This is a genomic window from Streptomyces sp. NPDC056835 (assembly GCF_042789485.1).
GTDB lineage: Bacteria > Actinomycetota > Actinomycetes > Streptomycetales > Streptomycetaceae > Streptomyces.
Genome location: NZ_JBHUBB010000048.1, coordinates 1 through 48222, shown reverse-complemented (window position 1 = coordinate 48222; position 48222 = coordinate 1). Strand labels below are relative to the sequence as shown.

The following is a 48222-nucleotide window of genomic DNA, read 5'->3' as shown; positions in this document are numbered from 1 at the left end:
ACACATGGAATGTGACGCGGCCCGCGGCTTTGGTGCTGTTCGCTTGTCGTGTGCGGTGGTTACGCGGTCAGGCGGACTTCCGGCTGTCCCGCGGATGCACGGCGATGTTCATGGCGCCGGAGCGCAGGACAGCCAGCCTCTCGGCCAGCACCTCCTCCAGCTCCTCGCGGGTGCGCCGCTCCATGAGCATGTCCCAGTGCGTGCGCGCAGGCTTGCCCTTCTTCTCTTCGGGGCCATCCCCGTCCACCAGGAGTGCCTGGGCGCCACACGCCTTGCACTCCCACTCCGGCGGAATTTCCGCCTCTACCGAGAACGGCATCTCAAATCGATGGCCGTTCTGGCATGCGTACTCCACCGCCTGGCGCGGGGCCAGATCGATGCCGCGGTCCGTCTCGTAGCTGGTAACCACGAGTCGCGTGCCGCGGAGAGCTCGCTCACTCATGAATCGTGCCTCCCGGGCTTGTCGCCCACAGGACAGGTGTCGCTGTCGTCGTCATCCGGTCAACGCCCGGTCGGCGGTAAAGATTCCCGTTCCGGGTCATGCGTCGCCCGTCTGTGCCGCTGGTCATTCCAGGATTGCGTACCCGCCGGCGCCCGGTTTGTCACATCTAACGGGAGATGTCACCCAGCGTTTTCATTTCTCGACTACGCAGTAACGGTCCGCCTGGCAGGCCAAACGCGTACACTACCGCCCTTTGACTTCAACGTCTAAATCCGTTCCGGTACGGGGTTGCCCGCGGCGGCGATCGCCCGCCGTACGGGCACCCTCGCCAGCAGGACGAACCCGAGCGCGAAGAAGATCACCAGCGAGATGATCGCGTCCCGGTAGCTGCCGGTGAGCTGGAAGGCGAGCCCGAACACCAGCGGGCCCAGCCAGCTCAGACCTCGGTCGCTCATCTCGTACGCGGAGAAGTACTCGGCCTCCTTGCCGCTCGGCACCAGATGCGAGAAGAGCGAACGGGACAGCGCCTGACTGCCGCCCAGGACCAGCCCGATCGCCGCGGCCAGCGCGTAGAACGCGACCGGCGCCCCGGACGGCAGGAAGTACCCCGCTCCGAGGATGAGCGTCCAGACGGCCAGTGAGCCGAGAATCGTCCGCTTGGCCCCGTAGGACCTGGCCATTCGGCCCATGCCCAGTGCGCCTGCCACCGCGAGTATCTGCACCAGCAGCACGGCGGTGATCAGGGTCGTCTGGTCCAGGCCCAGCTCCTCGGAGCCATAGACCGAGGCCTGCGAGATCACCGTCTGGATGCCGTCGTTGTAGAGGAGATAGGCGAGCAGGAAGGACAGCGTCAGCGGATGGCGGCGCATGTCCCGCAGCGTCGCGATCAGCTGCCGCCAGCCGGAGCCGACCGCGCCCGCGCCGTCCCGCACCACCCGCCGGTCGCGCAGCCGGCGCAGCGGGACGAGCGTGAAGGCGCCCCACCAGACACCGGCCGAGGCCAGACAGATCCGTACGGCCGTCGACTCCGAGACACCGAACGAGTCATGGCCGGTGTAGAGCACGAGATTGAGGACGAGGACCAGCGCGCCCGAGGTGTAGCCGAACGCCCAGCCGCGCGAGGAGACGGCGTCGCGCTCCTCGGGGCCGGCGATCTGCGGCAGATAAGCGTTGTAGAGCACCATCGAGACCGCCAGTGAGGCGTTCGCCACGATCAGCAGCAGCGCGCCCAGCAGATAGCGGTCACCGTCCAGGAAGAACATGCCCGCCGTGGCGCCGGCCCCGAGATACGCGGCGAGCGCGAGGAGCGGCTTCTTGCGTCCCGAACGGTCGGCGGCGGCGCCGACCAGCGGCATCACCACCACCGCCACCACGATGGAGAGGGAGACCGTGTACGCGAACACCGAGCCCGCGCGGATGGGTATGCCCAGCGGACGGACAAAGCCGTCCGCGTCGGCCGCCGCCTTCGCCACCGATGTCAGATAGGGGCCGAGGAAGACAGTGAGCACGCTCGTCGAGTAGACGGAGCACGCGAAGTCGTAGAAGTACCAGCCGCGCTGCTCGCGTCTGCGCTCCGACGCTCCGTCGGCCGCCCCGTCGGCACGGTCCACGGTGTCAGCGGTCACCGGCGCTTCCTCGCTCTCCCCGTAGCCTTCCCGGCTTTGCCGGACTTTCCTGGTGGACGCCGCCCCGCCCGGTCAATGCCAGGCTCCCCGCGCGGTCAACACCGTGCGCAGCGTCTCCAGTTGATCAGTCATGATGCCATCCACACCGAGATCGAGGAGCGCCTCCATCCGATCCGGATCGTTGACCGTCCAGACATGCACCTGGAGGCCGCGCGCGTGCGCGGTCCGTACGAAGCGCTCGTCGACCACCCGGACGCCGTTCTGGGACTCGGGGACCTGGGCGCAGACGGCGCCCGGCCGGACGGGGGCCGGGATGCCGTACGAGCGCAGCCGCAGGCCCAGCACGCCCCGTACCCCGTACGAGGTGGCGAGCCTGGGGCCCGCGAGACGGGCCGCGCCGGCCACCCTGGCCTCGGAGAAGGAGCCCACGCACACCCGGTCCCAGCTGTCCGTCCCGCGGATCAGCTCGACCAGCGGGAGCTGGGCGGGGGCGGCCTTGATATCCACGTTCCAGCGCGCGTCGGGGAACTCCTCCAGCAGCTCCTCGAAGAGCGGCAGCGGCTCCGTCCCCGCCACTCTCGCCCGGCTCACGTCCTTCCAGGACAGATCGGCGATCCGGCCGCGGGCGTCGGTCACCCGGTCCAGGGTCGAGTCGTGGAAGGCGACGAGCCGGCCGTCCGCCGTGGCGTGCACATCGGTCTCGAAGTAGCGGTATCCGAGTCCGGCGGCGCGGCGGAACGCGGCGGCGGTGTTCTCCAGGCCGTCCGCCGCGCCGCCGCGATGGGCGAACGGGATCGGGGCCGGCCGGTCGAGATAGGGGTGGGGTACGCGAGTCACCGCCGCAGTATGGCCTGTTCCGGTGACCCGGTGGCGACCACTGTGCTGCCGTTGTCCGCCGCCGGGATGGCGAAGACACGCAGGAACAGCTGGGCGAGCGGTCCGATGGCCAGGGCGTAGGCGACCGTCCCGATCCCTACCGACCCGCCGAGGACGAACCCGGTGGCGACGACCGCCACCTCGATTCCCGTACGGACGAGCCGGACCGAGCGGCCGGTCAGCCGGTGCAGCCCGGTCATCAGGCCGTCCCGCGGCCCCGGGCCGAACCGGGCCGCGATATAGAGACCGGTGGCCACGCCGTTGAGCACGATGCCCGCGATCAGCAGCGGGATACGGACGGCCGGACCGTGGCCTTCGGGAACGAGGGCGAGCGCGGCGTCCATGGCGATGCCGACGACGAAGACATTGGAGACCGTGCCCAGCCCGGGGCGCTGTCTGATCGGTATCCAGAGCAGCAGCACCACAGCGCCGACGATGATCGAGACGACCCCCATCGTCAGCCCGGTCAGCTCCGCGAGACCCTGATGCAGCACACCCCATGGCTCCAGGCCGAGGCCGGCGCGTACCAGCAGCGCCGCGCTGGCTCCGTACAGCGCGAGTCCCACGTACAGCTGGAGCAGCCGCCGCGTGAGATGTGGACCTCGGAGGCGGGAGGTGATGGACATGGTGCGGCCCCCTGATGCGATGGTGGACTGATACATGTCACTCTGTGGCGGGGTGGCAGATGCCAACCATGGCCAATTCGGGGAAGGTGGACTGATTTCCATGGTGCAGTGGACTTCCGCCGTCGGCGCGGCTCAGCTCGCCCGGCAGCTCAAGACCCAGCAGCGCGGGCCCGCCGGCCCCGGCACCCGCAGACCGCCCGCCTACCGGGCCCTCGCCGACGGTATCCGGCTGCTCGTGCTCGAAGGCCGCGTCCCTGTCGCGGCCCGGCTCCCCGCCGAGCGTGAGCTGGCGCTCGCCCTGACCGTGAGCCGTACGACGGTGGCCGCCGCGTACGAGGCGCTGCGCGCGGAAGGGTTCCTGGAGTCACGCAGGGGCGCGGGCAGCTGGACGGCCGTACCGGCGGGCAATCCGCTGCCCGCGCGCGGCCTGGAACCGCTGCCGCCCGAGTCGCTGGGCTCGATGATCGACCTCGGCACCGCCGCGCTGCCGGCCCCCGAACCGTGGCTCACCCGGGGTGTCCAGGGCGCGCTGGAGGAGCTGGCGCCGTACGCGCACACCCATGGCGACTATCCGGCGGGGCTGCCCGCGCTGCGGCGGATGCTCGCCGACCGCTACACCGAGCGCGGCATCCCGACGATGCCGGAGCAGATCATGGTCACCAGCGGCGCGATGGGGGCGATCGACGCGATCTGCCATCTCTTCGCGGGCCGCGGTGAGCGGATCGCGGTGGAGTCGCCCTCGTACGCCAATATCCTCCAGCTGATGCGGGAGGCGGGCACGCGGCTGGTGCCGGTCGCCATGGCGGAGGGGCTGACCGGCTGGGATCTGGGGCGCTGGCGCCAGGTGCTCAGGGAGGCGGCCCCCCGGCTCGCCTATGTCGTCGCCGACTTCCACAATCCGACGGGCGCGCTGGCCGACGAGGACCAGCGGCGGCAACTGGTCGACGCCGCGCGGTCGGCGGGCACGGTCCTGGTCGTCGACGAGACCATGTCCGAACTGCGGCTGGACGCGGATCTCCCCATGCCGAGGCGGGTCTGCGCGTTCGACCCGGCGGGCAGCACGGTCATCACGGTCGGTTCGGCCAGCAAGGCGTTCTGGGCGGGGATGCGGATCGGCTGGGTTCGTGCCGCGCCGGATGTGATCCGGTCGCTGGTCTCCGCGCGCGCGTACGCCGACATGGGCACCCCGGTGCTGGAACAGCTCGCCGTCAACTGGCTGATGCGGACCGGCGGCTGGGAGGAGGCCATCGCCCTGCGCAGGGTCCAGGCGCGGGAGAACCGTGACGCGCTGGTGGCGGCGGTACGTGAACAGCTGCCCGGCTGGGAGTTCGAGGTACCGGGTGGCGGGCTCACCCTGTGGGTGCGTACCGGTGGACTGTCCGGATCACGCCTGGCCGAGGTGGGCGAACGGGTCGGCGTACGGGTGCCCTCGGGCCCCCGCTTCGGGGTCGACGGGGCGTTCGAGGGGTACGTACGGCTGCCGTTCACCGTGGGCGGCCCGGTCGCCGTCGAGGCGGCGGCCCGCTTGGTGGCGGCGGTGCGGCTGGTGGAGACCGGAGCGAGCACCGGCGCGGACGCACCGCGCACCTTCGTCGCCTGACGGGACTGCGGACTTGGAGGCGCGGCCCCTTACTGGTCCAGGGCCGCGGGTCAGCCCTCGGCGGGTACGGCGGCGCCGACCGGCCCCGGAGCGGGGGCCCGCGCGCGTCCGTGGCCCGGCTCGCGCTCCTGGTCGGGGACCGACCGCGCGGCGGAGCGTTCCATGGCGGTCCGGTCCTCCACGGCCTGTTCCTCGACGGTAGGGGCCTCGGCGGTAGGGCCCTCGGCGGTCCTGTCCTCGGCGGGCGCCGCGACCGCGGGGTGCCGCTCCGGAAGAAGGCTGAGGACGGCACGGCGATGCGCTTCGCTCGTCCCGTCGTCGTAGGGGTCGGGTGTCGCCGGGACCTGGAGCCTGAGCACCGGTCCGGTGCCGAGCCGCGCGTACCCCCTGCCGGGCGGGACGTCCGCCGGGGGTGTGGTGCGCGGCGGCGCGCCGAGCACCGCTTCCACCCGCGCGGGCGCGGCGGCCCCGAGGATCACCCGCGCGCGGGTGTAGGTCAGTACGGCCTCGCTGAGCGTGTCCAGACTGTCGAGCTGGTCCGCCACGACCACCGTCACATGGGCGGATCTGCCGTGCCGCAGCGGCACTTGAAGCAGCTCCTGCGGATCGGGCCGTCCCTCGGCGGCGGCCAGATGACCGAAGACGCTCGGCCGGTCCACCAGGATCCACAGCGGGCGCTTGGTGTCCTCGGGCGCGGGACGGCCCGACTGCCCGGCCCGGTTGGCGGCGATCAGCCGGCGCTCCGTCTCGCTGGCGGCCCACTCCAGCCCGGCCAGCGCCCCGGCCAGTCCGCACTCCACGGCCAGTACGCCCGTACGCCCGGCCAGACAGCCGAATTCGCCGGTCCCGCCGCCCTCCACGATCAGGACCTCACCGTGCCGGGAGGCCTGGAGCGCGAGGGAGCGCAGCAGGCTGGTGGCGCCGCTGCCCGGCAGCCCCATGACCAGCAGATGCGGCTCGGTGGAGCGCGGCCCCGTCCGCCAGAGCACCGGCGGCTCGTCCCGGCTCTCGCCGTCCGCCACGACCGGGACGGTGCGCCGTACCGCGCCGTCGTCCGTGAAGCCGAGCACGGTCTCACCGGGGGCGGTGACGAAGGGCTGGGCCGCGATGGCGGTGGACAGCGCGGGAAGCACGGTGACCGTGAGCTCGTTGGCCTCCTCCTCCCACTCGAAAAGGTACTCGCGCCCGCGCCCGCACTTGGCCTGGAGCAGCTGCTCGATCCGGGCGCGCACGTCGGGCTCGCTGTCGGGGAAGTACGGGGGATACCTCAGCTGGAGCCGGGTGAGCCGTCCGCCGGTGTCGAAGGCGTGGTCGTCGAACGCCGCACCCCACGCGCCGCCGTGGGCGTAGAGCGGATTGAGGTCTTCCGGTACGGCGAAGTACGGCACCAGCGCCTCGTAGAGGGACTGGAGCCGCTTCACCTGCGAGTCGTCGGGTCCGGTCGGTACGGGAGCGGTGTCGCGCCCCTTCCAGCCGGCCACGCCCATCAGCGCGATCAGGCCGAGCAGCGGCCCGTACGGGATGAGCGCGACGACCAGAACGCAGGCCGCCACCAGGAACAGCGCGGGACCGCGCCGGTCCTTCGGGGTGCCGGCCCACTTCTGGCGTGCCGCGGCGGCCAGCATCCGCAGACCGCGGGAGACCGTGATCAGTGGATGGAGGACATCGGTGGCGCTGTCGGCGGCCGTGCGGGCCAGCTCGCGACTGCGGGCGATCTGGGCGCTGCCGCTGGTCAGAATGCGGGGGAGTGGTCGCCGGGCCACGTCTGTCTCCTGATGGTGCGGAAGGGGGCGGGCGGGCGTCAGAACTTGATCCCGCCGATGAGCCCGGCGAGGCTCGCGCCGCCGGCCGTGATGCTCGGCGCGATGGCCGTGCCCGCGAGATAGAAACCGAAGAGGGCGCAGACCATGGCGTGCGAAGCCTTGAGTCCGTCCTTGCGGAAGAAGAGGAAGACGATGATTCCGAGCAGCACCACGCCTGACATGGACAGAATCATGAGAATTCTCCTGGTTTGAGGGGACAGTCACCATGAGTTCTTCCAGGATCACCGAAAGTATCTATGCGATAAAAGGTGCAAATGAGTGAAATGCCAGGTATTTCACTGTGCTGGCCCAGGGAGCGCGGTGGCGCCCGGGCGGGGCGCGGTCCGCAGTACCCTTTCGGTTTACTCGTACGGCGCCAAGGCCGTACGGACCAGGTCAACGGCGTGTGAGCCGGCGTGCGAGCCGGTCTGAAAGGCGGTCCACCGATGAGTGAGACACCGGATCCCGAAGTGGTCGAGCTGGCCACGAAGGTCTTCGATCTGGCCCGGCGTGGTGAGACCGAGGCGCTCGCGGCCTATGTCGACGCCGGTGTGCCCGCGAATCTCACCAATGACCGGGGCGACTCCCTCCTCATGCTCGCCGCCTACCACGGCCACGCGGAGGCGGTGGAGGCGCTGATCGCGCGCGGCGCCGACGCCGGACGGGTCAACGACCGCGGCCAGACCCCACTCGCCGGGGCTGTCTTCAAGGGCGAGGACGCCGTGATCCGAGCGCTGCTGGCCGGTGGCGCGGATCCATCCGGAGGAAATCCCTCCGCCGTGGATACCGCGCGGATGTTTGGGAAGACGGACCTTCTGGAGTTGTTCGGCGCCCAGTGATGCCCCGGGTGAGAGACGTCGTAAATGTGGTCGCGGTGGCGAAATGGCTGGGTCATCATGACGTCGGGCCCGCAACAACGGGTCATCAACGAGAGGCAGGGAAGATGGTCTGCATTAAGCGGAAGACGACGGTCGGCCGATCATGTTGCCGCGCGGTCTAGGGCCAGAAGGGTGCCACGTCCCCCGGTCGCACCCCCGGTTGCGTCGACAGCTTGATGTGAGGCTTTCCCCATGTTCGATCCAGTCATAGCGCCGAGCGGCACTCTGCTCGGGCTGTTGCAGAGAGGCCGCGGCGACGGCACGCTGCACGCGCTCGCGGCACCCCGCGCCGAGGCGCTCGCCGCCCTCAACCACTGCGTACTGAACGACCCCCGCCACGACTGGCAGGTCGAGAACCGTTCGCTCTATTACGCACGCCTGTATCTGGATCTCCACGGTGGTCTCGACGCCATCGACCACCATCTCTTCCGGGCCGAGGACCACTTCGACACCGAGGAGTCCAGGACCGGGCTCTCCCTCGCCGTACTCGGCCATCTCGCCGCGTACGGCAGGCACGACGCCCTCGATCTGCTCAGGCGGTACGCGGCGACCGGCGCCAACTGGGCCTGGGCCCTGGACGAGCTGGCGCTGCGTGACGACGACACGGGGCTGCGCTCCCTGGCCCTGCCGATCCTCGCCAGATTCCCGGCGGGACCCGAGGGTGACGCCGAGCTGGCGTCGGTCGTACGGGACGCCTTCGAGCCCCGGCCCTGGCGGCTCTGGGCCGACGATCCCCGGCCCTCGGTCGGCGCGCGGATCAGGGCCGCCGGTGAACAGGGCTCGTTCGACCGCTGGCAACGGCAGCTGCGGCCGAGCGGTCCGCGCCCCGGCTGGAGCGTGCGGGCCGTCTTCGACTGGGCACAGCAGGCCCTGGAGCGCGGCACGGAGATGCACGGGCCCGCGGCCCGCTGCCTCACCGCCGTCGCCGGACCCGACGACCGCCCGCTGATCGTCGAGGCCGCGCGCAACGGCCCCGACGGCGCCCGCTGCGCGGCCCTGCACTATCTCGCCGAGGTCCGTGACCCCGTCGTCCTCGATCTGATCGAAGCGGCGGCCGGCGGCCCGGACCGTATCGTCGCCGACGCCGCCGTCGCCGCCTTCGAGCGGATGTGCGGCGACGAGGCGGTCGACCGGGCCCGCGGCTGGGTGCACAGGCCCGACGCGCTCGGCGCGTCCGCCGCGGGCGTGCTCGCCTGCCGCGGCGGTACGAAGGACACCGCGCTGGTCCTCGGCGCGCTGCGGGAGGCCGTACGGGCCGAGGGCCCCGATGCCCAGCGGCTGTGGACCCTGGTCGACGGCGCGGGACGCCTCGGCATCGTCTGTGCCGCACCCGTGCTGCGCCATGTCTACCGCGAGACCGCCTCCTCGCATCTGCGCGGCCGGGCGGCGCGGGCGCTCGCCGCCACCGATCCCTCCTACCCCACCGGCTTCGCCGTCGAATGCCTGTGGGACTGCGAGGAGACCACCCGGGAGGTCGCCGCGCTGCACGCGGAGACCGTTGACGCCCGCGTGGCGGAAAGGCTACGGCGGCTGGCCGCCGATCCGGCCGAGGAGGCCGAGGTGCAGACCGCCGTACGCAGCAGGATGGGCCCGGACGCCGCCGCGCGGTGAGACCGGCGGCCACCGCCGCCCGCCGTCGCGTACGGCCGGAAACCTTCGCTCCGTAAGCCGGTCCGTACCGTCTGTGCGTCTTCGTCGTGTCCGGGGAACGTCCCGCGTCCAATGCTCACGGGACGTTCCCCACGCGGAAAGATCCACGTTGGCAGGGACACGCTCGGTGGGACGACAACACGGATATGCGCGTCGTCATTGTCACCGAATCCTTCCCGCCCGATGTCAACGGGGTGGCCCACTGCGCCCTCCAGACCGCCCGGCATCTCGCCGCCCGCGGTCATGATCCGCTCGTCATCGCCCCGGCGGTCGCCGGTGATGCCGAGATCGACGCACCGTGCCCCGTGGTACGCGTGCCCTCACTCCCGCTGCCCGGCTATCCGCAGGTGCGGGTGGCCCTCCCCAGCCGGCGCATCGCCGCGGCCATCACCGCGCACCGCGCCGAACTCGTCCATCTGGCCGGGCCCTTCGTGCTCGGCGTACGCGGCATGACGGCCGCCGCCCGGCTCGGCGTCCCCGCCGTCGCCGTCTACCAGACCGACCTCGCGGGCTATGCCCGTACCTATGTGGGCGCGGGCGAGGCCGCGGCGTGGCGGCGGATCCGCGCCGTGCACTCCGCCGCCGACCTCACCCTCGCCCCGTCCAGCGCCGCCGCGAACGATCTCGCCGAGCACGGCATCCCCCGGGTACGGCTGTGGCCGCGGGGCGTCGACACCGTACGGTTCCGGCCCGAACTGCGCGACGAGGAGCTGCGCCGGCGGCTCGCGCCCAACGGTGAGCTGATCGTCGGCTATGTCGGCCGGCTGGCCCCCGAGAAGCATGTGGAACTCCTCGCCGGGGTCTGCCGGCTGCCCGGCGTCCGTGTCGTGATCGTCGGGGACGGCCCCAGCGAGACTTCGCTGCGCGGGGCGCTGCCCGGCGCGGTCTTCCTGGGCCGGTCGACCGGCGACGACCTGGCGCGGACCTTCGCCTCGTTCGACGTGTTCGCGCACACCGGCCCCTACGAGACCTTCTGCCAGACCGTGCAGGAGGCCATGGCCAGCGGGGTACCGGTGATCGCGCCCGCCGCCGGCGGACCACTCGACCTCGTCGACCACGGACGCACCGGACTGCTGGTCGCCCCGCACGACACCGACGCCGTCACCGCGGCCGTGGAGGAACTAGCCTTCGCCCCCGCGCTCCGTGCGGCCTACGGCCGGGCGGGACGCACCACCGTCGAGGGCAGGACCTGGGCCGTCGTCGGGGACCAACTGCTCGGCCACTACACCGAGGTGCTCGGCGCCCGTACGGCGGTGGTCGCGTGAGCGGGCTGAAGATCGTACGGCTGGCCAACTTCGTCACGCCCGCCTCGGGCGGACTGCGCACCGCGCTCCAGGAACTGGGCAGCGGCTATCTCGCGGCCGGACACGAACCGATCCTGATCGTGCCCGGGGAGCGGGAGTCCCACGAGGACACCTCCCAGGGCCGGGTGATCACCCTGCCGGGCCCCGAACTGCCGGGCACCGGCGGATACCGGGTGCTGAGCGCCCGGCGGCGGCTGCGGGAGGTGCTTGAGCGGATCGGGCCCGACCGGCTCGAAGTCTCCGACCGCACCACCCTGCGCTGGACGGGGGAGTGGGCACGCCGCCACCGCATCCCGTCCGTGATGGTCTCCCATGAGACGGCGGACGGGGTACTGCGCACCTGGGGCGTGCCCGGGGTCGCCGCGGGCCGGGCCGCCGACCGGCTCAATCTGCGTACCGCCTGGGCGTATTCGCGGATCGTCTGCACCACCGAGTGGGCCGAGCGGGAGTTCCTGCGGATCGGGGCCCGCAATGTGGTGCGCGCACCGCTCGGGGTCGATCTGCTCCGGTGCACGCCGGGGCGGCACAACGCCGAGCTGCGCTCCCGGTACGCGCGTACGGGTGAAGTGCTGCTCGTACTCGGCTCCCGGCTGTCGGTGGAGAAGCGGCCGGGTGCCGCGCTCGACGCGCTCGCCGAGCTGCGGTCGCGGGGCGTACCGGCGGTGCTGGTCGTCGCCGGCGACGGTCCGCTGCGGGCCGGGCTGGTCCGCCGGGCCCGCGCCGAGCGGCTGCCCGCACTCTTCCTCGGCCATGTCGGGGACCGCGCGGCGATGGCCGATCTCCAGGCCACCGCGGACGTCTGTCTGGCACCCGGACCGGCCGAGACCTTCGGGCTGTCGGCGCTGGAAGCGCTGGCCTGCGGCACACCGGTCGTCGCCAGCGCGTCGTCGGCGCTGCCCGAGGTGATCGGAGACGCGGGCCTCGCGGCCCGGGACAACGCCGCGGCCTTCGCCGACGCGATCCAGGAGCTCGTGGCCCGCCCCGAGGAGGCGCGCCGGGCCGCGGCCCGCGCCCGCGCGGAGCTCTTCAGCTGGGAGAACGCGGTCGCCGCTTTCCTGGCGGCCCATGATGCCCCGCTCGACGCACCGATGCTGAACAAGGTCCCGTCGCAGGCCCAGCAGGTTCACCACCCGGAGGGAGAGGCGAGATGACGACGGAGGCGGACAGAGGCGCGCTGCCCGCGGACGCGGCCCAGGACCAGGAGCGGGACCAGGCCCTGGAGCGGGACCAGGGGCGGGACCAGGCCCTGGAACGGGACCAGGGGCGGGACCGGGCTCCGGATGCCGCCGCGCCGCCGCGCGCGCTGCGGTACGCCGCGCTCGGGGACTCGCTCACCGCCGGGATCGGCGACCCCGTCGACGGCGGATGGCGCGGCTGGGCCGCGCTGCTCGGCGCCGGCGTGGCCGACCCCGGAACGGGCGTACGGTTCCACAACTTCGCCGTCAGCGGCGCGCTCACCCGCGATGTCGAGGAGAAGCAGACCCCCGCCGCCCTCGCCTTCGCCCCCGACATCGCCTCCGTCGTCGTCGGCGTCAACGACACCCTGCGCCGCGCCTTCGACATACAGGACCTCGCCCTGCGCCTCGACCGCGTCTGCGGCGCCCTCGCGGCGCGCGGCACCGTCCTGCTGACCACCTGTCTGCCCGACCCCGGCAGCATGCTCGGGCTGCCCGCGCCGCTCGCCATGCCTCTCGCCCGGCGGCAGCGCACCGTCAACGCCGTCGTCCACGCCCTGGCGGCGCGCTACGACACCGTCCATCTGCACATGGCGGAGGCGTCCTGGGTCGACGACCGGTCCCTGTGGAGCGCCGACCGGCTGCACCCCGCCGAGCGCGGGCACCGGATGATCGCCGCGCGCTTCCACGCACTGCTCGCCGAACGGGGACTGGCCCTCGGCACCGAGCCCTCCCTGGTGGCCGACCAGATCCCGCCCAGCCGCGCGGCCACGCTGCTCTGGCTCGCCACCTCGGGCACCGGATGGGTGGCGCGCCGCTGCCGGGACCTCCTGCCCGAACTGCTGCGGCTGGCGGCCGACGAGGTCACGCACTGGGCCCGCGGCACCGGCGCCCGGCTCGATCTGCACGCCGAACTCGCCCTCTCCCGAGCGCTCGCCACGCTGTCGCCGGGCGCTCCCCTTGCCAGAATGGGGGAATGACCGGGCGCTGGGAATTCTGGATCGACCGGGGCGGCACCTTCACCGATGTGGTGGGCAGGCGCCCCGACGGAGAGCTCGTCACACGCAAACTGCTCTCGCACCATCCCGAGCGGTACCAGGACGCGGCGGTGGCCGGCATCCGGCTGCTGCTCGGCCTCGGTCCCGATGATCCGGTGCCCGCCGACCGGATCGATGTCGTCAAGATGGGGACGACCGTCGCCACCAACGCGCTCCTGGAGCGGCGCGGCGAGGCGACCGTCCTCCTCATCACCGAAGGCTTCCGGGACGCCCTGCGCATCGCGTACCAGAACCGGCCCCGGCTGTTCGACCGCCATATCGTGCTGCCCGAGGCGGTCTACGAACGCGTCATCGAGGTCCCGGAACGTATCGACGCGCACGGCGTCACCGTACGGCCGCTCGACACGGACGCCGTCGCCGCCGCCCTCCGCACCGCCTACGAGGACGGCTTCCGCAGCGCCGCCGTCGTCCTGATGCACGGCTACCGCCACCCCGCGCACGAGAGCGCCGTCGCCGACGCCGCACGCGCGGCGGGCTTCACGCAGGTCAGCTGCTCCCACGAGGTCAGTCCGCTGATCAAGCTCGTACCGCGCGGCGACACCACCGTCGTCGACGCCTATCTCTCCCCGATCCTGCGCCGCTACGTCGACGAGATCGCCCGTGAACTCAGGGGCATCCGGCTGATGTTCATGCAGTCCAACGGCGGCCTGCGGGAGGCCGCCCACTTCCGCGGCAAGGACGCCGTGCTGTCGGGACCGGCCGGCGGGGTCGTCGGGATGGTCCGTACGTCGGGACAGGCGGGCTTCCGCAGGGTCATCGGCTTCGACATGGGCGGCACCTCCACCGATGTCTCGCACTACGCGGGCGAGTTCGAGCGCGAACTCGGCACCCAGGTCGCCGGGGTGCGGATGCGCGCCCCCATGATGAACATCCACACCGTCGCGGCCGGCGGCGGGTCCGTGCTGCACTTCGACGGGCAGCGCTACCGCGTCGGCCCCGACTCGGCGGGCGCCGTACCGGGCCCCGCCTGCTACCGGCGCGGCGGCCCGCTGACCGTCACCGACGCGCAGGTGATGCTGGGCCGTGTCCAGCCGGCCCACTTCCCCGCCGTGTTCGGCCCCCACGGCGACCAGCCGCTGGACGTGGAGGTCGTACGGGAGCGCTTCGCGCGACGGGCCGAGGAGGTACGGAAGGCTACCGGCGTCAGCCGCACCCCGGAGGAGGTCGCGGCCGGCTATCTGGAGATCGCCGTCCTGAACATGGCCAACGCCGTCAAGAAGATCTCCGTGCAGCGCGGCCACGACATCACCCGCTACGCCCTCACCAGCTTCGGCGGCGCCGGCGGCCAGCACGCCTGCGCGGTCGCCGACGCGCTGGGCGTCGACACCGTGATCGTCCCGCCGCTCGCGGGCGTGCTCTCCGCGTACGGCATCGGGCTCGCCGACGCCACCGCCATGCGTGAGCAGTCCGTCGAGGCCGAGCTGACCGAACCGGCCCTGCGCCGGGTGCGCGAGCTGTGCGACTCGCTCGCCGGGCGCACCCGCGCCGAGCTGCGCGCCGACTCCGTCCCGGACGAGGCGATCACCACGCGCGCGCGTGTGCTGCTGCGGTACGCCGGAACGGACGCGAGCCTGCCCGTACCCCTGGCCGGAGTCGCGGCCATGACCTCGGACTTCGTGGCCGAACACCTCGCGCGCTACGCCTTCACCATGGACAAACCGCTGGTGGTGGAGGCGGTATCGGTCGAGGCCGTCGGCGCGTCGGGTCCGCACGTCCCGTACGCGCCCACGCCGTCCACCACGGCCGGTGGGGGCGAGCCGTACGCGACCGTCGGGATGTTCACCGGCGGCCGGGTCCAGGACACCCCGCTGTACCGCCGCGAGGATCTGCGCACGGGCGACACCGTGACCGGGCCCGCCGTGATCGCGGAGGCCGACGCCACGACCGTCGTAGAACCGGGCTGGCAGGCGGCTCCGGGGGAGCGGGGACATCTGCTGCTCACGCGCGTACGGCCACGCCCCACGCGGGTCGCGGTCGGCACGGACGTCGACCCCGTCCTGCTGGAGGTCTTCAACAACCTCTTCATGGCGATCGCCGAACAGATGGGCGTGCGCCTGGAGAACACCGCCCACTCCGTCAACATCAAGGAGCGGCTTGACTTCTCCTGCGCGCTCTTCGACTCCGACGGCAATCTGATCGCCAACGCGCCCCATATCCCCGTCCATCTGGGCTCGATGGGCGAGTCCATCAAGGAAGTGCTCCGGCGCGACGAGGGCGCGCTGCGGCCCGGCGATGTGTACGCCATCAACGACCCGTACCACGGCGGCACCCATCTGCCCGATGTGACCGTCGTGACACCCGTCTTCGACGAACGGGGCGAGACCCTGGAGTTCCTGGTGGCCTCGCGCGGCCACCACGCCGAGATCGGCGGCATCACCCCCGGTTCCATGCCCGCCTTCAGCACCACCATCGACGAGGAGGGCGTGCTCTTCGACAACTGGCTGCTCGTCAGGGACGGCCGGCTGCGCGAGGCCGAGACCCGGCGACTGCTCACCACCGCCCGCTACCCTTCCCGCGACCCGGACACCAATCTCGCCGACCTGCGCGCCCAGATCGCCGCGAACGAGAAGGGCATCGCCGAACTGCGCCGTATGACCGACGAGTTCGGCACCGACGTCGTCCAGGCGTACATGGGGCATGTGCGGCGCAACGCCGAGGAGTCCGTGCGCCGGATCGTCGCCGGGCTGTACGACGGCGCGTACCGCTACGAGACCGACGGCGGCGCGGTGATCGAGGTGGCGGTCCGGGTCGACCGGGAAACGCGTTCCGCCGTCATCGACTTCACCGGCAGCTCGCCACAGCTGCCCGGCAACTTCAACGCGCCCAAGTCCGTGGTGATGGCCGCCGTGCTCTATGTCTTCCGCACGCTCGTCGCCGACGACATCCCGCTCAACAGCGGCTGTCTGGAACCCCTGGACGTACGGGTACCGGAAGGATCGATGCTCTCGCCCGCCCCTCCGGCGGCCACCGTCGCCGGCAATGTCGAGACCTCCCAGGCCGTCACCGGCGCGCTGTACGCCGCCCTCGGAGTACAGGCGGAGGGCTCGGGCACCATGAACAACCTCACTTTCGGCAATGACCGGGTGCAGTACTACGAAACCGTGGCCAGCGGCTCCGGCGCGGGCGACGGCTTCGACGGAGCGGACGCCGTACAGACCCATATGACCAACTCCCGGCTCACCGACCCGGAGGTACTGGAGTGGCGCTATCCGGTACGGGTCGACGCGTTCGCCGTACGGGACGGCAGCGGCGGCAGCGGGCACTGGCACGGCGGCGACGGCGTCGAGCGGCGGCTGCGCTTCCTGGAGCCGATGACGGTCACGCTGCTGACCGGCCACCGCCGGGTCCCGCCGTACGGCATGGCGGGCGGCGGACCCGGCGCGCTCGGAAGCAACGCGGTGGAGCGCGCGGACGGTACGGTCACCCCGCTGCGGGGCGTCGACTCGGCGGAGGTGGGCCCCGATGACGTACTGGTCATGCGGACGCCGGGCGGTGGCGGCTACGGGACCGCGCCCCGCTGACGCCGGGTCACTGCCCCTCGGGGGGCTTGCCCACGGCGGACGAGACCTCGACGAGTTCGGCGCGGCCCCGCGCGTTGAGGCTGAGGATCGGGACGGCCTTGTCGCGCGGATTGCCGTTGCTCTGGAAGGAGATGAACCCGCTCGCCCCGGCCACCTGCTGCGGTCCGTTCATCTGCTGGAACATCCGGCCCACCGTGCGCCCGGTCACCGCGCCGGGGCCGCCCGCCGCCATCCGTACGCCCTCGGCCGCGGTCAGGACCGCGTCATGGGCCATGAGGTCCTGGCCGTCGTAGCGGTCGTCGTCCGGAAACCACTCGTCCAGCAGACCGCCCTTCTGGAAGTACCGCGCGGAGCGTTCGGAGACCCGCTTGGGATCGGCCCGCCACATGTCGCGGTGGGCCAGCCCCGTGAAGAACACCTGAACGTCGTTCTCGACGGCGTGCGCGATCTGCTCCCGGTCCAGGTTCGACGTGTCGTCACCGGCGAGGACCGTGAACGTATGGTCCGTACAGCTGCGGTTGGCCAGCGAATCCAGGAAGTTGGTGAGATGCCGGCCACGGCCCGCGAAGTAGATGACCTGCGGCCGTGTGTCGCACAGCTGCGCGGGGAAATAGCGCAGCTCGTTCTTCCACGCGCCGCCGGGCACCGACGAGTCGAACGTCATCCGCTCCGCCACCAGCCGGTGGCCGCTCTTCCTGTCGGGGAACGCCTCGGTGAAGGCGTTGCCCAGGGTGGCGGCGTACAGATTGGCCTTGGCGGCGTCCTGGACGACCACCGCCGTACGGAGCTTCGTGGACCGCTTCAGATAGGCCGCCGCGGCGTACGCCTCGTCGACATTGGTGGGCGAGACCCGTACGAAGTCGGTGATGCCCTGGATATTGGTGGCGGTCATGGTGCTGGCGACGGTGGCGAGGCCGCTCTCGGAGAGCTTCCTCAGCGCCTCCAGATTCCGGGCGGTGCTGGGGCCGAGACCGGTGACGGCCACCAGCTTGTCGGGGGAGTCCTTCCGGTCGATCAGCTCGTCCACGGTGTGCTCCCAGTGCGCCGAGCTGCTGCCGGAGTTGGCGATCAGCAGCCGGATCCTGGGCGAGGAGGCGAGATCGCCGCGGTTGTGCCGGTACTGCGCGAGATAGGCGCCCTCCAGCTCGTGCCGTACCGAGTCCTCGGAGTTGCTGTCGTCGTTGGTGAGCGTGAAGGAGGTCAGATAGGCGACGCTGACATACGGCTCCTTCTCGGCCTCCTCGCTGACCAGGTCGTTCTCGTCCTTGATCTTCTTCACCACCGCGGCGAGACGTTCCGTGAAGTGGTACGAGCCGTCGGTGACACCGACGCACTCCTTGTCCTCGCCCCGCTTGACGACACCGTCGTCGCACCGGGCCAGCACGTCCCCGATCCAGCCGACGCCCAGCGGGACCGCCACCGCGAGTACGGCGACGACGACCACCCCGATCACCACGCGGCGCACGATGTGCAGCGGCCATTCGAGTCTGCGCATCCCACTCTCACCCCTCGCTCGTGGACGTCAGCGGATGGCGCCAGTGGCGATAGCGTTCCGCCTCGTTGAACAGCGCCACGACATCGTTCCTCCGCAGCCGCGACAGCTGGTTGAAACCGTCCGCGATCAGATCGTTCAGCCGCATCCCGGGGTCGGCGAGCGGATCGCTCCACACCCAGCGGGTGATGATCAGCTCCCGGATCACCGCCGCGGTGGTGACCGCCTCACCGGGCTCGGCCGGACCGAGCCCGGCGAGCAGGTCCAGCGGACCGCCCGTGGAGACCAGCCGGTTGGGCGCCGCCGTGATCGCGTTGAACTCACTGATCCACTGCGCCGTGGGCACCCCGGGGAAGCGCCCGACCAGATGGGCGGTCACCTCGTCGATCCGCCCCCAGGCCAGCCGGTGGTACATCTCCTGGACCGTGCGCCCCACGGAGCCGAAGTGCTCGGCGAGGAGTTCGTGCACGGTGTCCCAGTCGTCGGGGCGCCGGGCCAGCCGCCACAGCAGCAGCCGCCGCGGCCAGGGGTGGAGGGCCGGCGTCACGCCTCCCGGGCTGAGCAGCAGCCAGCGGGCGCGCATCTCGCCGAAGAGCGAGTCCCCGGGGCTGAGCACCCGCGTACCGATCGACAGATCACGCGCGGCGGCGCACTCGGCGAGCGTGGCGCGCCGCGGCTCGTCGATGCCCTGGAGCAGATGGTCGAGCGCGGCGTCGGCGAGCGTGACCGTCTCCTCGCCCTCGCGCAGCGTCCGGTCGGGCAGTCCGCGCAGCCAGCGGTCCTGCCCGGGGCCGTCCTCGGCCGGTACGCCGGAGTGCCGCAGCACCTCAAGGACCTGGTGCACCGCGCTCGGCAGCCCGCAGGTCAGCCGGTGCACGAAGGGCGCGAGGCGGGTGAAGGGCGCCAGATCGGGGTGGCGGCGCAGCTCCAGCTCGATACGGATACGGACCTCGTCGAGGTTGAGATCCCGCAGCCGCAGGGGATACCACCAGGTGTCGTCACTGTCGCGGGTCGGCCGGTGCTCGCTCCAGTCCGCGAGAGAGGCCCGGTCCGGGCCGCGCAGCTGCCAGGGCCACTGATCGCCGGTCGCCGGACCCCAGCGGGGCAGCCAGCGGTTGGAGCTGGCCACGATGGTCAGCGGGTCGCAGGAGAGCCCCGCCACCACGGTGTCGTCGTGCCGGGCGCGGATCAGCAGATCGAGGAAGCGACGGCCGTACTCCGAATGGGAGTTGTCGAGCAGCAGCAGATACGAGCGGGGCATGAACGAGTGGTCCGCGTTGTCCCGCAGATCCGCCAGGAACGCCGAGAAGAGCACGCGGTCCAGTCGCTCCTCGTCCTCCGCGTCGCCGTCGTGCCGCCAGAGATTGAGCTCGACCAGCGCCTCCCACGGGTCCTGGCTCCGGATGAGCGGATGGCCCCCGTACCACGCGGCGCTTCCGGTGAACTTACGGCCGGGCAGCCGGCGACGGCCGCGCCGCAGGGCGTCCCGCAGCAGCGCGAGCGCGGCGGTCGACGCGCCGTCGGGGGCTCCCACGGCGCCGCCGGCCACCTCGAAGAAGGCCGCCAGATAGTCGCCGTACCGGGCCTCGGCCCGTTCCTGGAACGCGTCCAGCTCCCGCCGGATGGTGCGCCGCCCCTCGGCCAGGCTGGTCATCCGCAGATCATGGTCGGAGGCGAGCAGTCCGAGGGTGAGCCGGGGGAAGTGCGAGCGGCGGTAACGCGGCAGTTTCCGTTCGAGCTGCCGGGCGAGCAGCCCCAGGCCGTAGCGCGGCAGCAGCCCGTGCTCGGAGGCGAGATTGACATAGGCGAACGGGCTCTCGGGGCCGAACTGCTCCATCAGCGCGCTGTGCGCCTCGCTGGCACCGCTGCCGCGCGGGCCGAGCAGCATCGTCACCGGCCGTTCCGCGGTGGGCGGCTGTCTCAGACACTCGTCGACGAGGGAGATGATCCCGTTACGGCCCCTGAGGCCCATGCGCACTCCGGACTCCGTCACGCGCATCAGCCCCCCCGAGCCACCCGCCCCGCACAAGTGGGGCGACACCGTCAAGTCTACCGGAGAGCCTTACAACTACTCCTGATTGTACGGAGGTTGATGAGATGCGCGGTGAACTTGCCCGGATCGGGCCGCCGCGTACACGGGCTCCCCGCCACTTTGAGGCCGGCCGACGGCCCTCTCGGCGTCACCCGGAGGACCGGTGCCGTACCACTACGCACCGCGCGGGCGTCCCCGGACGAACCGCACGGGCGTCCCCGGCGCGGCCTGCGCCGCCGCCGGGAGATCGCGCTCCGCCACGACCGCGATCACCGGATAGCCGCCGGTCGTCGGACGGTCGGCGAGGAAGACCAGCGGCCGGCCGTCGGGCGGCACCTGCACGGCCCCCGTCACGATGCCCTCGCTGGGCAGCTCGGCCGGGACGGCACGCTCCAGGGGCGGGCCCTCCGTACGCAGGCCGATACGGTTGCTCGCGGCCGATACCCGGTAGACGCGCGTGGCCAGCGTGCGCAGGGCCGCGCCCGTGAACCAGTCGTCGCGCGGCCCGAGCCGTATCCGCAGCACCAGTTCGGCGGGCGGGGCCGGTGTGGGTACCGCGTCGACCGGCGCCGCGCTCCCCGTCACCGCGCCCAGCGGCAGGACCGTACCGTCGCGCAGCGGCGCAGGACCGAGGCCCGACAGCAGATCCGTCGACCGGCTGCCGAGCACCGGCTCCACCGCCACCCCACCGCCGAACGCCACATAACTGCGGACCCCGGAAACGACCCTTCCGACCTCCAGCAGCGCGCCCGCGGGCACCCGCACGGGAGCGCCCCAGGGAGCGGGGCGCCCGTCGACCAGGACCGGGCACGGCGCTCCGGCGACCGCCGCGGTCACCGCGCAGCGCGGCCGTACCGCGACGCCGTCCAGCGTCGTCTCCAGCGCCGCGGCGCCCTCCGGATTGCCCACCAGCCGGTTGACCAGCCGCAGCGCCGGCGGATCGAGGGCCCCGGAGCGCGGCACCCCCAGATGGGCGTGCCCGAACCGGCCGAGGTCCTGCACGGTGGTCAGCGCCCCGGACCGTACGACGGAGAGCGCCCGGTCCGTCATCGTCCGGCCGCCGTCGCCGCGGCCGCCGCCACGAAGCGCACCCGCGTCCCGGGCGCGAGCAGCGCCGCAGGCACCCGCGCCGGGTCCCACAGGACGGTGTCCGTCGTCCCGATCAGCTGCCACCCGCCGGGCGAGGAGCGCGGATACACCCCGGTGTACGGGCCCGCGAGAGCGACCGAACCCGGCGGGACGGCGGTACGGGGAGTGGGCCTGCGGGGTACGGCGTACGGCGCGGGCAGCCCGGTGAGATAGCCGAAGCCCGGCGCGAACCCGCAGAAGGCGACCCGGAATTCGGCCGCCGAGTGGATCCGCGCCACCTCCTCGGCCGGCACACCCCACAGCGCGGCGACCTCCGCCAGATCCGGACCGTCGTAGCGGACCGGCAGTTCCACGGTGTCCGGCACGCGCGCGTCCGGCGCCTCGGACCGCCAGCCGTCCAGCCCGGCGGCGAAGCGCGCCGGATCCTCCAGGCCGTCGAGCAGTACGGTACGAGCCGCGGGGACGATCTCCCGCACCGGCGGCAGGACGCCCGCGGCGCGGCGGCGCAGCAACTCGGCGTGGAACGCCGCCGTCTCCTCGCCGTCGGCCAGTTCGATCAGGAGCGCCCGGTCGCCGACCGGCAGCGCCCTCATACGAAGGACTCCACCCGGACACCGGCGGCCTCCAGCCGGTGGCGCACCCGGCGGGCGAGATCCACCGCGCCGGGGGTGTCGCCGTGCAGGCAGAGCGAGCGGGCGCGGACGCCGACGGACCGTCCGTACAGGGAGGTCACCACGCCGAACCGGGCCATGGAGACGGACCGTTCCACCACCGCGGAGGCGTCCGTGATCACGGCGCCGTCCTGCCCGCGCGGCACGAGCGTGCCCTCCGAGGTGTAGGCCCGGTCGGCGAACGCCTCGGTGACGGTGGGCAGTCCGGCCTTCTCCGCCACGTCATGGAGCAGGGAGCCGGGCAGCCCGAGCAGCGGCAGTCGCTCACCGGTCAGCAGCACGCCCTCCACGACGGCCTCGGCCTGCTCCGCGTCATGGACCACCCTGTTGTAGAGGGCGCCATGCGGTTTGACATAGGCGACATGGGCGCCCGCCGCCTTCGCGAACACCTCCAGCGCGCCGATCTGGTAGGCGACCTCGGCGGCCAGCTCGTCCGCGGGCACCTCCATCGAGCGGCGGCCGAAGCCGGCCAGATCGCGGTACGAGACCTGGGCGCCGATCCGGACCCCGCGCTCGACGGCCCAGCCGCAGACCCGCCGCATGGTGGCCGCGTCCCCGGCGTGAAAGCCGCACGCCACATTGGCGCTGGTGACGACGGAGAGCAGTTCCTCGTCCTCGGTCAGCCGCCAGTGGCCGAAGCCCTCGCCGAGGTCGGCGTTGAGATCGATGGACGCCCAGGTCATGGAGTCACCTTCCGATCGGCTCGGGTGTGAGCAGTTCGCGGCCGCGGGTTTCGGGCAGCCCGATCAACGCGACTACCGCGAGACCGTAACCGACCGCTCCGAAGACCAGGGCGCCCCCCACCCCCCAGCTGGTCGCCAGGAAGCCGACAAGGGTGGGGAAGAGCGCGCCCACGGCCCGCCCGGTGTTGTACGTGAAGCCCTGGCCCGTACCGCGCACCGCCGTCGGATACAACTCGCTGAGGAACGAGCCGAAGCCGCTGAAGATGGCCGACATGCAGAAGCCGAGCGGGAATCCGAGGACGAGCAGCAGACCGTCCGCCCCCGCCGGGATATTGATGTAGGCCAGGATGGCGGCGGCGGACAGGACGGCGAAGATCGCGATGTTCTTCTTCCTGCCCAGCCGGTCGGTGAGATAGCCACCGGTCAGATAGCCGATGAAGGCCCCGCTGATCAGGAACGTCAGATAGCCGCCGGTGCCGACCACCGTGAGGCCGCGCTCCGTCTTGAGATAGGTCGGTACCCAGGTGGCGAGCGTGTAGTAACCGCCCTGCACTCCGGTGGACATCAGCGTCGCGAAGAACGTCGTACGCAGCAGATCCGCGCGGAAGATCGCGGCGAACGAACCCTTCTCCACGCTCTCGCGGCGCTGCGCGGCGGCCTCGGGCGCGTCGTGGACGTTGCGTCGTACGTAGACGATCAGCAGGGCGGGCAGCGCGCCCGTCCAGAACATCACGCGCCACGCGGTGTCCGCGTCGAGGAACTGGAAGACCAGCGTGTAGACGATGACAGCGAGCGCCCAGCCGGCCGCCCAGGCGCTCTGGACGGCACCGAGCGTACGGCCGCGGTGCTTGCCGGAGGCGTACTCCGCGACGAGGATCGCGCCGACCGCCCACTCGCCGCCGAAGCCCAGCCCCTGGAGGGCGCGGAAGACCAGCAGCGTCTCGTAGTTGGGCGCGAATCCGCAGAGCACGGTGAAGACCGCGTAGGTGATGACGGTGATCATCAGGGCCTTGACCCGGCCGATGCGGTCGGCGAGCACTCCGGCGATCGCCCCGCCGACGGCCGAGACGACGAGGGTGACGGTGGTGAGCAGCCCCGTCTGGCCGCTGTCGAGGCTGAAGTACGCGGCGATCGCCACCATGGACAGCGGCAGCGTGAAGAAGTCGTACGAGTCCAGGCCGTAGCCGCCGAACGCGCCGGCGAAGGCCCGGCGCCCCTGCGGCCCCAGGGCCCGCAGCCAGGCGAGCGCGCCGGTGTCCTCGGGAAGTCCGTCCTTGCTCAGGCGTGCTTGGGTCGTGCTCATCTGCACCTCGCAGGAAGGGGAGTGTGCTGGGACGTGAGCTGAGAAGACCGTAGGGGATTGTTGAACGATCCGACAAGACTCTTGTTGTTTCGTTCTTGCTTCTACGATGAGTCCGTACGCGAACGGAGACGGAAGAGGGCGCTGTGGCGACGAGCGGGACCGAACTCGGCGAGCTGGCGGACGACCGCCCCCTGCTGGGCCGTACCAGCACGGCGGAACGGGTCGCGGACATCCTGCGCACCCGTATCGCGGAGGGCTACTTCCAGCCCGGCGAACGGCTCTCCGAGGAGTCCATCGGCAAGGCGCTGGTCGTCTCCCGCAACACGCTGCGCGAGGCGTTCCGGCTGCTCACGCACGAGCGGCTGCTCGTCCACGAACTCAACCGCGGGGTCTTCGTGCGGGTGCTCGCGGTCGAGGACGTCGAGGACATCTACCGCACGCGCCGGCTGATCGAATGCGCCGTCGTACGCGGCCTCGGCGAACCCCCGTTCACGCTCGACGGCCTGGAGAAGGCGGTCTCCAACGGCCGGCGGGCGGCCCGCGAGGGGCACTGGAAGGGCGTGTCGACGGCGAACATCCACTTCCACCGCGAACTGGTCGCGCTGGCGGGCAGCGTACGCACCGACGAACTGATGAGCGCCGTACTGGCCGAACTACGGCTCGCCTTCCATGTGGTGGACGACCCGCGCCTGCTGCACGAGCCGTACCTCGTACGGAACCGGCAGCTCCTGGAGTCCCTGGGATCCGGGGACAGGGAAGGCACGGAACGGATGCTCGCCACGTATCTGGACGACTCGCGCGAGCAGCTTGTGGAGGTGTACGCGAGGCTCGTCGCCGAGGACGGGACGGAGTGAGGCGGGGGCCGCTTCCGCACCGTTTCGCCCGTTGTCAGTGCGAGGACATAATCTGTGCAGCGTGACTTCGCCTGCCCCGACGGACTTCGTTCCGCCCCAGCTCAGCGCGGGGCCGCGGCCCGCACAGGGCCCGGCCGCCGACGAAGGGCTCGCGCGGCGGCTGCGCGCGCTCGCCTGCACCGCGCCGCTGCACGACCTGGACACCCGCAAGGCCAATCTCGCGGGTGAGTACTCCGTCTACGCGATGGCCGAGGTCGCGCTCTCGGCCATCGATCTGGTCACGCTGAACATGGACTTCGACACCGGCGCCGACCACGAGCAGATCGTGTCCAGACTCCTGCCACGCGTCGCCGCGCAGGCGCCCCGCCGCCCGGTCGCGGAGCATGAGCGCGTCGCCCGCTGGGTGCTGGAGAATCTCATCAACGTCGGCAGCGTGGACCGCGGATTCCGCGCGGTCTACGGCACGTTCGGCACCGACGGCGTCTACACCCGCAGGGACTACGACTTCAAGCTCATCGAAGAGGTCCCCGGGCACGGCGGCGTCTTCCTGCGGACCACCGACGAAGCGGTCAACGTCCTGGTCGGCGCGCTCGACACGGATGTCACGAGCGCGCAGATCGCCGCCGAGGTCAAGCTCGAAGTGCTGATCAGCCGCGGCAGACTCGCCGACGCCCAACTCGCCGCCGAACAGGCCAGATACCGCACCGTGCAGTACGCGGAGACGCTTCGCAGGACGCTGGAGGCGACCCGCCGCAACGTACGGGCGGTCGACTGGCTCAACGCCGTACCGGACCTGATCGACGAAGCCCTCGACCATGTCGCCGACCGGTACCGCCACGAGAACGCGATCCTGACCAACATCCGCAAGGCACGCGACGAGGCCGAGACCGGCGCGGACCCGAAGACCGCCGAGCACAAGCGGCGCGCCGCCGAGCTGGTCGACATCGTCAAGGACTGCATCCGCCGGCACACCCAGCTCCAGTCCCGGCTGCTGGAGGCCGGCCCGCTCTTCCGCGCGGAACAGGACCGGCAGGCCTTCGCCCGGCCCACCGCCCACACGGGCCTCGACCTGTACGGACAGCTGCTCGCCCCGCTGCTGCCGCTCCCCGTCGAGCGGGCGACCCGCGTGACGGACGCGTTCTTCGCCCGCGGCACCGGCCTGCGCACGCCCGTCTCCGTCCGCGTCGGTGACCTCATCGACCTGCTGCTGACGCCACCCGTCGAGCGGGAACACCTGGGCGCGGAGATGCCGGAACCGGACCTGATCGCGACCCCGGACGACAGCCGCTTCAGCGAAGAGCAGCTGGCGAGCGCGAAGGAACTGCTCGACCTGGAGTACGACGCCCCGCGCCGGCTCTCGGGCCTGCTGGCGGAGGCGCGCCGCCGCGATCCCGAACTGCCGTATCTGGTAGCCCTGCTGGCCATCCACGCGGCGAGCCCGCCGGTGGGGACGGCGTACCGGCAGGGGGAGGAGAGCGTGCTGTTCGCGGTGGACGACGGCACGCGGCTCGACGACGTGGAGTTCGGCGGGGCGGACTTGATCGTGGGCACGGCCCGCTTGAGCGCGGTGCGACTTGGCGCGGGGCGCGCCGGGGACGAGTGAGTTGTGGCTGGGGCCGGTTTTCGTGTGCGGGTTCGAGGTGGTGCCGGGGGCCGGGGCCTGCGGAGGTGCGTGTCCGGACTGCGCTGCGATCGATTTGCGACTCCGTCGCGTGGTCACCGCGCTTCGCGCGTGCTGCGACGCTTTACGTCCGGACACGCACCTCCTCCGACCCCGCCCCCCTCCCGCCGCAGACCACGCGGCCGTGCGCGAGGCGGACGGAACCGTACTGGCCCACTCACCCCGCCGAGGCGGCGACTGACCGGAACCCACCGGGCGGCACTCGCCCCAAACCTCCCACCAGGTCGCCGGGTTGTGGGGAACCACCGGGGGGAGGGGGTCGGGGTCGTAGGAGGTGCGTGTCCGGACACTAAAGCGTGATTTGTGGCGCACGGACGCCCGCGTCCCGACTGTGGCCCGTCACGCGCCGTAAATCATGCCGTCCGGACATGTACCTCCGGAGGCCCCGGCCCCCGGCCCACGACAACGCAACCGCAACCCGGCGACCGCACCCCGCACCCCGCACCGCACCCGCACCCGCACCCGCACAAGGAGACCCCGTGAGCGACCACCACGCCGAGCCCCCCGCCGCGTGGACCGAGACCGGCGACGCCGACGCGACCGAGACCGCGACGGCACCCGCGCCCCCCACCGGCGTCACCCCCGCCGACGCCGCCGACGCCGCCCGCCTCGTCTCCTTCGGGCTCCAGCCCAAGCTGCTCCCCGCCCGCGACGCCGAGTACGCCGAACTCCTCCGCCGCTACCGCGAAGACCCCGCCTTCGCTCGCGTCGCCGACGCCATCGCCACCGGCTTCGGCCTCGTCGTCCTGGAGGTCTCCCCCCGCGCGGGCATGGCCGTCACCGCCGGCGAGGACTCGGTCTTCGCCGTCCGGATGGGCGACTACGCCCGCCGCGCCGCCACCGACTCCGCCGACCGCTTCCTGCACGGCCTTGCCCATCTCGCCGTCGCGGCCATGGCGTTCCCCCGCCCCGCCGACCTCGCCGACGACGGATACATCGGCCGGATCACGGTCAACGGCGTCGACGCGTTCGTACGGCAGGCCTGCCACCGGCTGGAGGAGCGCGCCGAGGAGCAGGGCGAGAACACCGACCCGTCGACCGGCGAGCCCGGCCTGGAAGCGGCGTGGCGGATCTACGCGCGGCGCAGTGCCACGGGCGCGACCAAGGACGCTCGCAGGCTGGCCGGTTCCACCACCGGCATCGTCGGCAAGGCCGTCGCGTTCCTCACCGACTCCGGTTTTCTCCAGCGCACGGGCGACGACGCCGGCGGCGCCTACCGCACCACCGCCCGCTACCAGCTCCAGGTCCGCGACATGGCGGGCCACGCGGCCATGGCCGAGCTGCTTGAGCTGGGCGTCGTCCCCGTCACCGACGGCTCCGCCACCCTGCTGCCACCTCCCGAGGGCGACGATCTGGAGCTGGCCGCCGACGCCGGCCTGCCGTTCCACGCCTGAACCCGCCCCCACCACGACGAGAGTCCCCGCCATGTACGAGCTGTCCCGGGTCCGCCTCTACTCCATCGGTCCTGCCGGTGCGCGCTACGCCGACACCGTGCTCGATCTGCGCGGCGTGGGGGCGCCCGTGCCCCACCCCGCCCCTGCCCAGGCGGAGTTCTTCGAGGAGGAGCCGGTCGGACCGCCGCGCCGCCCCGCCCCCGCGGGTGTGCTCTTCCTGGAGAACGGCGGCGGCAAGTCCGTGCTGCTCAAGCTGATTTTCTCGGTGATGCTGCCGGGACACCGCAATACGCTCGGCGGCGCCAGCTCCGGTGTGCTGAGGAAGTTCCTTCTGGCGGACGACTGCGGCCATGTCGCGCTGGAATGGCAGCACACGCTCACCGGTGAACTCGTGGTGGTCGGCAAGGCCAGTGAGTGGCGCGGCCGTCAGGTGTCCAACGATCCGCGGAAGTTCGCCGAGGGCTGGTACTCCTTCCGGCCGGGCCCCGGGCTCAGCCTCGACTCGCTGCCCGTCGCGGAGTCCACCGCTGTCCGGCCGCCCGTGGAGGGTGCCTCGGGAGCCCGGGGGAGGCGGCGCACGATGAAGGGTTTCCGGGACGCCTTCACCGAGGCGGGCAAGGTCTATCCGCATCTCGACGTCCACTGGGAGGAGATCCACGACCGCTGGAACGAGCACCTCGGCGAGCTGGGGCTCGACCCCGAACTCTTCCGCTACCAGCGCGAGATGAACGCCGACGAGGGTGAGGCGGCGGGCCTCTTCGCGGTAAAGAAGGACTCCGACTTCACCGATCTTCTGCTGCGGGCCGTCACCGACACCCGGGACACCGACGGATTCGCGGATCTCGTCGGGGGTTTCGGGAACAAGCTCGGCCGCCGTGCGGAACTCACCGCGGAGCGCGACTTCACGGCCGGTTCGGTCGATCTGCTCGGCCGGATCGTCGAGGCGGCCGGCACCCGCGCCCGCGCCCGTGACATCCACGCGGGCGCCGAGCGCCGGGCCCGCACGCTCGTACGGCGGCTCACGGCCCGTGCCGCCGAGGAGCGGGAGCGGGCCGCCGACCTCGCTCAGCAGGTGACCGCCGCCGCCCATACGGTGACCGCCGCCGAGCAGGAGCGCGGCCGCGGTGCGCTGATCGCGGCCGAACTGGCCTACCGGCACGCCTCGCTGGCCCTCACGGTGGCCGAGAAGCGCGCCGCCGCGCAGCGCCGCGAGCTGACGGACGCCCGTACGCTGCACTCCGCCTGGCAGGCCGCCGAGGCCGTGCTGCGCCACCGCGCCGCCGCCGACCGTTCCGCGCGCGTGGCCGTCGCCATCAGGGAGGCCGAGCGTGACGCCGCGCCCGCGTTGGCCGCGCGGGCCACCGCGGCGGCCGATCTCGTACGCGCGCTGCACGCCGCCGCCGAGGACGGCGAGCGGCTGGCGAACGAGGAGGAGGAGCGTTCCGCCGCGCTCCAGGAGACGGGCGAGGCCGCCCACCGCGACGCGACCTCGGCGGCCACCGAGGCACAGCGTGCCCGTAGCGAGGCCGGGCATCTGCGCCAGCGGCTCACGGAGGTAGGACAGGAGACGGCCGAGGCGGTACGCGCGGGCTGGCTCGACGACACGGCGCCCGACGCGGATCCGGCCCGCGCCGCGCTGGCCGCGAGCGACGCGGAGAAGTCCGCGGTCGCCGGCTGGGACACCGCGCGCGAGGCCGCGCGCACGGCCGCCGACCGGGCCAGGGAGGCGGCCTCCGCGGAGTCCCGCGCCGAACTGGCCGCCGCCCGCGCGGCCGACGCCGCACAGGCCGCGGAGCACGCGTACGACGCGGAGCGCCGCGCGGCGGAGTCGATCGCCCAGGACGAGCGGCTGGCCGGACTGCTCAGCCTGCCGGGGACCACGGCCGCCGCCCCGGCCGTGGTCCCCGCGCCGCGCGACGGCACCGTTGATCAGGAGGCGGATACCCCGGCCAGGCATCCCTCCCGTCGCTCCGCCGAGGCGCCGCTGAGCCCCGAGGATCTCGACCGGTACGCGGACGAGCTGCGTGAACTGCTCGACCAGGGCATCACCTCCGCCGAGCGGCAGCTCTTCGAGCTGCGCACCGCCGCCGCCGATGACTCCCGAATCCTCGGCGCGCTCGGTGACGGCGGGCTGCTGCCGCCGGGGCCCGATGTCCTCGCCACCGTCGAGTACCTCGGCGAGCACGGCATCCCCGCCCTCCCCGGCTGGCGCTATCTGGCCCAGGCCGTCGACCCGGGCGACCACGCCGCGGTGCTGGCCGCGAGGCCGGAGCTGGTCGACGGCGTCGTGATCACCGACCCCGCCTCGCACGCCCGCGCCCGCGACGCCCTGGCGGGCGCCGCCCTGCTGCCGCGCTCGGCGGTCGCCGTGGGCACCGCCGCCGCGCTGCTGGCACCCGTACCGGGCCCCGGCTCCGAAGGCCGGGCGGACAGCGGGGTGTTCCTCGTACCGCCGAACCCGGCCATGCACGACGAACACGCCGCCGACGAGGAACGCCAGGCGCTGCGCAGCCGGGCGGCGGCCCGCGACGAGGAGATCCGGGTGCTCGCGGCCCGGCTCACCGGCGACCGCTCGCTCGCCGCCAGGCTCGGCTCCTGGCGTGCCGACTGCCCGCCCGGCATGCTCCTGGAGCTGGCGGCCGCCGCCGGGGCCGCCAGGGAAACGGCCGAGACGGCCGCCGCGACCCTCGCCGAGGCCCGTACGGCACGCGCCGAGGCGGACGAGGCCGCCGCGGACACCGCGCGGGTACGCGACGAACGGCAGGAGGCCGCCCAGCGCGCCCGCCGCGCCGCCGACGCGCTGGCCGGTCTCGCGTTCCGGCTCCGGGAGCGGTCGGGATGGCAGGCGAAGCTGCGCGAACTGGCCGACGACGCCGCCGAGTCCGAGGCCCGCGCGACCGTGTGCCTGGAGCGGGCGCGCGCCGCCGACGAGGACCGCAGGGCCGCCCAGCGCGCCGCCGACGACGCCCGCCGCACCGCCCGCGCCCTGCGCGCCGAACGCGCCGAGATCGCCGGCGCCCCGGAGAACGTCCCCGCGCCGGACGCGGACGCCCCGCGCACCGCGCTGCCCGCCCTGCGCGAGGCCTACCGCGCCGCCTCCCAGCTCTACGAGAAGGTGGGCGTCGGCGCCGATCTGCGGGCCGAGCAGGCGCGCGCGGAGAGCGACGAGAGCGCCGCGCTCGCCGAGCTGGACCGGCTCACCAATAAGGTCCGTACCCGCGCCGCCCAGCTCCTCGAATCCACCGACGGCGCCGACGGCCCGTCCCGGCAGGCCGCCGCCGCCCGCGCCGAATCGCTCGTCCAGATGCTGGAGTCGCGCGCGTCCACCGCGAGCGAGCAGCTGGGCCGGTTCCGCGGCGAGGCGGAGCGGCTGGCCCCCGAGGACGGCGACGCGCACACCGAACTGCCCGCGGAGCTGGTCCCGGCCGACGCCGAGCGGGCGCAGACCCTGTTGCGTGGCGCCACCACCGAACTCGCCGTACGGACCGACGCGCTGGAGACCGCGCGCGCCGCGCACGGCGAGCTGCTGTACGCGCACCGCGCCGCCGAGGACGGGGCGGGCGGTTTCGACGAGACGGCCGCCCTCCTGCGCGATCCGCTGCGCGGAGCTGCGGCCGACGATCACGACCCGAGGCGCGGCGACGAGGAGGCCCAGGCACCCGAGCCGTACCCCGGCACGCCGGAGGAGGCGCGGCACTCCACGGCCGAGGCCCGCCGTTCACTGCGGGCCTGCGCGGCCGACCTCTCCGCGGCGGAAGCCGGCGTACGGGAAGCCTGCGACGTGCTCGTACGGCACGCCAACGCCACCCGCTACGAACAGGTCCGCACCCCCGCCCGGCAGCAGATCCGCGAACTGCCCGCGTCCGCGCTGCCCGAGCACGCCGCCGCGTGGGCCCAGGCGTTCGCGCCCCGGCTGCGCGTACTGACGGACGAGCTGGCGCAGTTGGAGCGCAACCGCGACTCCATCGTGGACCGGCTGCGCGGGCTGGTGGAATCCGCGCTGACGACGCTCCGTTCGGCGCAGCGGCTCTCCCGGCTGCCCGAAGGGCTGGGGGAGTGGTCCGGCCAGGAGTTCCTGCGAATCCGGTTCGACGAGCCGGACCGTACGACGCTCACCGAGCGGCTGGGCGAGGTCGTCGACGAGGCGACCCGCGCGGCCCTGAAGAAGAACGCCGATCTGCGCAGGGACGGGATGTCCCTGCTGCTGCGCGGAGTTCAGGCGGCGCTCCAGCCCAGAGGCGTCGCCGTCGAGATCCTCAAGCCCGACGCCGTGCTGCGCGCCGAGCGGGTGCCGGTCGGGCAGATGGGCGATGTCTTCTCCGGCGGCCAGCTGCTCACCGCCGCGATCGCCCTCTACTGCACGATGGCGGCCCTGCGCAGCAACGACCGGGGCCGTGACAAGCACCGTCACGCGGGCACGCTCTTCCTCGACAATCCGATCGGGCGCGCCAACGCCACTTATCTGCTGGAGCTCCAGCGCGCGGTCTCCGACGCGCTGGGGGTGCAGCTCCTCTACACCACGGGCCTCTTCGACACGACCGCGCTCGCCGAATTCCCGCTGGTCATCCGGTTGCGCAATGACGCGGATCTGCGCGCGGGGCTGAAATACATCAGTGTGGAGGAGCATCTGCGCCCCGGCCTGCCGGAGCAGGACCCGGACAGCGAGACCGTGCACGGCGAGATCACCGCGACACGGATGTTCAAACGGACGCCGGAGCCCGTCGCGGAGTAGCGGCACCGGCCACCGGGGCGCCGGGCTTGGCGGGGCCGGGCTTCGTGGGGCCGGCCTCCGCCGCGCCCGTCTCCGGAGCACCGGCGCCCCCCTCGCGCCGGGCCCCGCGTCCTATCCGGGCTCCTCCGCGGTCCGCACTCCGCGCGGCGGCACGCGCCGCGCGCCTGGCCCTGCGCCGCTCCCGGCGCAACTGGCGCGCGGTGCTGCTCGGTACGGACACCACGCCGCCCCGCTGGTGCCACATCTGGCGCGTCACCCATACGTCCAGCACACCCCAGGTCGCCACCACCGTGGAGGCCACACTGCTCAACACCATCGGAAACGCCAGCCAGGAACCGGCGAGCGTACTGAGAAACGCGATGGTGGCCTGAATCAGTGTGACCGCGGCGATGATCACCGCGCGTACAGCGGCCGTTCTGACCGCGTCCGGCATGCGATACCGCTTCGCGGGCTCCTCGACCCAGAGCCCGCGGGACACCTCCGCGAACCCCTCCGCCGACGCCGCACCACGCCGCTCATCCGTCCCCATGGACCGTCACTCCCCACCCGAGTCCGTCTCAAGGGTGACTGCCCGGCTCGCTCCGCTTCACGCCGGCCATGGAACCGAATGTGATGCGCGAAACCGCCCGCAGTGCTCCCAACCAACCCCTGATCCCCGCACACAAGGACGAATGGGAGCGCCGAAAGATTCCCGGAACGATCGGCGAACATTCAGTTTCAGCCATCTGTTCCGGCCGGATATCTACCGTCCCGTCTGCTCTTCGCCGGGCACGTCAAGGAAGCCAACTCGCCGAATACCAGGACAACTCATGATCAAGGCGCCAAGGAGCGGCCGAAAAACATCCGGATGTGTCTTCGAGTTGCTGGTGCGACAGTAGTAGGCTCGCGCCGTTTGTTGACGGAGAATCTCCCGCAACCGGGCGGGAGGTCGAGCTGGGGGAGGCCATGCGCTTTCGCGGGAAATCCATCCGCCGGAAGATCGTGGCGCTGCTGCTCGTGCCGCTCGTCGCGCTGACCGTCCTCTGGGGACTGGCCACCACGCTCGCGGGCAGCCAGGCCAAGCAACTCATCGATGTCAGACATGTCATCAAAACCGTCGGTAACCCTGTTGAGGAGATGGCCGGTGTCCTCCAGAGCGAACGACGGCAGACACTCATCTTTCTGGCCGACCCCACGGCCGCGGACTCACTGACCGAACTCCGCGCCCGGCGTGGCGACACCGACCGGGCCCTGATCACGGTCAGAAAAGCCGAATCAGCGGCGCTCGACCGCATGGACGACATCTCGGCCGAGCGGTTCACCCGGCTCGTCGATTCCCTCGAAGGCCTCGGCCTGATGCGCCGCTCCGTGGACGAGAGCACGGTCACCCGTGAGAAGGCGCTCGCCTTCTACAACGGACTCGTCGACCCCAGCCACAACTTCCTGGCCTCCCTGTACGGATACGAGGATGTCGACGGCGACAACTGGGGCCGGGCGCTGATCGGATTCGACCGCGCGCGGGAGATGCTTTCCCGCGAGGACGCGCTCGTCGCCTCCGCGCTGATCGCGCGCAGAATGACCCCCGAAGACGTCCGCGCCACCTCCGACCTGGTCGCCAGCCGCACGCTGCTCTACGAGACCAACCTCGCCGACCTGCCGCTCTCGGACCGCGCGACGCTCGAACAGTACTGGCGCACCCCCGCCACGCTCGCGCTGCGCGAGGCGGAGAACCGTCTCGTCGCGGCGGGCGCCACCGAGCGTACGAAGACGGTCGACGCCGAAGGCTGGCAGCGGATGACGGCCTCGGTCCTGGAGGACCTGACCCGTGAGAGCGACGCGGCCACCGAGCTGTACCGGGAACACATCGACCCCGTACGCAACGACATCTTCGTACGGGTCGGCTTCGCCGCCGCGCTCGGACTCGTCGCCCTCCTCGTCTCCATCATCGTGTCCGTACGCGTCGGCCGCGATCTGATCCGCGACCTGTCCCGCCTCCGCAAGGAGGCCCACGAGGTCTCCGGCGTACGCCTGCCCAGCGTCATGCGCCGGCTCGCCGCGGGCGAACCGGTCGACGTGGAGACCGAGGCGCCACGGCTCGACTACGAGAAGGACGAGGTCGGCCAGGTCGGCCAGGCACTCAACACGCTCCAGCGCGCCGCCGTCGAAGCGGCCGTGAAACAGGCCGACCTCCGGCGCGGCGTCTCCGAGGTGTTCGTCAACCTCGCCCGCCGCAACCAGGTCCTGCTCCACCGTCAGCTCACACTCCTGGACACCATGGAGCGCCGTACGGAGGACACCGAGGAACTGGCCGACCTCTTCCGGCTCGACCACCTCACCACCCGTATGCGGCGGCACGCCGAGGGTCTGGTGATCCTCTCCGGAGCCGCCCCGTCCCGGCAGTGGCGCAAGCCGGTCCAGCTCATGGACGTGGTGCGCGCGGCGGTCGCCGAGGTGGAGGACTACGAGCGCATCGAGGTCCGCAGGCTGCCGCGCATCGGCGTCGGCGGCCCCGCGGTCGCCGACCTCACCCACCTCATCGCCGAACTCCTGGAGAACGCCACGGTGTTCTCGCCTCCGCACACCGCGGTGCAGGTGCACGGCGAGCGGGTCGCCAACGGATTCACCCTGGAGATCCACGACCGCGGTCTCGGGATGGCCCCCGAAGTGCTGCTCGACGCGAATCTGCGGCTCGCGGAGACCCCCGAGTTCGAGCTGTCCGACACCGACCGCCTCGGGCTGTTCGTGGTCAGCCGGCTCGCCCAGCGGCAGAACGTCCGGGTCTCGCTCCAGCCCTCCCCGTACGGCGGGACCACCGCGATCGTGTTCCTGCCGGTCGCGCTGCTCACCGACGCGCCCGAGACCGAGGGCACCGGCTTCCGGCTCGACCGCAAGACCACCCCGGAGCGTGGCCGCCATCGCGCCGACGGCGGTGGCGGCGGTCGGCGCACGGCGCTCGCACAGGTCCCCGCGGGACTGGGCAGCGACCCGTCCGTGCTCGACGGTCCGGTCGAACTCGAACCTCCGGTACGCGCTCTCGAAAGGGAGAGCGGGCCGCTGCTCGGCGGAGGTGACGGCATCAGCGATATCGAGGACACGGAGAGCGAGCGCGGCGGACTGTTCCGCGCGCGGGAACATCTCCGCGACTCCAGCCTTGAGGTCCCGTACGCCGGAGACGACGCACGCGACGCGTACGGCCGGGGCACCGGCGACGCCCGTGACGGTCTGCTGGGCCGTGATGACGCGCGCGGCCCGCGGGACGACACCAGAGACTTCCGCGACCGGCGCGACGGCCGCCCCGTCCAGCCGCCGCGCGGCCGGCACGGACAGCCTCAGCGCCCGGCGGACGCCACCGCGGGCCAGTCCGAGCGCCCGGTCGGACTGCCCCGCCGCAAGCCCCCGACCCTGGTCGTGGACCGCGGTCGGCGCGTGGACGAGCCGGGCCGCGCCATGCCCGCGGCGGCGCCGGATCCGGCGGCCGGGGGAGCGGGCCGCACCTGGTCCGGCGTACCGGCACAGCCCTCGCGTTCCTCGGCACCGGGCGGGCCGGTGTCCGACGGGCCCCCGCCCACGATCGACGGGCTGCCCCGCCGGATCCGGCAGGCCAGTCTGGCCCCTCAGTTGAAGGACACCACTCAGGACCGTGGCACCGACCTCTCGCCCGCCACGGGCCAGGACGCCGAGCGGGACGCGGACGAAGTACGCAGCCGCATGGCTTCGCTCCAGCGGGGCTGGCAGCGTGGCCGTCGGCAGAACGATGCCGAGGACTCCACCGGCCCCGGCGAGATACAAGGAACCACATCGGAGGGGGACGGTCGATGACCGCACCGAACGCCGCAGCACGTCACTCCATAGACCCCAACGCCGCCGGAGAGCTCAACTGGCTCCTCGACGAACTCGTGGACCGGGTCGCCAGCATCCGTAAAGCGGTGGTGCTCTCCGGTGACGGACTCGCCACCGGAACGTCCAAGGACCTCACGCGCGAGGACGGCGAGCACCTCGCGGCCGTCGCCTCCGGGTTCCACAGCCTCGCCAAGGGCGTGGGACGGCACTTCGAGGCGGGCAAGGTCCGGCAGACCGTCGTGGAGCTGGACGACGCGTTCCTCTTCGTCACCGCGGCGGGCGACGGCAGCTGTCTGGCCGTGCTGTCCGACGCGGACTCCGACGTCGGACAGGTCGCCTACGAGATGACGCTCATGGTCAAGCGGGTCGGCGTCCACCTGGGCACGGCCCCACGGACCGGCCTGCCCGCCGGAGGGTGAGCGGGCCCCGATGAGCGAAGGCGATCAGGATCAGCAGCACTGGTTCGACGGCGAAGCCGGACCGGTAGTACGTCCGTACGCGATGACGCGTGGCCGCACCAGCAGCGCGACGCGCCACCGGCTCGACCTGATCGCGCTCGTCGTCTGCGAACCCGCGGCCGGTGACCCCGGCCGGGACCAGACGCTCTCCCCCGAGCACGTGGAGATCGTCGAACGCTGCTTCACCAGCCCCCAGTCGATCGCCGAGCTGGCCGCGGGCCTCGACCTCCCCGTCGGGGTGGTCAGGGTCCTCGTCGGCGATCTGGTGGAGGACGAAATCGTGCATGTAACCCGTCCCGTTCCGCCGGCCGAACTGCCGGACGTGAGCATTCTCCGCGAGGTGATCAATGGTCTTCGGGCGCTCTAGCCACAGGCAGCGTCCGGCCGAACCGGTGACGCTGAAGATCCTGGTCGCCGGGGGCTTCGGGGTGGGCAAGACCACCCTCGTGGGCGCGGTCAGCGAGATCAGACCGCTCCGTACCGAAGAGGTGCTGAGTGAGGCCGGCCGGCCCGTCGACGACGTCGAGGGGGTCGATGGCAAGACGACCACCACGGTCGCCATGGACTTCGGCCGGATCACACTCCGCGAGGACCTGGTGCTGTATGTCTTCGGGACGCCGGGCCAGGACCGCTTCTGGTTCCTCTGGGACGAGCTGGCCCAGGGCGCCCTGGGCGCCGTCGTACTGGCCGACACCCGCCGCCTCGCGGACTCCTTCGCCGCCGTTGACTACTTCGAACGGCGCGGCATCCCGTTCACCGTCGCCGTCAACTGCTTCGAGGGCGCGGACCGCTTCCCGAGCGAGACCGTACGGTCGGCACTCGACCTCGACCCGGAGGTCCCGTTGGTGATGTGCGACGCGCGCGAACGCGAGTCCGTCAAGGAAGTGCTGGTGACAGTCGTCGAGCACGCCATGACTCTGGCCGCGCGGCAGCGCGAGCACGCGGCCACGACCTGAGCCCGGCTCCGTACGGCTGGACCCGGGACCGTACGGCTGGACCCGGGACCGTACGGCCGGACCCGCCGCCCACCGCGTCCCGCCCCCTCAGCGCGTCAGGGGCGGTTCGCGGCGAGCCACTTGGCGGCCGTCTCCGCCAGCTCCCGGTCGCGGCCCGCCAGCATCATCCGGATCATCTGTACATCGCCCCGCAGCGACCAGGCCGGATGGCCGAAGGTGGCGGGATTGTTCTTCTCGATCAGGAAGTGGGCGGGCCAGGCCGTCCCGTACCCGATCAGCGGCAGGGCCGCCGCGTACCGCTTCCGTCCGCGCGCCAGCCCATAGGCACTGACCGCGAGGCCGGTGAGCGTGCCGGTGAGATGGAGCCAGCGCGTCGCCGCCTTGGAATGCATGGCGACGTAGTAGGGCCAGAACTCGTCGTACGAATCGAACGTCCGTGGCTCGACCGGCTGTCGCTCGTTCGTCTGCCGCTCGCTCGTCCGATGCTCATATGTTCGCTGCGCCATACGGGCACCGTAATGGCTTTCCTGTGAACCGGAAACGGGTTCAGCGCGTCACACCGGGAGACGGCCGGCCGGAGTCCACGGGGGTGGCCCCGGCCGGCCGTCGTGCTTCCGTCCCGCCGCCGCTCTCAGCTGCCCGCGACCGAACGCCACGCCACCGGGAAGTCGAAATAGCTGTCCGGGAAGATCTCCGGCTTGTGCGTGAAGTGCCACCACTCCTCGGGCAGATTGGTGAACCCCACGTCGGCCAGCGTCGACTTCAGGAGCTGCCGGTTCGCGCGCTGCTCGCCCTGGACGCGTGGATCGTCGGTGTGCGCGAGCGTGTCGAAGCAGTCGAAGCCCGTGCCCATGTCGACGGAGTTGTCGGGGAACCGCTCGGTCTTCGGACCGTAGCAGGGAGTGAGCCGCTCACCCGGACGGTACGGCCGCGTCGGCAGGGCCGGCAGCTTGACGAGCGTCAGATCGACGGTGCTGCCCCGGCTGTGTCCGGACTTCTCCGCGATGTAACCGTCCGCGAACAGCCGCGACTTGTCGACCCGCGGATAGAACTCCGGCTTCATACGCTCGTCCTGAAGGTCCTCGGCCCACCGTACGAAGTGATCGACGGCCCGCTGCGGCCGGTAACAGTCGTACACCTTCAGCGAGTAGCCCTGCCGCAGCAGCTTCTTCTGCGCGCTGCGCAGCGCCTCGGCGGTGGGGCGGGTGACGAGACAGACCGGCTGCCGGTAGCCGTCCACGGGCTCGCCCACGAAGTTGTGCGGCGTGAGGTAGCGCATCTCCTGGATGATCGTCGGCGCGACCGTTCTCAGGGCCACGAACTCCTTCGGTGCCACCGGTTCCGGCGTGGCCCGCGCGGCGGGCGCGGTGGCGGCGACGGTCAGCAGGGCGGCGGTGGAGGCGGCCAGCACGCGGAGTGCGGCTATAAGACGTGTCATGGGCACCTTCGTCTATCAGCTCCGGGGGCCGCGCGGAAGAGTGATCGGATACAGTCCGCGCGTGTCCGAGTCCCAGAAGAAGCCCGCGGTGACGCATTCGCACTGCGGAAGCTGCGGTACGCCGTACCCGCCGGGAGCCGGCTGGCCCCGTTCGTGCGGGGCCTGCGGTGCCACGGCCTATCTCAACCCGCTGCCCGTCGCCGTCGCGCTCCTGCCGGTGACCGACGAGGAGGGCACCGCGCTCGTCGTCATCACCCGCACCATCGAGCCCGCGTCCGGCGGTCTCGCACTCCCCGGCGGTTTCATCGACCGCGCGGAGGACTGGCGGCAGGCCGTCGTACGGGAGTTGAGGGAGGAGACCGGCATCGAGGCACCGGCGCACGACGTACGGCTCGCCGACGCGCTCAGCTCTCCGGACGGTCATCTGCTGCTCTTCGGGCTGCTCCCCGAGCGCCCGGCGGACCGGCTGCCGCCCTCCGTCCCGACCGAGGAGACCGCGGGCTGGCAGCTGCTGCGCGGCCCGGCCGAGCTGGCGTTCCCGCTGCACACGGACGCCGTACGGGCGTGGTTCGCGGGTCGCTACGGGACGCAGGTACGTCCCTGAGGGCCGAGCGCCACAACGGACTCACCGCTCCCGGCCTACCGCTCCCGGCCTACCGCTCCCGGCCTACCGGCCCCGGCTCACCGTCCACGCACCCGGACCGCCCACTCCGGCTCCACCGCGCCCTCGTCCGTCACCCGCTCCACCCGGACCTCGCCGTTCACCAGCCGCGAGGTGTAGCGCTCCACCTCCGCCTCCCGGAGCCCATCGCCCGGGTCCCGTACCACCAGACCGCCCCCCGAGCGCCCCGCGGCGGGCGCCCACACCTCCAGTTCGGGCCGGCCGTCCTCGCCCCGCACCGGAATCACCGCGCCCGCCCGTGCCAGGACCGGGATACGTGACCGGGGCGCGTCAAGCAGCACCTGGCCGGGGCCCTCGTACGCCTTCTCCGTGACCGTGTCGTACCACCGGCCGCGCGGCAGGCGCACCGCCCGCCGGTCCGTACCGCGCTCCAGCACGGGCGCCACCAGCAGCGCGTCGCCGAGCAGGAACTCGTCCCCGCAGTCGCGCAGCGCCCGGTCCTCCGGCGCCCCCCACCACACCGGACGGACGTACGGCGCCCCGGTCAGCCGGGCCAGCTGAGCCAGCGTCACGAAGTACGGCCGCAGCCGCTCCCGCCCGGCGAGCGCGGCCCGCGCGTGTTCAAGCACCTCGGGGCCGAACTCCCACGGCTCCCTGCGCCCCGCGTCGATCGCCGCATGGGTGCGGAACAGCGGCAGATACGCCCCCAGCTGGAACCAGCGCAGATACAGCTCGGGGCTCGGACTGCCGTCGAAACCGCCCACGTCAGGACCCGAGTACGGCACGCCGCACAGCCCGAGACCCAGCACCAGCGAGAGCGAGGCCCGCAGCCCGGGCCAGCCGGTCGACACATCACCGGACCAGGTGCCGCCGTACCGCTGCATCCCGGCCCAGCCGGAACGCGAGAAGAGAAAGGGCCGCTCGTCCGGCCGCAGTCGCCGCAGCCCTTCATAACCGGCCCACGCCATGGTGAGTCCATACACATTGTGGGCCTCGCGGTGTTCGCCGCCCCTACCGTCCAGCTGGTGCCTGGCCGAGCGCGGCAGAGTCGGGTCCCCGAACGGCGCGAAGGACACCGGCTCGTTCATGTCGTGCCACACCCCGGCGAACCCCTGCGCCAGCCGCTCCTCGTAGAGCCCGCCCCACCAGTCGCGCACCGCCGGATCCGTGAAGTCCGGATACACGCACTCGCCGGGCCAGACGGCACCGCGCACCTCGCGTCCCCGCCCGTCCCGTACGAACGCGCCGGCCGGACCGACCGCACGCCCGCTCTCGTAGACCTCGTTCCCGCGCTCCGCTTTCACGGCCGGATCGACGATCGAGACCAGCCGGACCCCGTCCGCGCGCAGCTCCTCGGCGAGCCCCGGCAGATCGGGGAAGTGTTCACGATCCACGGTGAAGACCTGATGCGCGTCGTAATGATCGATGTCGAGATGGAGCGCGGACAGCGGCAGCCCGCGGTCCCGGTACCCCGCCACCACCCGCCGCACCTCCCGCGCGCTGCCGAACCCCCAGCGCGCGTGCTGGGGCCCCAGCGCCCAGGAAGGGGGTGGTACGGGCGCTCCGCTCAGCGCCGTCCAGCTGTGCAGCACCCGCGCGGGCGTACCGGTCACCACCCAGCAGCGCAGCGGCCCGCCGTCCATCCGCAGCTCGCTCGTGCCGGGCCGGTCGTGCCCCGAGCCCGCGCCCTCCTCGCCCTCCCGGAGCGTGACCCGGCCGTCCCAGGAGTTGTCGTGGAACGCCAGATGCGTCCCGGCGTCGGCCACCACCAGCTGCACGGGCATCGTCACGTACAGCGGGTCGTCGCCGGGGCCGAAACCGCCGCCCGGATCGGTGTTCCACAGCCGGTACGTCCCGTCCCGCAGCCGGGGCCCCGAACCGCGCCCGCCCAGGCCGAAGAAACGCGCGTCGGCGGGCACCTCGGTGCGCTGCACCCAGCGCGCGGGCCCGCCCGCGACCGGCTCCCACCAGCGCGGCGGCAGCTCCCGGCGCAGTACGACACCCCCCGGCGTACGGACCTCGACCCCGCCGTTGCGCGAGACCGCGACCGTCACCCGCTCCGAGACGACCCGCCAGCCGCCGTCCTTGTCGGGTTCGAGTCCGGCCCGCGGATCGGGCTCCGGCGGCACGTCGGCGAGCGCGTACGAGGGCAGCGGCTCCGCGCCGTCCCATCCCCAGAAGACGGCGCCGCCCACCATGACGCAGATATGCAGCTCCGCGCGCGCGAACCGTACGGTGCCGCCACCGGGCAGCGGCTCGGCGCCCGTGACCGGCCCGGGCACCCGGGCCCGCTCGGGACCGCGCGACGCCAGCTCCCTGGCATCCGTCCGCCGTTGGCGCCAGGCCGACCGCACCGCGCGCAATCTCCGCACCGAACCGAACACTTTTATCGAACGCACCAGTTCACGACCGTCCATGCTGCTCAGCCTGCCATCCGTCCGGAGCCTCGGATGCTCCGTTCAACTCCCGTTCACCTGTGGTGGGAGCACATATCTGCCTGGCCGACCATAGGGAAGCAACCCTGGTGCGAAAGACGATCACATGGCATCGTCCGTCTCGGTCGCATACACGCGCACACCCCGCACGTGCGCGCGGCCGACGCACACCAGCGTCGAGTGCACCAGCGTCGATCATCTCAGCGCCGAGTCAGCCCGGGAGCCGCCCCATGACCGCAGCAGCAAGCCCCGCCCCCCTCTGGCAGCCGGGCCCCGACCGTATCGCCGCCGCCCGGATCACCCGCTTCCAGGACTGGGCCGCCGACCGGTACGGCGCTTCGGCCGAGGGCGGCTACGCGGCGCTGCACCGCTGGTCCGTCGATGAGCTCGACACCTTCTGGGCCGCCATCGCCGACTGGTTCGATGTACGGTTCACCACCCCGTACGAACGAGTCCTTGGCGACCGCACCATGCCCGGCGCCGAGTGGTTCCCCGGCGCCACCCTGAACTACGCGGAACACGCACTCCGTACCGCCGAGGACCCGGCGCGCGCCCATGACCCGGCGCTCCTCCACGTCGACGAGACACATGAAGTGACCCCGGTCAGCTGGTCCGAGCTCCGCCGCCAGGTGGTGGCACTCGCCGGCGAGCTGCGCGCCCTCGGCGTACGCCCCGGAGACCGCGTCAGCGGCTACCTCCCCAATATCCCGCAGGCCGTCACCGCGCTGCTCGCCACCGCGGCTGTCGGCGGCGTCTGGACCTCGTGCGCCCCCGACTTCGGCGCCCGGGGCGTGCTGGACCGCTTCCAGCAGGTCGAACCCGTCGTCCTGTTCGCCGTCGACGGCTACCGCTACGGCGGGAAGGAGCACGACCGCACGGAGACCGTCGCCGAGATCCGGCACGAACTGCCCACCCTGCGGGCCGTGGTGCATGTCCCGCTCCTCGGCACCCCGGCCCCCGAAGGCGCCCTGGAATGGGCGGACCTCACCGCCGGAACCGCCGCGGCCGAAGCCACCCGGCCCGTCTTCGAACCGGTCCCCTTCGACCACCCCCTGTGGGTCCTCTACTCCTCCGGCACCACCGGTCTGCCCAAGGCGATCGTCCAGTCCCAGGGCGGAATCCTCCTGGAGCACTTCAAACAGCTCGGCCTGCACTGCGACCTCGGTCCCGAGGACCGGTTCTTCTGGTACACCTCCACCGGCTGGATGATGTGGAACTTCCTCATCTCCGGCCTGCTCACCGGCACCACGATCGTGCTGTACGACGGCAGCCCCGGCTTCCCCGCCGTCGACGCCCAGTGGGCCATCGCGGAACGGACCGGTGCCACCTTCTACGGCACCTCGGCCGCCTACGTCATGGCGTGCCGCAAGGCGGCGGCACACCCGGGCCGCGAGCACGACCTCTCCCGGGTGAAGTGCGTCGCCACCACCGGCTCACCCCTGCCGCCCGACGGATTCCGCTGGCTCCACGACGAGGTGGCCGAAGACCTGTGGATCGCCTCCGTCAGCGGCGGCACCGACGTGTGCAGCTGCTTCGCGGGCGCCGTACCCACCCTCCCCGTCCATATCGGCGAACTCCAGGCGGCCTGTCTGGGGACGGACCTCCAGGCCTGGGACCCGCACGGCAGAGCCGTCATCGGAGAGGTCGGCGAACTGGTCGTCACCAACCCCATGCCGTCCATGCCGATCCGCTTCTGGAACGACCCCGACGGCAGCCGCTACCACGACAGCTACTTCGAGATGTTCCCCGGCGTCTGGCGCCACGGCGACTGGATCACCCTCACCGACCGGGGCTCGGTCATCATCCACGGCCGCTCCGACTCCACCCTCAACCGGCAGGGCGTCCGCATGGGCTCCGCCGACATCTACGAGGCCGTCGAACGCCTCCCCGAGATCCGTGAATCCCTCGTCATCGGCTTGGAGGAGCCGGACGGCGGGTACTGGATGCCGCTCTTCGTCCATCTCGCCCCGGGTGCCGTCCTCGACGACACGCTCCGTGCCCGCGTCAAGGCGACGATCCGCGAACAGCTCTCGCCACGCCATGTGCCGGACGAGATCATCGAAGTCCCCGGTATCCCCCACACCCTGACCGGCAAGCGCATCGAGGTCCCGGTCAAGCGCCTCCTCCAGGGCGCGGCACTCGACAAGGCGGTCAACGCGGGGTCCGTGGACAACCTCGAACTCCTCCGCTTCTACGAAAACCTCGCCCGCGAGCGCCACTGACCACGTTGTCAGACCCTCTGGTTACTCTGAGTGAGCAATGATCGACCGTGCTCAGGGGGAGCCATGGCGCACACCGACCACAGCGAGCAGACACTCAGGACCGCGCGCCGCAGACTGCGCCGCGAGGTCCCCAGCACCGTCGGCCTGCTGGCCGACGAGCGGGACTTCACCGCGATGCGGCGCTACCGCACCTTCACCTTCGACGACCACGCCGCGTATCTCCGACAGATCGACGGACTCCTGAAAACCCTGGCATCCCAGGGTGTCCACACCACCGTCGCCCTCTTCGACCCGGAGGAGTACGCCGAGTACTGCGCGGAATCCGGCCTCGACCCCGACACCGCGGACAGCCGCGGCCGGTTCACGGCCCGTATCCCCGGGAGCGGCGCCGCCATCGCCTATACCGGCCAGCCCATCGACAGCCTCGTCCCACAGCTCATCAGCGGCGCCATCCGCAGGGCCACCTGGGAGTACGCGACGACGCTCCTCGCCGATCTCGGCGAGTGCGCCGACTGCGGTCAGGACATCGGGCGCGCGGCCTTCGACCGCGCCTCCCACCTGCTGCTCCGACTGCTCGAAGGAGCCGGCTCCGGCACGCACCACCTCGTCTGCAGCGTCCCCGCGGTCGACGAACAACTCCTCGCGGTCCTGCGCACCGATTGCCCCGACAGCCCCGACAGCAGCTCCGACACCAACCCTGACGGCAGCCCTGACAACAGTCCCGACGGCCCTGGCGGCGCGCCCTCCCGGCTCGACTCGTCCCAAGCCACCGAGTTCGTGACCGTGCTGGCCGTCGGTATCGCCCTGGAGAGCGCCGGGGGAGTGGTGCTCCGTACGACCCGAGCCGATGACCCCGACCGGCTCCACGGCTGGCGCCTCCAGCGCGGCAGCCTCGTTCCGCTCACCGCCGGCGAGGTCTTCAGCGCCTACTGCACCGACGCGGACACCGGAGAGCCGGTCTCCCCCGAATCCGGCGTGGAGTACCGCGCGGGCTTCGACCTCGGCCCGGACGACACCGGGACCCACCACTGAACGGAGCCAACGACAGAGGGGCTTCCCGCCTCACAGGCGGGAAGCCCCTCCAGAAGCCCGACCGGAATCCGGCCGTCCCGGCTCACTCTCCGGACAGCACCGCCTGCGCGGCCTTCCGCGCGCCCTCGGCGGTGTCCGCGGCACGCGCGGCGGCGGCGGCACGCTCACACTGCGCCAGCGTGTGCTTCGCCAGAGCCGACCGCACATACGGGATCGATGCCGCGCCCATCGACAGCGACGTCACACCCAGCCCGGTCAGCACACAGGCGAGCAGCGGATCGGCGGCGGCCTCACCACACACCCCACAGCTCTTGCCCTCGGCCTTGGCGCCCTCGGCCGACAGCGCCACCAGATCCAGCAGCGCCGGCTGCCACGGATCCTGGAGCCGAGACACCGCACCCACCTGCCGGTCGGCCGCGAAGGTGTACTGCGCCAGGTCATTGGTACCCAGCGAAAGGAACTCGACCTCCTGAAGAATCGAGCGCGCCCGCAGAGCGGCCGACGGAATCTCCACCATGGCCCCGAACTTCGCGTGCAGCCCCGCCTCACGACAGGCGTCAGCGAACGCCTTCGCGTCCGTGCGGTCGGCCACCATAGGCGCCATGACCTCCAGATACACCGGCAGACCCTCGGCCGCCTTCGACAGCGCGGTCAGCTGTGTCCGCAGCACATCCGGGTGATCCAGCAGACTCCGCAGACCACGCACACCGAGCGCCGGATTCGGCTCATCGGCGGGCGTCAGGAAGTCCAGCGGCTTGTCCGCGCCGGCGTCCAGCACCCGTACGACCACCCGGCCCTCGGGGAACGCCTCAAGCACCGCGCGATACGCCGCGATCTGCTTCTCCTCCGACGGGGCCTGCTTGCTGTCGTCCAGGAAAAGGAACTCCGTACGGAACAGCCCGACACCCTCCGCACCCGCCTCGACGGCCGCCGGCACATCCGCGGGCCCGCCGACATTGGCGAGCAGCGGCACCTTGTGACCGTCCGAGGTCGCACCCGGCCCGGTGGAGGCGGACAGCGCGGCCTTCCGCGCGGCGGCAGCCGCCTCAAGCTCGGCCCGCTTCTCGGCACTCGGCTCGACAAAGATCTCGCCCGTGCTGCCGTCCACCGCGATCACGGTGCCCTCGGCCAGCTCACCGGCGCCCGGCAGCGCGACAACAGCCGGCACCCCGAGCGCACGCGCCAGAATCGCGCTGTGACTCGTCGGCCCGCCCTCCTCGGTCACGAAGCCGAGAACCAACGTCGGGTCGAGCAACGCCGTATCGGCGGGCGCGAGATCACGCGCGATCAATACGTAGGGCTCGTCACTGTCCGGCACGCCCGGCATCGGAACGCCCAGCAGCCGGGCGACGATACGATTCCGCACATCGTCCAGGTCCGCGACCCGCCCGGCCAGATACTCACCGGCGCCGGCGAGCAGCGCGCGATACGAGGCGAACGCGTCGTACACCCCACGCTCGGCCGTGCTCCCGACGGCGATCCGCCGCTCCACATCGGCCATCAGTTCCGGGTCCTGCGCCATCAGCGCCTGCGCCTCAAGCACGGCCTGCGCCTCGCCGCCCGCCAGATTGCCGCGGGCGATCAGATCGGCCGACACCGCCTCGACGGCCTGGTGAGCACGCCCCTGTTCGCGCTCCGCCTCCTCCGTCGGGATCGACTTGGCCGGGGGCTCCAGCATCGCGGTCCCCATGTGCCTGACCTCGCCGATCGCCACTCCGTGGCTGACCCCGACGCCTCGCAGCGTTGTCTCCATTTCACCCGTCTCCGGTTATGCGGCGACCCGGTCGCCGCGATGGATGTACGACGAGCGCGCCGCGCCCGTCCCTGACATACGCCGACGGCGTCACTGCCAGCCGAAAAGAGTGTCGCCGGTCTTCACATCGCCGTCCTCGCGGAGGTCGGAGAGGGAGTCTGCGGTGGCCTCAAGCGCCACGACGGGACAGATGGGCGACTTGCCGGCCTCCTCCACGGCGGAAGGGTTCCAGCGCACCACGGCCTGTCCGCGCGTGACCGTGTCGCCCTTGTTGACGAGCAGTTCGAAGCCCTCGCCATTGAGCTGCACGGTGTCGATTCCGAGGTGCGTCAGCACTCCGTGGCCGTCCGAGTCGACGACGACGAAGGCGTGCGGATGCAGGGAGACCACCACACCGTCGACCGGGGAGACGGCCTCGCCCGGCTCCCGCACGGGATCGATGGCCGTACCGGGCCCCACCATCGCACCGGCGAACACCGGGTCGGGTACAGCGGGCAATCCGATGGCGCGTCCGGCGAGCGGGGCCGTCACGATGGTCATGGGGAGCCTCCAGAGGCGGAGAAGTACGGGGCCGTCGTCACCGTCCGTGAGGGGGCGACGTGCTGTTCAGAAGGGTAAGTCATAGGAAGTGACGGTTCCGCGTGAGTGCTGCGGGTTGACGGGCCATGGGGCAACCGAAACCGATTTGCCTGCGTCGGCCGACCGCATGTACTGTCGTACTCCTGCCTGGCCCCAACGCGACTTCAAGTCGGGGGTCGGCGGCACCTATCAAGCCTCGATCCCAACCCGGAATCCGCTTTAGCATGCCCGCGGAACGAGTGGTCAGGAAGAGCAAAAAGGCCTGATAGAGTTTGAAACACGAAATGCCGAAGGGAAAAGCCCGGAGGGACCGGAAACGGGACCGAAGGAAGCGTCCGTTCCTTGAGAACTCAACAGCGTGCCAAAAGTCAACGCCAGATATGTTGATACCCCGACCTGCCGGGTGATCCGGTGGGTTGA

At 72.0% G+C, this 48222-nt stretch carries 36 protein-coding genes; 18 read left to right on the top strand and 18 right to left on the bottom strand.

What is annotated here, in order from left to right:
- Positions 1-67: 67 nt before the first annotated feature.
- The 4 genes from ACFRMN_RS35605 to ACFRMN_RS35590 form a co-directional block, all read right to left on the bottom strand.
- Positions 68-442, bottom strand: coding sequence for an RNA polymerase-binding protein RbpA (locus ACFRMN_RS35605; protein WP_003959706.1), 375 nt, complete (start codon positions 440-442; stop codon positions 68-70).
- A 266-nt stretch (positions 443-708) separates the two neighbouring features.
- Positions 709-2067 carry an MFS transporter gene (locus ACFRMN_RS35600; protein WP_383027925.1) on the bottom strand — a complete coding sequence of 453 codons (1359 nt, stop codon included), beginning with the start codon at positions 2065-2067 and terminating at the stop codon, positions 709-711.
- 72 nt (positions 2068-2139) lie between these two features.
- On the bottom strand, positions 2140-2904 hold the full coding sequence (locus ACFRMN_RS35595) for a glycerophosphodiester phosphodiesterase (RefSeq protein WP_383027923.1): 765 nt from the start codon (positions 2902-2904) through the stop codon (positions 2140-2142).
- Complete coding sequence (locus ACFRMN_RS35590) at positions 2901-3569, bottom strand: YitT family protein (protein ID WP_383027920.1); 669 nt, start codon at positions 3567-3569, stop codon at positions 2901-2903. Before ACFRMN_RS35590 ends, ACFRMN_RS35595 begins: the two co-directional genes overlap by 4 nt.
- Positions 3570-3669: 100 nt before the next feature.
- Between ACFRMN_RS35590 and ACFRMN_RS35585 the strand changes: the two genes are divergently transcribed.
- A complete protein-coding gene (locus tag ACFRMN_RS35585) occupies positions 3670-5169 on the top strand; it encodes a PLP-dependent aminotransferase family protein (RefSeq protein ID WP_383027917.1) in 1500 nt (499 codons plus the stop codon).
- Between the two features lie 50 nt (positions 5170-5219).
- Here the strand turns inward: ACFRMN_RS35585 and ACFRMN_RS35580 are convergent, their stop codons facing one another.
- Together ACFRMN_RS35580 and ACFRMN_RS35575 are read right to left on the bottom strand one after the other, a co-directional pair.
- Positions 5220-6932, bottom strand: coding sequence for a hypothetical protein (locus ACFRMN_RS35580; RefSeq protein ID WP_383027914.1), 1713 nt, complete (start codon positions 6930-6932; stop codon positions 5220-5222).
- A gap of 38 nt (positions 6933-6970) precedes the next feature.
- The gene (locus tag ACFRMN_RS35575; protein WP_030355560.1) at positions 6971-7165 is read right to left on the bottom strand and encodes a hypothetical protein; all 195 of its coding nucleotides are present in this window, start codon (positions 7163-7165) and stop codon (positions 6971-6973) included.
- A 252-nt stretch (positions 7166-7417) separates the two neighbouring features.
- On the opposite strand from ACFRMN_RS35575, the gene ACFRMN_RS35570 reads away from it, so the two are divergent.
- From ACFRMN_RS35570 to ACFRMN_RS35545, 6 genes are all read left to right on the top strand, one after another.
- Positions 7418-7810 carry an ankyrin repeat domain-containing protein gene (locus ACFRMN_RS35570; protein WP_383027912.1) on the top strand — a complete coding sequence of 131 codons (393 nt, stop codon included), beginning with the start codon at positions 7418-7420 and terminating at the stop codon, positions 7808-7810.
- A 231-nt stretch (positions 7811-8041) separates the two neighbouring features.
- Positions 8042-9460 carry a HEAT repeat domain-containing protein gene (locus ACFRMN_RS35565; RefSeq protein ID WP_383027909.1) on the top strand — a complete coding sequence of 473 codons (1419 nt, stop codon included), beginning with the start codon at positions 8042-8044 and terminating at the stop codon, positions 9458-9460.
- A gap of 185 nt (positions 9461-9645) precedes the next feature.
- A complete protein-coding gene (locus ACFRMN_RS35560) occupies positions 9646-10764 on the top strand; it encodes a glycosyltransferase family 4 protein (RefSeq protein ID WP_383027907.1) in 1119 nt (372 codons plus the stop codon).
- Positions 10761-11954, top strand: a complete 1194-nt coding sequence (locus ACFRMN_RS35555) for a glycosyltransferase (RefSeq protein WP_383027905.1) — start codon at positions 10761-10763, stop codon at positions 11952-11954. The genes ACFRMN_RS35560 and ACFRMN_RS35555 overlap by 4 nt, the downstream gene beginning before the upstream one ends.
- Entirely contained in the window at positions 11951-12958 is a 1008-nt protein-coding gene (locus tag ACFRMN_RS35550; protein ID WP_383027902.1) for an SGNH/GDSL hydrolase family protein, read from the top strand. Before ACFRMN_RS35555 ends, ACFRMN_RS35550 begins: the two co-directional genes overlap by 4 nt.
- Complete coding sequence (locus ACFRMN_RS35545) at positions 12955-16557, top strand: hydantoinase B/oxoprolinase family protein (protein ID WP_383027900.1); 3603 nt, start codon at positions 12955-12957, stop codon at positions 16555-16557. The genes ACFRMN_RS35550 and ACFRMN_RS35545 overlap by 4 nt, the downstream gene beginning before the upstream one ends.
- Positions 16558-16564: 7 nt before the next feature.
- On the opposite strand, the gene ACFRMN_RS35540 is transcribed toward ACFRMN_RS35545, so the two are convergent.
- The 6 genes from ACFRMN_RS35540 to ACFRMN_RS35515 all read right to left on the bottom strand — a co-directional run bounded on the left by ACFRMN_RS35540 (position 16565) and on the right by ACFRMN_RS35515 (position 23827).
- Positions 16565-18052 carry a branched-chain amino acid ABC transporter substrate-binding protein gene (locus ACFRMN_RS35540; protein WP_383027897.1) on the bottom strand — a complete coding sequence of 496 codons (1488 nt, stop codon included), beginning with the start codon at positions 18050-18052 and terminating at the stop codon, positions 16565-16567.
- A gap of 7 nt (positions 18053-18059) precedes the next feature.
- Positions 18060-20048 carry a hypothetical protein gene (locus ACFRMN_RS35535; RefSeq protein ID WP_383027894.1) on the bottom strand — a complete coding sequence of 663 codons (1989 nt, stop codon included), beginning with the start codon at positions 20046-20048 and terminating at the stop codon, positions 18060-18062.
- Between the two features lie 207 nt (positions 20049-20255).
- A complete protein-coding gene (locus tag ACFRMN_RS35530) occupies positions 20256-21131 on the bottom strand; it encodes a biotin-dependent carboxyltransferase family protein (RefSeq protein ID WP_383027892.1) in 876 nt (291 codons plus the stop codon).
- Positions 21128-21763 carry an allophanate hydrolase subunit 1 gene (locus ACFRMN_RS35525; protein WP_383027889.1) on the bottom strand — a complete coding sequence of 212 codons (636 nt, stop codon included), beginning with the start codon at positions 21761-21763 and terminating at the stop codon, positions 21128-21130. The genes ACFRMN_RS35530 and ACFRMN_RS35525 overlap by 4 nt, the downstream gene beginning before the upstream one ends.
- Complete coding sequence (locus tag ACFRMN_RS35520) at positions 21760-22524, bottom strand: LamB/YcsF family protein (protein WP_383027887.1); 765 nt, start codon at positions 22522-22524, stop codon at positions 21760-21762. The genes ACFRMN_RS35525 and ACFRMN_RS35520 overlap by 4 nt, the downstream gene beginning before the upstream one ends.
- A 4-nt stretch (positions 22525-22528) precedes the next feature.
- Positions 22529-23827 carry an MFS transporter gene (locus ACFRMN_RS35515; protein ID WP_383027884.1) on the bottom strand — a complete coding sequence of 433 codons (1299 nt, stop codon included), beginning with the start codon at positions 23825-23827 and terminating at the stop codon, positions 22529-22531.
- Positions 23828-23970: 143 nt separating this feature from the next.
- On the opposite strand from ACFRMN_RS35515, the gene ACFRMN_RS35510 reads away from it, so the two are divergent.
- The 4 genes from ACFRMN_RS35510 (at position 23971) to ACFRMN_RS35495 (ending at position 32488) form a co-directional block, all read left to right on the top strand.
- Positions 23971-24681, top strand: coding sequence for a GntR family transcriptional regulator (locus ACFRMN_RS35510; RefSeq protein WP_383027882.1), 711 nt, complete (start codon positions 23971-23973; stop codon positions 24679-24681).
- A gap of 61 nt (positions 24682-24742) precedes the next feature.
- Positions 24743-26284: a hypothetical protein gene (locus ACFRMN_RS35505; RefSeq protein WP_383027879.1), complete on the top strand. Its 1542-nt coding sequence runs from the start codon at positions 24743-24745 to the stop codon at positions 26282-26284.
- Between the two features lie 557 nt (positions 26285-26841).
- Positions 26842-27756 (top strand): hypothetical protein, encoded by a 915-nt coding sequence (locus ACFRMN_RS35500; RefSeq protein ID WP_383027877.1) that lies wholly within the window; start codon positions 26842-26844, stop codon positions 27754-27756.
- Positions 27757-27787: 31 nt separating this feature from the next.
- Entirely contained in the window at positions 27788-32488 is a 4701-nt protein-coding gene (locus tag ACFRMN_RS35495; RefSeq protein ID WP_383027875.1) for a hypothetical protein, read from the top strand.
- On the opposite strand, the gene ACFRMN_RS35490 is transcribed toward ACFRMN_RS35495, so the two are convergent.
- Complete coding sequence (locus ACFRMN_RS35490) at positions 32457-33017, bottom strand: hypothetical protein (protein ID WP_383027872.1); 561 nt, start codon at positions 33015-33017, stop codon at positions 32457-32459. The two genes, ACFRMN_RS35495 and ACFRMN_RS35490, sit on opposite strands and share 32 nt — an antisense overlap.
- A gap of 416 nt (positions 33018-33433) precedes the next feature.
- Here ACFRMN_RS35490 and ACFRMN_RS35485 point away from each other — a divergent pair, with 416 nt between their 5' ends.
- From ACFRMN_RS35485 to ACFRMN_RS35470, 4 genes are read left to right on the top strand one after another with little or no spacing between them, the layout of a single operon-like run.
- A complete protein-coding gene (locus ACFRMN_RS35485; protein ID WP_383027870.1) occupies positions 33434-36286 on the top strand; it encodes a nitrate- and nitrite sensing domain-containing protein in 2853 nt (950 codons plus the stop codon).
- Complete coding sequence (locus tag ACFRMN_RS35480) at positions 36283-36726, top strand: roadblock/LC7 domain-containing protein (protein WP_249950954.1); 444 nt, start codon at positions 36283-36285, stop codon at positions 36724-36726. The genes ACFRMN_RS35485 and ACFRMN_RS35480 overlap by 4 nt, the downstream gene beginning before the upstream one ends.
- Positions 36727-36736: 10 nt before the next feature.
- Positions 36737-37132: a DUF742 domain-containing protein gene (locus ACFRMN_RS35475; protein WP_383027867.1), complete on the top strand. Its 396-nt coding sequence runs from the start codon at positions 36737-36739 to the stop codon at positions 37130-37132.
- Complete coding sequence (locus ACFRMN_RS35470; RefSeq protein ID WP_383027864.1) at positions 37113-37721, top strand: ATP/GTP-binding protein; 609 nt, start codon at positions 37113-37115, stop codon at positions 37719-37721. Before ACFRMN_RS35475 ends, ACFRMN_RS35470 begins: the two co-directional genes overlap by 20 nt.
- A 95-nt stretch (positions 37722-37816) precedes the next feature.
- Here the strand turns inward: ACFRMN_RS35470 and ACFRMN_RS35465 are convergent, their stop codons facing one another.
- Positions 37817-38227: an Mpo1-like protein gene (locus tag ACFRMN_RS35465; RefSeq protein ID WP_383027861.1), complete on the bottom strand. Its 411-nt coding sequence runs from the start codon at positions 38225-38227 to the stop codon at positions 37817-37819.
- A 125-nt stretch (positions 38228-38352) separates the two neighbouring features.
- Complete coding sequence (locus ACFRMN_RS35460) at positions 38353-39159, bottom strand: M15 family metallopeptidase (RefSeq protein WP_383027859.1); 807 nt, start codon at positions 39157-39159, stop codon at positions 38353-38355.
- 61 nt (positions 39160-39220) lie between these two features.
- Here ACFRMN_RS35460 and ACFRMN_RS35455 point away from each other — a divergent pair, with 61 nt between their 5' ends.
- Complete coding sequence (locus ACFRMN_RS35455) at positions 39221-39763, top strand: NUDIX domain-containing protein (RefSeq protein WP_383027856.1); 543 nt, start codon at positions 39221-39223, stop codon at positions 39761-39763.
- A gap of 77 nt (positions 39764-39840) precedes the next feature.
- On the opposite strand, the gene ACFRMN_RS35450 is transcribed toward ACFRMN_RS35455, so the two are convergent.
- Positions 39841-42198, bottom strand: coding sequence for a glycoside hydrolase family 31 protein (locus ACFRMN_RS35450; protein ID WP_383027853.1), 2358 nt, complete (start codon positions 42196-42198; stop codon positions 39841-39843).
- Between the two features lie 248 nt (positions 42199-42446).
- On the opposite strand from ACFRMN_RS35450, the gene ACFRMN_RS35445 reads away from it, so the two are divergent.
- Together ACFRMN_RS35445 and ACFRMN_RS35440 are read left to right on the top strand one after the other, a co-directional pair.
- The gene (locus tag ACFRMN_RS35445; protein ID WP_383027851.1) at positions 42447-44438 is read left to right on the top strand and encodes an acetoacetate--CoA ligase; all 1992 of its coding nucleotides are present in this window, start codon (positions 42447-42449) and stop codon (positions 44436-44438) included.
- 63 nt (positions 44439-44501) lie between these two features.
- Positions 44502-45470: a hypothetical protein gene (locus ACFRMN_RS35440; RefSeq protein ID WP_383027848.1), complete on the top strand. Its 969-nt coding sequence runs from the start codon at positions 44502-44504 to the stop codon at positions 45468-45470.
- Between the two features lie 82 nt (positions 45471-45552).
- Here the strand turns inward: ACFRMN_RS35440 and ptsP are convergent, their stop codons facing one another.
- Both ptsP and ACFRMN_RS35430 read right to left on the bottom strand, forming a co-directional pair.
- Positions 45553-47223: a phosphoenolpyruvate--protein phosphotransferase gene (gene ptsP, locus ACFRMN_RS35435; protein WP_383027845.1), complete on the bottom strand. Its 1671-nt coding sequence runs from the start codon at positions 47221-47223 to the stop codon at positions 45553-45555.
- Positions 47224-47313: 90 nt separating this feature from the next.
- Positions 47314-47763 (bottom strand): PTS glucose transporter subunit IIA, encoded by a 450-nt coding sequence (locus tag ACFRMN_RS35430; RefSeq protein ID WP_383027843.1) that lies wholly within the window; start codon positions 47761-47763, stop codon positions 47314-47316.
- Positions 47764-48222: the final 459 nt, after the last annotated feature.

Bases quoted from the DNA above. Each gene is read 5' to 3' on its own strand.
- ACFRMN_RS35540 (WP_383027897.1), bottom strand. From the start codon at position 18,052: ATGCGCAGACTCGAATGGCCGCTGCACATCGTGCGCCGCGTGGTGATC.
- ACFRMN_RS35530 (WP_383027892.1), bottom strand. From the start codon at position 21,131: ATGACGGACCGGGCGCTCTCCGTCGTACGGTCCGGGGCGCTGACCACC.
- ACFRMN_RS35515 (WP_383027884.1), bottom strand. From the start codon at position 23,827: ATGAGCACGACCCAAGCACGCCTGAGCAAGGACGGACTTCCCGAGGAC.
- ACFRMN_RS35545 (WP_383027900.1), top strand. From the start codon at position 12,955: ATGACCGGGCGCTGGGAATTCTGGATCGACCGGGGCGGCACCTTCACC.
- ACFRMN_RS35485 (WP_383027870.1), top strand. From the start codon at position 33,434: ATGCGCTTTCGCGGGAAATCCATCCGCCGGAAGATCGTGGCGCTGCTG.
- ACFRMN_RS35465 (WP_383027861.1), bottom strand. From the start codon at position 38,227: ATGGCGCAGCGAACATATGAGCATCGGACGAGCGAGCGGCAGACGAAC.
- ACFRMN_RS35475 (WP_383027867.1), top strand. From the start codon at position 36,737: ATGAGCGAAGGCGATCAGGATCAGCAGCACTGGTTCGACGGCGAAGCC.
- ACFRMN_RS35450 (WP_383027853.1), bottom strand. From the start codon at position 42,198: ATGGACGGTCGTGAACTGGTGCGTTCGATAAAAGTGTTCGGTTCGGTG.
- ACFRMN_RS35440 (WP_383027848.1), top strand. From the start codon at position 44,502: ATGGCGCACACCGACCACAGCGAGCAGACACTCAGGACCGCGCGCCGC.
- ACFRMN_RS35575 (WP_030355560.1), bottom strand. From the start codon at position 7,165: ATGATTCTGTCCATGTCAGGCGTGGTGCTGCTCGGAATCATCGTCTTC.
- ACFRMN_RS35590 (WP_383027920.1), bottom strand. From the start codon at position 3,569: ATGTCCATCACCTCCCGCCTCCGAGGTCCACATCTCACGCGGCGGCTG.
- ACFRMN_RS35460 (WP_383027859.1), bottom strand. From the start codon at position 39,159: ATGACACGTCTTATAGCCGCACTCCGCGTGCTGGCCGCCTCCACCGCC.
- ptsP (WP_383027845.1), bottom strand. From the start codon at position 47,223: ATGGAGACAACGCTGCGAGGCGTCGGGGTCAGCCACGGAGTGGCGATC.
- ACFRMN_RS35535 (WP_383027894.1), bottom strand. From the start codon at position 20,048: ATGCGCGTGACGGAGTCCGGAGTGCGCATGGGCCTCAGGGGCCGTAAC.
- ACFRMN_RS35525 (WP_383027889.1), bottom strand. From the start codon at position 21,763: ATGAGGGCGCTGCCGGTCGGCGACCGGGCGCTCCTGATCGAACTGGCC.
- ACFRMN_RS35550 (WP_383027902.1), top strand. From the start codon at position 11,951: ATGACGACGGAGGCGGACAGAGGCGCGCTGCCCGCGGACGCGGCCCAG.
- ACFRMN_RS35470 (WP_383027864.1), top strand. From the start codon at position 37,113: ATGGTCTTCGGGCGCTCTAGCCACAGGCAGCGTCCGGCCGAACCGGTG.
- ACFRMN_RS35520 (WP_383027887.1), bottom strand. From the start codon at position 22,524: ATGACCTGGGCGTCCATCGATCTCAACGCCGACCTCGGCGAGGGCTTC.
- ACFRMN_RS35490 (WP_383027872.1), bottom strand. From the start codon at position 33,017: ATGGGGACGGATGAGCGGCGTGGTGCGGCGTCGGCGGAGGGGTTCGCG.
- ACFRMN_RS35480 (WP_249950954.1), top strand. From the start codon at position 36,283: ATGACCGCACCGAACGCCGCAGCACGTCACTCCATAGACCCCAACGCC.
- ACFRMN_RS35565 (WP_383027909.1), top strand. From the start codon at position 8,042: ATGTTCGATCCAGTCATAGCGCCGAGCGGCACTCTGCTCGGGCTGTTG.
- ACFRMN_RS35445 (WP_383027851.1), top strand. From the start codon at position 42,447: ATGACCGCAGCAGCAAGCCCCGCCCCCCTCTGGCAGCCGGGCCCCGAC.
- ACFRMN_RS35560 (WP_383027907.1), top strand. From the start codon at position 9,646: ATGCGCGTCGTCATTGTCACCGAATCCTTCCCGCCCGATGTCAACGGG.
- ACFRMN_RS35585 (WP_383027917.1), top strand. From the start codon at position 3,670: ATGGTGCAGTGGACTTCCGCCGTCGGCGCGGCTCAGCTCGCCCGGCAG.
- ACFRMN_RS35570 (WP_383027912.1), top strand. From the start codon at position 7,418: ATGAGTGAGACACCGGATCCCGAAGTGGTCGAGCTGGCCACGAAGGTC.
- ACFRMN_RS35495 (WP_383027875.1), top strand. From the start codon at position 27,788: ATGTACGAGCTGTCCCGGGTCCGCCTCTACTCCATCGGTCCTGCCGGT.
- ACFRMN_RS35605 (WP_003959706.1), bottom strand. From the start codon at position 442: ATGAGTGAGCGAGCTCTCCGCGGCACGCGACTCGTGGTTACCAGCTAC.
- ACFRMN_RS35430 (WP_383027843.1), bottom strand. From the start codon at position 47,763: ATGACCATCGTGACGGCCCCGCTCGCCGGACGCGCCATCGGATTGCCC.